The organism is Kitasatospora sp. NPDC049285, from assembly GCF_040678815.1.
Lineage (GTDB): Bacteria > Actinomycetota > Actinomycetes > Streptomycetales > Streptomycetaceae > Kitasatospora.
Window position 1 is genome coordinate 1 of record NZ_JBFAQR010000058.1, and the last position, 46,965, is coordinate 46,965.

Consider the following 46,965-nt stretch of genomic DNA (forward strand, 5'->3'; position numbering starts at 1 on the left):
CGCCACCGCGTAGTAGTCGTCCGCCACCGACCGCATCAGATCCTCATCCGCCTCCGGCCACGGCATCCCCGTCACGAACGAGAAGAACCCCGCGATCTCAGGCGAAGGATTGATCGACACGACAACAACCACCTATTCGACATCGCCACCGACCGCGGCAGACACCGGCCTTCCCCAACCGGCCTTCCCCAGAGGAACGACACCTCCATCGACCAGGGTTCACTCACAGACAGTGAACGACACCAGCGGATGGGTACGCGGACGCGCGCACCGCCCGTCGAACCGGCTGGATGCCCCGGGCCGTTCTCCCCGCCGTGGGCGGCCGGCGTTCGGGTGCGGCGCGCCACCGATTGGGAGGAGACCCATGGCCTGGTATCAGGGGCCGTGCCGGATCACGGTGACAGCGGTGGCGGCGGACTTTCCGCAGCGGGCCGTGGTGACGGTGCCCGGCGCCGGCGCACCGATCGTGATCGAGGGCACCGTGGGGGAGAGCCGCCTGATCGAGGCGCCCGGCTTCTCACTCGCCCTCGAACACCTCTACGAGGGCAACTGGCGGCCCAACATCCGTGCCGTGCAGGGCAAGTGGACGTACGTCGAGGGCGGCCGCAGCCAGATCGTCCGGAGCAAGGACGTCGACTGGCCGGGCGATCGCACCGAACGCAACCTGGTGCTGCGCGTCGACCGGCTGGAGAAGCCCGAGCAGACCCCGACGCCCACGCCCGCCCGCTCCGCCACCGTCTCCGCGGCGCTGCGCCGGACCACCGCGGGCGTCCCCACCTCCGGCACCCAGCGCACCGTCACCACCTCCGACGCCCCGACCCGCTACGGCGCCCCCACCACCTCGGGCGGTCCCGCGACGCCCGACTACGGCACCACCACCGGCGACTCCGCCACCCCGCGCAGCACCAGCTCCGGCTGGGACTCCGCCTTCGGCTGAGCCACCAGGGCCACTGACGGGCCGTCATCGCGTGCTCGCCGCCCGGGCCTGCCGGTGGCCGTCGAGCCCTGCCTGCCGGCCCGACCCGTTCCCACCGATGTCGACGGTCGTGCCAGGCATCCCGGTTCACCCGGAGAAGGAGTGAACTGCGGGCGCGGTACGGCCCGTTCCGCCCGGTGATCGCCGCCACGCGGGCACGGTGAGCACTCCGTGGCCCGCCGACGAGAGGAGAGCCGTATGAGAGTGGACCGCGGAGCGTACCGGCGCCCCGAATGGCCGAAGGAAGCTTCCCCGAGGGACTCCACGAGGCCGGACTGCGGCTGCGCGCCCGCGTCGCCGCCCGGATCGACGCCGACGGCACCCTGCGTGACCCCTGCCGCAGCCGTGTCCTGGAGACCGCCCTCGCGCTGCGCCTGCTCGACCGCACCGGCGAGCCCTCGCCCTGCCGCCCCGGCCTCACCGCCTACCTGAGGGCCGCCGCGACCGGCCCCGGCGGCCCCGGCGACATCGACCGGCTGCTCGCGACCGCCGCCCTGGACGGCGCCGGCACCCTCCCCGCCGACATCGTCGCCGACACCCTCGCCCGGTCCCCCGACTTCACCGGCTCCCGCAAGCGGGCCCTCCTGGCCGCCCTCTGGTCACTGTTCGGTCCCCCCGGCACCGCCGGCACCCCCGGCACCCCCGGCACCCCCGGCACCGCGGACGCCGGCCGGACAACGCCCGCGCCCCTCGCGTTCGACCCCGCCGCGTTCGCCGCCGACGGCCTGCACAGCTGGGCCGAGGTCCAGAACACCGCCGTCAAGGTGATCCTGGCGACCGCCACCGACCACCCCGAGGCCGTTGCCGAGACCGACCTCGCGCTCCTCGCGGCCACCCTCACCGGCCAGGACGGCATCTGGGAGGGCAACCTGCTCATCCACCTCTCCGTGCTGCACGCCCTCGCCCCGCTGCCCGGCTTCCGCGACCTGGTCGCGGACGGCATCGCCCGGCTGACGCCGCATCAGCGTGCTGACGGCGGGCTGCCGTTCGTGACCGACACCGACACCTGGTGCACCGCCACCGCAGTCCTCGCGCTGCACGCCACCGGCCTGCCGGACGCCGAACTGCGGCGCACCGCTGACCGGTTGGCCGTTCTGCAGCGCCCCGACGGCGGCTGGTCCTACACCGAGCGGGCCGAACTCGCCGACGTCGACGACGTGTCGGTCGCGCTGGAGGCCCTGCAGGCGGTCGATCCCGCCCGGTACGCCGTGGACATCCAGACCGGGCTCGGCTACCTCACCGCGATCCGGGGCGCCGACGGCGGTTGGCCCACCTACGTGGCCGGCGCGCCGTCCGAAGCGTGCATGACGGCGGCCGCGCTGAACGCGCTGTCCGCCCGGCCCGCCGACCACCACGAGCTGCTGGCCGAGGGCCTGCGGTACCTCGCCGACCGGCAGCGTCCGGACGGGTCGTTCCCGCCCGACTGGAGCGCCAGCCGCCACCACACGCTGTTCCGCGCCCTGCTGGCCACCGCCCGGGCCGGCCTGCCCGACACCGCCGCCCGCCGCCGGATCGCCGCCCGCGCGCTGGACGCCGTCCGCGGTGCCCAGAACCCCGACGGCGGCTGGGGCATGCAGCCCGGCGAGCCCAGTGACGCGGTCTCCACCGCCTACGCGCTGATCGCCCTGTGCGTCCAGGACGACCCCGGGCCCGCCGCCCGCGGCGCCCGCTTCCTGCTCGACCGGATCGGCGAGCACGGCGAACTCGACGCCGTCTCCGACTCCATCGGCCCTCGCCCGTTCCGCTTCACGGTGCCCGCGCTCGGCGAGATCTTCACCCTGCTCGCGATCGGCCACCTGTGGTCCCGCCTGGGGCTGTACGGCGACGGCGACGGCGACGGCGCGCCCGCCGCGGGTCGGGGCACGCACTTCGGCATCCGTGTCCCCGAAGCCCCGACCGAGGACCTCGCCCCGGTGCGCGCCGAGGTGCTCGGCTGGGCCGAACACCTCGGCCTGATCCGCGATCAGGCGCAGCGGGACCGCGTCGATGCCGCCGGTTTCGAGCAGGCCGCCGCCCGGATGGTGCCCGGCGCGCTGCCCGGCCGCACCGCGCTGTTCGGCCAGTGGATCCTCTGGGTGTTCCACCTCGACGACCACTTCGACGAGCAGTCCGAACTCGGCCCCGCCGACGTCCGGGCCGCTTGGGAGCCCTACCTCGCCATCGTCCGCGGCGAGGGCCTCGCCGACCCCGCCGAGCCGGCCCAGCTCGCCCTCGCGGACCTGTGGCGGCGGACCGCGTCCGGCGCCTCCGCGCACTGGCGCGAGCGCTTCGTCTTCCACCTCGCCAAGCAGCGCGACGCCGCGGTCCGCCAGCACGAACTGCGCAGCCGCGGTGAACTGCCCAGCCCCGCCGAGTACCGGCAGCTGCGCCGGGACGCCAACTGCCCGGCCGCGTTCTACCTGCTGGAGCAGCTGTACGGCTGCGAGATGCCGCCGGAGCTGGCCGCCGACTGGACCAACCTGACCGACGCCGTCAACGACGTCACCGCCTGGTGCAACGACATCGCCTCCGCCGACCGCGAGTCGGCCTGCGGCGACCCCACCAACTACGTCGCCGTGGTGCGGCACCACCACGAGCTGGAGCCGGACCAGGCCGTCGGCCTGGTCCGGGCCGCGATCACCGAGCGGATGGCCGACGTGGAACGCGCCGAACGCGCCCTGCTGGCCCGGTCCGAGCGCGTCCTCGGCGCGGCCGTGTCCTCGGTCGGCCTGCTCGCCCGGGTCCAGGCCGAACTCCCCGGCACCCACCTCGGCTGGCTGCTCGCCTCCGGCCGCTACCGCACCCACACCACCGGCGCGCCGCTCGCCGCTGCCGCGCCGCTCGCCGCTGCCGCGCCGCTCGCCGCTGCCGCGCCGCTCGCCGCTGCCGCGCCGCTCACCGCTGCCGCGCCGGTCTCCGGCTGAAGGGAACCGCCACGATGACCTCGACCACCCTCGCCCGGCCGACCGCGCCGCTCGCCCCCGGCGGCCTGCCCGGCCTCGGCCACGGCCTGCGGATGCGCCGCGGCGGGCTGCTCGCCTTCCTGGAGTCACTGTCCGCGCACGGCGAGGTGGTGCGGATCGGCCTCGGCCCGCACCCCGCCTTCGTGGTGACCACCCCTCAGCTCGTCCGGCAGGTGCTGGTCGGGGAGGCCCGCTCCTTCCACAAGGGCCGGCTCTTCGACAAGGCCCGCCCGTTCCTGGGCAACGGCGTGATGCTCTCCGACGGCGACTTCCACCTCCGCCAGCGCCGCCTGGTCCAGCCCGCCTTCCACCGGCAGCGGATCGAGGGCTACGTGCGGATCATGGCCGAGGGCGCGGCCGCCACCGCCGACTCCTGGCGGGCCGGCCGACCGGTCGACGTGCCCGCCGAGATGTACGACCTGGTGATCGCGGTCCTCGGCCGCACCCTGTTCTCCACCGAACTCGGTGGGTGGGCCGCCCTGGAGGCCCAGCGGTCGATGCCGGTCATCCAGGAGGTGATCGCCCGCCGCACGGTTTCCCCGCTGACCTTCCTGGAACGCCTGCCCACCCCCGGCAACCGCCGCTTCGACCAGGCCATCCACCGGCTGCGCGGCGTCCTCGACCGGGTGGTCGCCGAGGCCCGCGCCGATCGGACCGACCGCGGCGACCTGTTGTCCATGCTGATCGCCGCCCGGGACGCCGAGACCGGCGAGGCGATGCCCGACGAGCAGCTGCGCGACGATCTGGTCAACATCCTCGCCGCGGGCATGGAGTCCACCACCCACTCGCTGGCCTGGGCCCTGCACCTGCTCGGCGCCCACCCCGAGCACCAGCTCCGCGTCCGGGAGGAGATCGACCAGGTGCTGGCCGGGCGCGCGCCCGCCGTCGCCGACGTCCCGCGCCTGCACCACCTCGGCAACGTGGTCAAGGAAACCCTGCGCCTGTACCCGCCCGCCGGCCTCTTCATGCGCCGCGCCATCGCACCCGTGGAACTGTCCGGCATCCCGTTCCCGACCGGCACCGAGGTGATCGTCAGCCCCTACCTGATGCACCGTCACCCGGGGCTGTTCCCGAACCCCGACCGCTTCGACCCCGACCGCTGGGACCGTCCCGAGACGGCCGACCTCCCGCGCGGCGCGTACCTGCCCTTCGGCATGGGCAACCGGCTCTGCCTCGGCGACACCTTCGCGATGACCGAGATCCCCGTCGTCCTCGCGACCCTCCTCGCCCGCTGGCAGCTCACCCCCAGCCCCGGCTGCGACGTCCGTCCCGTCCCGGCCGTCACCATCTCCCCGTCCCCGTTCACGATGCTTCCCCACGCCCGCACCTGATGCCCGGTCCGGGCGCCTGACGCGCCGACAGCGGCGGCCCCGAACCCCCTGGGCAGGGAGTTCGGGGCCGCCGCTGTCGAGGTGTCAGCGCACGGGAGAGGCCAGCAGGTCCTCCAGGTAGCCCGGGCCGTCGGCGGGGAGTTCGTGGGCGCGCTGGTAGCGGATGGTGCGGCGTTCCCAGTGGTAGTAGCCGTCCATGATGGTGCGCAGGTGGACCGAGACGTACTCGTCGAGGGCCGCCACGCCGCCCAGCAGGCCGGCCAACTCGGGTATCTGGTCGGAGAGTTCGGCGTAGTCCTCGAGGGCGCCGGTGATCATGCCGCCGGCCGTGTCCAGGGCGCGGACGCGGTCGCAGGCGAGCTGGTGCTCGATCACCAGGACCAGGTTGGCGGTGTCGCCGCGGGCCTCCTCGCGTTCCAGGGTGTAGACGTCGTTCAGCCAGACCGGGACGTCCATGGCGATGCCGCGCAGGCGCTGCAGGAGCGGACTGAAGCGGACCGACGCGGGCAGTTCGACGCCGCGGATCCGGTCGATCATCTCGACCACCATCTCCATCGCGCCGGACTCGCGGCGCAGTTCGACGAAGTCGTCCAGCGTCGGCGGGCGGCGCTCGACCCGGAAGACCGCCTCGTGGGCCATCGACGCGTAGAAGCGTTCCCACAGGTGGGTCATCCGGCCGCACCAGGACGGCGACATGCCGTGGCGCAGCCGGGGCCACAGCTCGCCGAAGGCCCGGGCGAGCGGGAAGTCCGGGACCGGGGCGCCGGCCGGCAGGTGGAGCAGCGCGATCAGCTCCTCGCCGACGGCGGCGGCGCGGGCCGGATCGGCGCCGAGCGGGCCGTCGAACTGGTCGTCCAGCAGGAACCAGTAGCCCAGCAGGTCGGTGTAGAGCTGCAGGCCCTCCTCGTCGGCCGACGGGAAGAGGTAATAGGAGAGCGCGGCGATGTCCCAGGCGTCGTAGCGGGCGCGCGCATCGGCGCCGGTGAGCAGTCCGTGCGCGGTCGCCCACGCCAGCGAACGCGCGTTCAGCCGGTCGACCAGCTCGTCGGCGCGCGGCGGTGCCGGCGGGAACGGGTAGTCGATGTCCTGCGGCACGGTTCCTCCAGCAAGGTGAAGCGTCGGATCAGGGGTCCCGACCGGGAGGAACGGCCGACTCGCCGGGCCGGTTCGACGCGCCGCCCCCGCCCGGTGAACCGCCGCCCCGCGGGCCCCGTTTGTCCGGAGGAGTGCTCCACCGTCCCGCCGCACCGAGGAGGAACCCGGCCGTGACCGTCTCCGCGCTCCCCGCCGCCCTGCTGGACCCCGCCGTGATCCGCCGGGAGGTCGATGCCCGGCTGGACGCCTTCATGGCCGACAAGGTCAGGGCTGCCGACAGCCTCCGGCTGCCCGCCGAACTCGCCGGGATGCTCCGTGAGTTCCTGCTGAACGGCGGCAAGCGGGTGCGGCCGCAGCTGTGTGTGATCGGCTGGCTCGCCGGTGGCGGCGACCCCGCACCGCCCGCCCGGGTGGTCCAGGTCGCCGCCTCGCTGGAGATGTTCCACGCCTTCGCACTGATCCACGACGACGTGATGGACCGCTCCGCCACCCGCCGCGGCCGCCCCAGCATCCACCGCGCCCTCGCCGCCCTGCACGGCGCGGACGTCAACGGCGCGGACGTGCCCGGTGCCGACCGGATCGGTGAGAACGGCGCCGTCCTGGTCGGCGACCTCGCCCTGGTCTGGTCCGACGAACTCCTGGCCGGCGCCGCCCTGACGGCTGATCAGCAGGCCCGCACCCGGCCCGTGATCGACGCGATGCGCGCCGAGGTGATGTACGGCCAGTACCTCGACGTGGTGGCCGGCACCGCGCCCGCCGACGACACCGAACGGCCGCTCACCGTCATCCGCTACAAGACCGCCCGCTACACCGTCGAACGCCCCCTCCAGCTCGGTGCCGCCCTGGCCGGCGGCGGCCCCGCCGTGGCCGCCGCGCTCACCGACTACGCGCTGCCGATCGGCGAGGCCTTCCAGCTCCGCGACGACCTGCTCGGCGTCTTCGGCAGCCCCGACGAGACCGGCAAGTCCAGCCTGGACGACCTGCGCGAAGGCAAGCACACGCTGCTGCTCGCCCTCGCCCTGCAGCGCGCCGACGCCGACCAGCGCGACACCCTGCACACGCTGGTCGGCGACCCGGAGCTGGACGAGGAGGACGCCACGCGGGTGCGGGCCGTGCTGGAGGCGACCGGTGCGCGCACCGCGATCGAGCGGCGGATCGACGAACGCCGCGCCGAGGCGCTCGCCGCACTGGTCGCCGCGCCGATCCCCGCCGCCGCGGCGCAGGCGCTGGTCGACTTCGCCGACACCGCCACCGTCCGCGTCGTGTAGCCACGCTGACCGACCGTCACATCCCAGCGCGCCGGAGGATCCGTTGCCGAAGAGGAAGCCCACCCGCGGCAACCGCAAACCCGCCCGCAGCACGCCGCAACGGCGACCCGCCGCCGCACGACCCGCACCGCCCGCCGCTCCCGCACCGGTGCGGGCCGCCGTCGCGGTGGAGGAGCCGTGGCAGGAGGCCCGCAGCGCGGTCCGGCCGACCGGCGGGGACGCGGCGCGGACCAAGGTCGAGGACGCCGTGCTGGTGCTGGTCAACGAACGGCGCCGCCGCGCGGGCCTGGCGGTGCTCACCGTCGACGAGCGGCTGCGCACCTCCGCCCGCCGGCACAGCGCCGACATGGCCGCCCGCCGCTACTTCGCGCACGTCGCCCCGGACGGCGCCACCCCCAGCGACCGGATGCGCGCGGCCGGCTACCCGCAGCCCGCCGCCGAGAACCTGGCCATGGGCCAGCGCACCGCCCACGAGGTCGTCCACGCCTGGTGGAACAGCCCCGGCCACCGCCGCAACCTGCTCCACCCCGAGGCCCGCACCCTCGGGGTCGGCCTCCACCACGGACCGGACGGCACCCCCGAAGGCCCGTGGTGGACCCAGCACTTCGGCTACCCGCTCTGATGAACGCCCACCGCGGGCTCGAGGCCCTCGACGGAAAGGAACGCGATGTCCGACTCTGACTACGAGGTTGCCGTCATCGGTGGCGGACCGGCCGGTTCGGCCATGGCCTCGTAACTCGCCAAGGCCGGCATTCGCTGCATCGTGCTGGAGGCGGAGCGATTCCCGCGGGCCCACGTGGGGGAGTCGCTGGTGCCCGCGACGACCCCGGTGCTCTCGGAGATCGGCGTGCTGGAGAAGGTCGACAAGGAAGGGTTCCCGCGCAAGTACGGCGCGGTCTGGACGTCCGCGCTCGACGACGAGGTCCCGGAGGCCGGGTACCGCGCGCGCCGGCGCCGCTTCCGGCTCTCGGTGGCCGAGGTCCAGTTCGCGGAGCGGGAACAGCCGGGCGTCCAGCTCGACTACACCTTCCACGTGGACCGGGGGCGCTTCGACGAGCTGCTGCTCGACCACGCGGCGGAACTCGGCGCCACGGTGCTCCAGGGCGCACGCGTCCAGCGGGTGGACCTCGACGGCGAGGTCAAGGAGGTGGTCTACCGGGCCGACGGCGCGGAGTCGACGGTCCGGGCCCGGATGGTCGTGGACGCCAGCGGCCGCGGCACCCTCCTCGGCCGGCAACTCAGGCTGAAGACGGCCGATCCGGTGTTCGACCAGTACGCGATCCACGCCTGGTTCGAAGGACTCGACCGGGAGGCCGTGAACGGCACCGACGGGGCGGGCGAGCACATCGTCATCCACTTCCTGCCGATGACCGACACCTGGGTGTGGCAGATCCCGATCACCGACACCGTCACCAGCGTGGGCGTGGTCACCCAGAAGAGCCGGTTCAAGGCGGCCGCGAGCGACCTGGAGAGCTTCTTCTGGGAGTCGGTCGACTCGCGGCCCGCCCTCGGGGACGCCCTGCGAGCAGCGTCCCGGGTGCGCCCCTTCAAAGCCGAGGGGGACTACAGCTACTCCATGCGGGAGCTGACCGGGGACGGCTGGCTGCTGATCGGCGACGCCGCGCGGTTCGTCGACCCGATCTTCTCCAGCGGCGTCAGCATCGCGCTCAATGGAGCCCGGCTGGCCGCGCAGGACATCATCGCCGCGGCCCGGGCCGGCGACTTCGGCCGGGCCCGGTTCTCGGCGTACGAGACGACACTCCGCTCGGCGGTCCGCCACTGGTACGAGTTCATCTCCGTCTACTACCGGCTCAACGTGCTGTTCAGCGCCTTCCTGCACGACCCGGAGCACCGGGTCGAGGTGATCAAGGTGCTGCAGGGCGACGTCTACGACGGCGCGGAGCCCGCCGCGCTCGCCGCGATGCGCGAGGTCCTCGCGAAGGTCGAGCAGAACCCCAACCACCCGTGGCACAAACACCTGGGCTCCACCAGCGCCGGGTCGATGTTCGCGCGTACCTGAGACCCCGTCAGCGGTTGGAGATCCCGTGCCGTCGAACCTTCTTCCCGTCCCTCCCCTGCCGGCCCATCAACTCCTGCTGTTCCTCCTGCAACTCGGCGTCCTGCTGCTCCTGGCGCTGGTCCTGGGCCAACTGGCGGGCCGGATCGGACTGCCGGCGGTGGTCGGCGAGCTGGCGGCCGGCGTGCTGGTCGGGCCGACCCTGCTCGGCCGCGCCGCCCCGGAGCTGTCCCGGTGGTTCCTGCCGCCCGTGTCCGACCAGTTCCACCTGCTGGACGCGGTCGGCCAACTCGGCGTCATCCTGCTGGTGGCGGTGACCGGCACAGAGATGGACACGGCCCTGGTGCGCCGCCGCGGCGCGGCGGCGCTCGGCGTCGGCGTGGCCGGCCTGGTCGTGCCACTCGGCCTCGGCATCGCGGCGGGCTACCTGGTGCCGCGACCGCTGCTGACGGACGGTGCGGACCGGCTCGTGTTCGCGCTCTTCCTCGGCGTGGCCCTGTGCGTGAGCGCCATCCCGGTGATCGCGAAGATCCTCGCCGACATGGATCTGCTCCACCGCGACGTCGGCCAACTCACGCTCGCCGCCGGGATGATCGACGACGTGATCGGCTGGCTGCTGCTCGCGGTGGTGTCCGCGATGGCGACCGGCGGCGTGGACGGCTCGGCCGCGGCCTGGTCGGTGGTGCGGGTCGCCCTGGTCCTGGCACTCGCCGCCACCCTGGGCCGTCCGCTGGTGCGCGGTCTGACCCGGTGGGCCGCCCGCCGTGCGGGCAGCGCACCAGCGGCGACCGCCGTCGCCCTGGTCGTACTGTGCGCGGCCGGCACCCACGCCCTCGGCCTGGAGGCCATGTTCGGCGCGTTCCTGGCCGGCCTGCTGCTCGGCGGCGCGGGAACGGCCGGGGCGGGCGGCGTCGCACCGCTGCGCACGGTGGTCCTGGGCGTCCTCGCGCCGCTGTTCTTCGCCTCCGCCGGGCTGCGGATCGACCTGGCCGCGCTGGCCCGGCCGACGGTGCTCGCCACCGCGACCGGCGTCCTGCTGGTCGCCGTGGCCGGCAAGTTCGCCGGCGCGTTCCTCGGCGCCCGGGCCGGGCGGCTGGGGCGGTGGGAGGCCCTGGCGGTCGGGGCCGGCATGAACGCCCGCGGCGTCATCCAGATCATCGTGGCGACCGCCGGGCTGCGCCTGGGCATCCTGACGCCGAGCGTCTACACCATCGTGATCCTGACGGCGATCCTCACCTCCGTCATGGCCCCGCCGATCCTCGGGTACGCCACCCGCCGGATCACACCGACCGCCGACGAGGAGGCCCGCCGCCGGCGCGCGCTCGCCGCGCAGAGCGACCTCCCCTTCACTCCCGCGAACTGGCGCACGCCCGTCGCACCGCAGCAGAGGTGACCCGCCGATGGACTTCGCCCTCACCCCGGACCAGCGCCTGCTGGCCGAACGCACCCTGGAGTTCTGCACCAAGGCGCTCAACGCGAGCACCGCGCAGCGCGAACCCGAGCACCGGTTCGGCGCCGAGGAGTGGCGCCGCTGCGGCGAGTTCGGGCTGCTCGGGCTGAGCGTTCCGACCGGCCACGGCGGGCTCGGCCTGGACTCGCTCGACACCGCACTGGCGATCGAGGCGTTCGGGAAGGGCTGCACCGACACCGGCCTGGTCTTCTCGGCCTGCGCCCACCTGCTGGCCTGCGCGATGCCGATCGCCGAACACGGGGACGAGGCGCTCAAGCAGCGCTACCTGCCCCGGCTCGCCACCGGCGAGCTGATCGCGGCGAACGCCATCACCGAGGCGGAGGCTGGCTCGGACGTCTACGCCCTGCGGACCTCGGCGGTGCGCGACGGCGACCACTACGTGCTGTCAGGTACCAAGAGCTTCGTCACCAACGCGCCGGTGGCGGACGTCTTCCTGGTGTACGCGATGACCGACCCGGCCGCCGGCTACCTGGGCATCAGCGCCTTCCTGGTGGACCGCGACACCCCCGGACTGCGGATCGGAGCGCCGTTCGCGAAGACCGGCCTGACCACCTCCCCGGTCGCCGCCGTCTACCTGAACGACTGCCGCGTGCCGGACTCGAACCGGCTCGGTCCGGAGGGCGCCGGGCGGAGCATCTTCGCCCGCTCGATGGAGTGGGAGCGGTCCTGCCTGTTCGCCGCCTACGTGGGGGTGATGGACCGTCAGCTCGAGCACACCATCGCCCATGTGACCACCCGCCGGCAGTTCCGCAAGCCGCTCGCCAGGCAGCAGGCGGTGGCCCACCGCATCGCGGACATGAAGCTCAGACTCGAAACCTGCCGGCTGCTGCTGTACCGCGCCTGCTGGCGCCGGGACCAGGGCGAGGACGCCACCCTCGACGTGTCACTCGCCAAGCTGGCGATCAGCGAGGCCGCCGTCCAAGGCGCGCTGGACGCCGTGCAACTCCACGGCGGCAGCGGGGTGATGCAGGAGACCGGCATCGAACAGCAGCTGCGGGACGCCGTCGCGGCCCGGATCTTCTCCGGCACCTCGGAGATCCACCGCGACCTGATCGCCCGGAGCGTCGGCCTGTGAGACTCGAACAGCTGGTCATCGACGCCGCCGCCGCGCACCCCGACGCACCGGCCGTCAGCGGTCCCGACGGCACCCTCAGCTATCGCGAACTCGACGCGCTCGCCGACCGCATCGACGCCGAACTGCGCGCCCTCGGCGTGTGGCCCGGCGACCGGGTGGCGGTCTGGCTCGACAAGAGCGCACACACCGTCGCCGTGCTCCAGGCCGCACTGCGGACCGGCGCCGCCTACGTGCCGCTCGACCCCCTGGCCCCCGCCCCGCGCGCGGCCGCCCTGATACGCGACTGCGCCCCGGCGGCACTGGTCACCACCGAGGAGCGGCTCGCCCGGCTCGACGAGGCACTGCCCGCCGAGCACCGGCCGGCCGTGCTCACCACGCCGCCCGGCGGCCCCGGCCGGTCCGGCTACGGCCGCCACCCGGGCACCGGCAACGGCGGCGGCCCGGCGCCGCAGGCCGACGGCGGAGCCGAGGACCTCGCCTACATCCTCTACACCTCCGGCTCGACCGGCCCGCCCAAGGGCGTGCACCTCATCCCGCCGGGAACACCGGGCCGTGCGCTGGTCGACCTGGTCCACCGGCACCGCCTCACGGTCTGGTACTCGGTGCCCTCCGCGCTGGTCCTGATGATCGAGTACGGCGGGCTGCTGACCCGCGGCAGGCTGCCGCTGCGCGCCGTCGTCTTCGCCGGCGAGGTGTTCCCGATCGGCCCGCTGCGGGCGCTCCAGAACCACCAGCCGGACCTGGAACTGCTGAACTTCTACGGCCCCACCGAGACCAACGTGTGCGCCTACCACCGCGTCACGCCGCTCCCCGCCGACCGCACCACCCCGGTCCCGATCGGAACCGCCTGCTGCGGCAACCGGATCCGGGCGGTCCGTCCCGACGGCCGCGAGGCGGCCGTCGGCGAGGAGGGCGAACTGCTGGTCGACGGCCCGACCGTGATGGCCGGCTACCACGGCCGCCCGCCGCACCGGGGCCCGTACGCCACCGGCGACATCGTCCGCCGGTGCGCCGACGGCGCCTACGAGTACGTCGGACGGCGCGACCACCTGGTGAAGGTCCGCGGGCACCGGATCGGACTCGGCGAGATCGAGAGCGCCCTGCTCGCCCACCCGGCGATCACCGACGCCGCCGTGGTCGTGGCCGGCGAAGGACTCCGCGCACGGCTGCACGCCTTCGCGGTGGCCCGGCAGACGGCCGGGCCCGGCGTCTCCGCCACCGACGTCAAGCGCTTCCTCTCCGAACGGCTCCCGCGCCACCTGGTCGTCGACCGGCTCGACTGGCTCGACCGGCTGCCACGCACCCCGAACGACAAGGTCGACCGCCGACAACTGCTGACCCTCTGCACACCACCACAGGAGGACTGACCACCGTGAACGACATCGAACGCGCAATCCACCGTTTCATCGCCGAGAGCCTGCTGGAGGACGAGGAGTTCGAACTCACCGTCGACACCCCGCTGCTGGAGTACCGGATCATCGACTCGCTGAGCGTCGAGGAACTGCTGGTGCACGTCCACGACACCTACGGCGTCCTGATCGAGGACCTGCCGCCGACCGACTGGGACACCATCGGCAAGCTCGCCCGGATCATCGCCGCCAGGAGGGTCGCCGGTGTTTGACACCTCGTCGGCCCCGCTCTCCGAGCACTCGGGCTACCGCCGCTCGGCCGGCTCCTACCACCTGGTGCACCCCACCAGCGGAGCGGAGGTCAGCGACGCGGTGCTGGCGGCCAGGGCCGCCGGACTCGGGGTGCGCGTGCGCGGCAACGCCTGCGCCATGAACGGCACCAACATCCCGCTCCCCGGCGAGCTGCTGATACCGACCACGGCACTCGACGGCTACCACTTCGCGGCCGAGGGCACCATCACGGTGGGCGGAGGGGCAACCGTCCTGAACGTCAACTCCCTACTGAACTCCCTCGGTTACACGCTACGCATGCACAACGAGGGCGGCCCGGCGGCCACCGTGGGCGGGTACCTCAGCGCCGGCGGGGTCGGCCCGGGCGCCGAGCAGTACGGCGGCTTCTGGGAACAGGTCACCGAAGTGGTGCTGGTCACCGGCACCGGCGAGCCGATCACCGTCCGGCCCGGCGACGAGCTGTTCCGGTGGCTGTTCGGGTCCATGGGCCAGCTGGGCATCGCCGTCCGACTCACCCTCACGATCGCGCCCCGCGAAGGCGCCACACCCGTCTACCCGCTCGGCCGCACCGGCCGGATCGAACCCCGGGTGCCGGACACGCCCAAGCGCGTGTGGCTGGAGACGTACGTCCCGGCGGAATGTGCGGCGGAGGCCAGGATGGCGCTACGGAGGATCGGCATGCCCTATCGACACCTGTGGCAGCCGCGCCTGGCCACCTTCGAACGGCGGATCCGGTTCGTCTCCTTCACACCCCCGCTGCTCTCCGCCCACCGGGGAGACCTCGCCCTGGTCGGCGAGTGGGGCGACCTCCCCGAGCACCCCGACTGGCAGGCACTGCGCGGCCTGAGCCGGGAGATCTCCACGTGGACCGGCTCCGACCACCGCTTCCGGCGCTACGCCTCCGCCGACCTGGTGTTCGAGGACTTCGACTACCGGAGCCACTACGGCGAGGCGACCCTGCGCGACTTCGCCGCGCTCAAACGGCGCTTCGACCCCGACGGCATCCTGGTGCGCGGCCCGCTGTCCCGCGCGCTGGCGAGCGCCTGACCGCGGGAGACCGGATGGAGACTCCTGCACCGACCATGGTCCAGTACGGCGAGTCCCGGGTCCGGGCGCTGTGCGAGGCCGCCGGTCTCGCCGCCCGGGCACCCGAGATCGTCGACAACTACCGTCTGCTGAGCGGATCGTGGGGCTCGCGGCGGATCGACCGGCCACCCCGGTGGTCGTACGCGACCGCTGACAGCACCCCGCTGGAGCTCTCGGTGGTGCTGGAGGACCGCCTCACCGGTCTGGGCGTCGCGGTGGAGGCCCAGGCTTCCCCCGCGACCGCACCCGCCTACTGGCGCAGCGCGAGCGACCTGACCGAGCGGCTGGGCAGCCGGTTCGGCCTCTCACTGGAGCGGCTGCGCCGGGTGGAGGACCTGTTCCGGGTGGACGGGCCGCTGCCTCGGCACCAGTCGATGGCGACCTACCACGCGATGGGCTGGTCCGAGCGCGGCCGACCCGCCGTCAAGCTCTACTTCTGGGCGGGGAGTTCCGGTGCCGGCCTGCTCGGCCCGGTCGGCGCCGAGGCCCTCGACCGGCTGGGCCTCTCCGCACAGCGGCAGCGGATCAGCGCCGCCCTGCACCCCGAGGACACCGTCTCCTACCTCAGCCTCGACCTCACCGAGACCGGTGCCGCGCGCACCAAGCTGTACGTCCAGCACCGCGGCGAGCTGACCGCCGACCGGCTGGAGCGGCTCGGCCGCCTCGCCGCCGACCACGCTCCCGGGGAGGCGGCCGCGCTCGTCCGAGCGGCGGTCGGGGCGGCCGCCGCCTCGAGCTGGCCCCCGGGCACCTCCGCGCGAGACCGGATGCAGTGGCTGTCCAACCGCCGTCGGCACTGGCCGGCCGGCACCTACCTGTCCATGACGGACGGGGTTCCCGGCGCCATCGAATCGGCGGTCCACCAACTCGCCCTGCCGCCGCTGTGCCGCAGCGACGCCGAGGCCGCGGCCCTGGTCGAGCGGATCCTGACCGAGTTCGGCGTCGGCGCCGAGGCCGCAGCCGCGTACCGGCGCTGCCGTGACGCCCTCACCCGGCGGCCGCTGGCCGCCGAGCGGTACGCGCACACCTTCGTCAGCGCCAAACGGCGCGCCGACGGACGTCCGCGCGTGGTCGTCTACTTCAACCCGCGGATGTTCCTCGCCCGCCACGGCCTGTCCAACGGTGACCTGCGTCAGGCGCTGCGGTGGGCCGGTGCGGACGGTGCGGCCGGTGACGTCGGCACGGACGGCGGGGTGGCGCTCCCGTCGAGCAGCGCGTGGAGCGCCGCGGAGAACGCCCTCGGGTGAGTCAGGTAGCCCTCGTGGCCGCCCGGGAACTCGACCGGCTCGCACGCGAGCAGGCCGGCCAGCGCGACGGCGCCCTGGTACGCCGTCGACCGGGCCGAGCTCGCCCCGACGGCCGGGACGATCCGCACCGGTGACGTCCGCAGCGCCGCACGGCCGACCCGGGTGAGGCTGTAGCGGCAGGTCGCGCCCGCGTCGTGGGCGAGGAAGCGGTCCATGTTGGCGATCTCCCGCGGACCGGGCCGGGACCACACCACCCCCGGCTCACGGTCCATCAGACCCCCGCCGAGCGCCTTCGCGTACGTCCGCAGCGCCGAGATCCGCCCTTCGGCCCGATAGGTGGCCTCCATCCGCTCCTGGAGGCGCAGTGCGGCCTCCCGCTCCGCCGCGTCGAGCAGCGTCACCGCGGGCGGCTCGTGCGCGACCAGGGTGCGCACCCGCCCGGGGTGACGCAGTGCCAGGTCGAGCCCGATCACCGCGCCGGTGCTGCAACCGAACACCAGCGCCCGGTGCTCGGTGCGGGAGGCCAGCAGCCGCTGTGCGTCGTCGCTGTGCGTCTCCAGGCAGGGCGGCGGGGCGTCGTCGTCGAGCCCGCTGCGCGAGAGGCCGCGCCGGTCGTAGCTCAGCACCGTGTACCGCTCGGCGAGCACGTCGGCGATGCCGTCCGGGGTGTCCGCGTCGCCGCCGCCGCTCGGCAGCAGCAGGAGCAGCGGGCCCGACCCCCGGACCTTGTAGTGGAGGACGGCTCCGGGCACCCGGAGCCGTCCGGTCTGCGAAGCGCTCATCGCTGCCTCCCGGCGGGTTCCCCGGCCGGTCGACCGGCCGACGGCCGGGCCCCTGGGCGCAGTGCCAGTGGCACCGGCTCCCACCAGGTGACGCAGCGCCAGAACCACTCCAGCGGGCCGTAGCGGTGCCCGGCCAACCACGCGCGGCTCGCCGCCGCCTGGACGGCGAGGACGGCCACCGCCAGGCCGAGCGCCCGGTACCACCGGTCGGAGCCGTGCAGGCCCAGAAGCGGGGACGCCGCGAGCACCAGCACCGTCGCCGACACGTAGTTGGTCAGCGCCATCCGCCCCAGCGGGGCGAAGAACCCGGTCAGCGCGGGCCGCAGGGGGGTCCGCAGCCACAGCAGGAAGCCGGAGGTGTAGGCGAGCGCCGTCAGGAGGCCGGCCACGGTGGCCGAGCGGGAGGCGACGGCGTCCAGCCAGGTGCGGTGCTGCCAGACGGTGGCGGCGACGGCCGCGGGCGCGGCGAGTGCGAAGACCACGGTGAGCTGGCGGGTGCGGGCGGCGATGGTCTCGGCGATGCCGTAGCGGGCGGTGGCCGAGCCGAGCAGGAACAGGCCCGGGATCAGCGCCAGGCCGCCGCCGGCCAGCGTGCACCCGGCCAGCGTGAGCGCGGCGCCCGCGTAGAGCGGTGCCGGGCGGGGAAGCCGGGCGGTGGGCAGCAGCACCAGCAGGCCGGCGATCGCATAGGGCAGCAACGCCTCGCCCGGGTGCAGCAGTTGGTGGGCGGCGCCGAGCAGGCCGAGGGCGAGCAGCCGGCGGGCGACGACCGGGAAGGGGAAGCCGGTCCGGGCGGCTGCGCTGTCGAAGAACAGGGCGAAGCTCAACCCGAAGAGGAAGGAGAAGATCGGGAAGAACCGGTACTGGACCGTCAGGTCGAGCGCCTCGCGGACGGGGTGGAGCCGGCCGGGCTCGACGGCCCCGGGCATCCGCGTGAGCTGCGGGACGTTGACCAGCAGGATGCCGCACAGGGCGAATCCGCGCAGGGCGTCGAGGTCGTCGATGCGGGGCCGTCGCAGGGTCGGCTGCACGCGGAGGTCTCCTCGGGTGTCGGGAACGCGTCGCTTCGGAGTACGCGCCCCGCCCCCGCCCGGGTTCACCGCCCGCGGCGCCGCAGCACCGCCACGGCCGCCACGGCGACGGCCAGCAGCACGGCCGAGGCCGCCAAGGGCCAGATCGCGTCCCCCTCGGACGGCGACGCGGCGGCCGGAGCGGACGGCGCGGCGCCCGGCCCGCCCGACGGTGCGTCAGGAACCGGCTGTGGAGCACCGGCCGAGGTCCGCTCGGCGAGCTGCTGGGGGTACAGGCAGGCCGGCTCGACCGGTGCGCCGTCGGAGACGCGGATACCGTCCGCCTGGTCGGCCACCGGTGTGCCGCGGGTGCCGAAGGCCCAGTTGTGGGCGGTGGGCGGCTGCTGGATCGCGAAGTAGTCGACGTCGGCGTTCCACATCACCTGGTTGGCTCCGGCCCAGCCCTGGCCGGAGCCGGCATTGCTGCGGTCGGTGAGGGCGAGGTCGTCGGCGGGGCCGCGGGAGCCGCGCATCGTGAGGCAGTCGTAGAGGGTGCCGGTGGCCCAGCGCTGGTGCGGACCGGCGTCGAGGCGGAAGCGGCCGGTGTTCTCCGAGGTGCACCGGGTGAAGACGTTGGGGCCCGCGACCCGGGGGCCGGTGGTCCAGGCGTGCAGGTTGCTGCCGGTGACGCGGCAGCCGGTGACCAGGTTCTGCTGGCCGTCGACGGAGTACGCGGCAGGCTGCGCGAACGGGGCGCGCTGCGGGATCGCCTGGTCCATCCGGGTCGCGGCGGTGTCGGCGAAGGTGATGCGGGAGGCGCTGTCGCCGATGGAGCCGATCCCGGCGCCGAACCGGTCGGCGGTGACATCGCGCAGCCAGCCGTCCTGGACGGCCGAGAAGCGGGCGAGGGCGGCCTTGAAGTACCCGCCGGTGTCGTAGCCCGCCGCCTCGGTGAAGGCGAAGCCGTCCGCGCTCAGCGACTCCACCCCGACCTGGGAGATCCGGCCCGGAAACGCGTACGGCCAGACCACCGCGTGGGTGTACTCGCGCTCCAGGGCGTTGGTCAGCGGCGCATCCAGGGTGATCCGGTTGCCGTCGACGGCGGTGACGGTGCGTCGGAACTGCAGGCCCGCGCCGGCCGGCCAGGGGTGGGACGCGGTGCCGTCGTCGCGGGCCGGGATCGCGTCCATGCCGATCGCGTGGATCCAGCCGTCCTCCTGCGGCCGCTGCACGACCACCTGCTGACCGGGCGTCAGGCCGGCCGCCGAGTCCAGGGTGAGCACGCTCGCGCCGACCGGGACGTAGGCGTCGGCGACGGCGTGCGCCGGGCCGGAGCGGGTCGGCTCGCCGGTGCCGGCCAGCTCGACCAGGGCCCGCGGGTCGCCGGAGGCGAGCAGGAGGGTGCCGTCGGAGCCGCTGCCCGCGCCGCGCAGCACCACGCCCGAGGCGGTGATCCGCAGCGGGTTGCCGACCCGGTAGCGGCCGGCGGCCAGCCGGACGGCGCCGCGCAGACCGCCCGGGCCGGGCGGGAGCGCGGCCACCCGGTCCAGGGCCTGCTGGATGCGCGCCGTGTCGTCGCCGGACGCCGCGGGCTGCAGGGTGACCGCATCGGCGGCCGTCGGCAGCGGACGGGTTCCGCCCGCGTACCCGGCGGACGAGAAGTCGGGGACGCGATTGCCCCGGGCGTCCTGCCCGTACACCAACCGCCCGCCCGTGAACGCCAGCCAGCTGGCCGGGTCGCCCGCCGCGTCGCGGCTCGCAGCCGGCTTCGGGGAGGCGGCGGGGGCGGGCGGCACCGGCACCGCCAGCAGGCAGCACAGGACGGCGGCGGCAGCCGCGGCACGCCGGCCGGGACGGGGCGGACGCATGGCACTCCTCGCATCGGGTCGCCGGTCTTCGACACCTGGAGGACGGCTCCGCAACGAATCGGGTTCAGGGTGAACCGGGACCACCGCCCGGGCCGTAGTCCTGGCAGAGCCCGCGCGAAGCGCGCGGTCCCGACGGAGGGCGCCGCAGAGATGACCACCCCCTCGCATCCGACCGACCGGGGCGTCTTCCCGGAACCGCGCGGCGCCTGCCCGTTCGCCCCCGCACCGGCCTACGAACAGGCCCGCGAACAGGACCCGGTCCGCCGGGTCACCCTGCTGGACGGTTCGCGGCCCTGGATGGTGACCCGCCATCAGGACGTCCGCAGCGTCCTCGCCGACCCGAGGTTCTCCGCCGACGCCCGCGAACCCGGCTTCCCGTTCCCGTTCGCCGCCCGCAAGTTCGTGCTCACCGGCGAGCCCCCGTTCGTGCGCCTCGACGGCGCCGAACACACCCGGCAGCGCCGCATGGTCACCCGGCACTTCACCGCCCGCCGCACCGAGGAGCTGCGCCCCAAGGTGCAGGAGATCACCGACCGGGTGGTCGACGCGATGCTCGCCGCCGGCGACGGCGCCGACCTGATCACCGCCTTCGCGCTGCCCGTGCCCTCGCTGGTGATCTGCCACCTGCTCGGCGTCCCGTACGAGCAGCACGACTTCTTCCAGGACCGCAGCCGCACCCTGGTCGACCACTCCGCCACCCCCGAGCAGACCGCCGCCGGCTGGACCGACCTGGTCGGCTACCTGGAGGAACTCGCCGAGGCCAGACTCCGCGAACCCGACGACGGCATCGTCTCCACCCTGGTGAACGAGGAGGGCCAGACCCCCGCCCAGGCCGCCGCGATGGCCCGCGTCCTGCTGGTCGGCGGACACGAGACCAGCGCCAACATGGCCGCCCTCGCCGTCCTCGCCCTGCTCCGCCACCCCGACCAGCTCGCCGCGCTGCGCGCGGAACCCGCCCTGCTGCCGAACGCCGTCGAGGAACTGCTGCGCTACGTCACCGTGGTCGGCGACCCCGGAATCCCGCGCGTCGCCGTGGTGGACGCCGAGATCGGCGGGCAGCCGATCCGGGCGGGGGAGGGCGTGCTGTGCATGCTCCCCGTCGCCAACCGCGACCCCGCGGTCTTCACCACACCCGGAGCCCTCGACCTGCGCGCCGACGCCCGCCGGCACGTCGCCTTCGGCGTCGGTGCCCACCAGTGCCTCGGCATGCCGCTGGCCCGGCTGGAACTGCAGATCATGCTCGGCACCCTGCTGCGCCGCCTGCCCGGCCTGCGCCTCGCCGTGCCGTTCGAACAACTCCGCTACCGGGAGCGGGCGTTGATCCACGGCCTGGTGGAGCTGCCCGTGATGTGGTGAGCCGACCGCGCTGCCCCGCGGGCCGACCGCCCCGGCGCTCGGCCGGTCGCACTGCCCCCGGTCGGCGTCGTCAGCGCTCGGTGCGGGCCACGGTGTCGAAGTGCGCCGAGACGGTCTTGCCGCCGCCCACCCGGGGCGCCCAGCACAGGTGGTCGGACAGCTCCCGGACGATCTGCAGCCCGCGCCCGCCGCAGGCCAGCCGCCCGTCGTCCGGGGCGGACTCCGCAGCGCCGGTCGGCAGCGGTACGGCGCGCGAGTCCTGGTCGGTGACGTCCAGGAAGAGCCAGCACGGGCGGGTGCGCAGCGCCACCGTGACCTGCCGCTGCACGCCGGAGCTGACCAGTCGTTCGTCCGGCGCGGCGTGCCGGGCGGCGTTGCCGACGAGTTCGGAGACGCACAGCTCGACGTCGTCGGCGAGCTCGCCGAGGCCCCAGTCCGTCAGTGCGCGGCGCACCATCTCCCGCGCCGCCCGGGCGCAGGACGGGTCGTCGCTCAGGACGGCCAGCGAGCGCCAGCGGGTGGGCAACGGGTCGAGGACGAGGTCGAGGTCGAGGTCGACGCCGCGGTCGGTGCGGCGATCTGTGCGGTGATCGGTGCCGTTCATGGCGTGCTCCTACGGGGTGCGGCCCGGGTGGACGTGGCCGCGGAGTCGACGCGCGGCACACGGTCCTCACCGGAGTACAACGGACGGACCCCGTCCGGCGGTTGATGATCCTTCCGCCGGAGGCGAACGCCGACCCTAGGGCTTGTCTGACAATTCGCGTCGCATCAGCGCGCGGCGTTGGGCGCCCGGCTGGGCGTGCGCCCGAGTCGCCCTCGTACTGGACGTACTTGGGTGATTCGGGCGTGCGTCCAGGCGGGATGCCCGGCGTCGCGCGCGCGGCGGGAATTGTCAGACAAGCCCTAGCGGGTCAGGTAGACCAGCGCGCCGACGAGCGGCGGCAGGATCAGCAGCGCCGCGACCATGACGAGGCCGCGCAGGACCCAGATGCCGACTCGGTGCTTCGTGGGCGGTGTCATCGCAGGTGGTTCCCCTTCGTGGTGTGTAGTGCCCCGGAGGGAACGGCCGTGGCGGCCGGGCGGGTTCAGTTCCGTGAAGGCCAACTCACGCGTACGCCTTGACCGGGTCCGGCCAGGGCTCTAGCTTTCCTGGCTTAGTAAGGAACTCTTCCTAACTATGGGAGCAGCTGATGGTCACCCCCACGAAACCCTCCGGCAGGCGCACCGCCCTCACCGCCCTGCTCGCCACCGCGCTGGCCACCGCCCCGCTCGCACTCGCCGCCGCCCCCGCGCACGCCGCCACCACCGGTCTGGTCCGCATCGACCAGACCGGCTTCCTGGCCGGCGAGACGAAGCAGGCCTACCTGATGACCTCCGCCGCGGTCTCCTCCGCGAGCTACAGCGTGGTCGACTCGACCGGCGCCACCGTGAAGACCGGCACCGTCGGCACCACCAGCCTCGGCTCGTGGAACACCGCGTACCCCGCCGTCTACCCGATCACCATCGGCGGGCTCACCACACCCGGCACCTACCACGTGGTGGTCACCGGCGGCGTCAGCGCCTCCTCGCCGAACTTCAAGGTGACCGACGCGGCGGGCCTGTACGGCAAGTTCGTCGCCGACGGCCTGACCTTCGTCCAGGGCCAGCGCGACGGCGGCAGCGTCATCGCCGGGCCGCTCGGCCGCAAGCCCGCCCATCTCAACGACGCGACCGCCAACGTCTACGCGACGCCGTCGTTCCAGAGCGGCGGCTCCGACGTCATCACCAACAGCGACCTGTCCAAGGTCGGCGGACCGGTGAACGTCGCCGGCGGCTGGTCCGACGCCGGCGACTACCTCAAGTTCACCCACACCACCGCCTACGGCGACGCCGTGCTGTTCGCCGCCCAGCGTGCCCTCGGCGCCGCCGCGCCCGCCGGGCTCAACGCGGAGGCGCACTTCGGCGCGGACTGGCTGAACAAGATGTGGGACCAGTCCACCAAGACCCTGTACCTGCAGGTCGGCGTCGGCTCCGGCAACGCCTCCGGCAGCTTCGTCGGCGACCACGACCTGTGGCGGCTGCCCGAGAAGGACGACGGCGACACCGCCACCGCCGACCGCTACGCCGCCGCCCACCGCCCGGTGTTCCGGGCCGCCAACCCCGGCGCGCAGATCAGCCCCAACCTGGCCGGCCGGGTCTCCGCCGCGTTCGCGCTCGCCGCCCAGGTCGACGCGACCGCCAACCCGACCCAGGCGCAGGCCTACTATCAGGCCGCCACCTCGCTGTACGCGATGGCGAACACCTCGGCCCCGCCGAGCACCCTCACCACCGCGGTGCCCAACGACTACTACCCCGAGTCCACCTGGCGCGACGACATGGAGTTCGGCGGCGCCGAACTCGCCCTCGCCGCCCAGGCGCTGGGCCAGAACGCCACCCCGTACCTGACCGCCGCCGCCGGCTACGCGAAGGGCTACATCGCGACCGACACCGGCGACACCTTCAACCTGTACGACACCAGCGCGCTCGGCCACGCCGACCTGATCCAGGCGATCAAGAACGCGGGCAACCCCGGCGGCCTGGCCGTCACCACCGCGGACCTGGTGAACGACCTCAAGCGGCAGACCAAGGTCGGCGCCGACCACGCGGCGAGCGACATGTTCCACGCCGGCGCCAACTATGCCGACTTCGACGTCGACTCGCACAGCTTCGGCCTGCTCGCCGTCGAGGCCCTGTACAAGCAGGCCAGCGGCGACGGCAGTTACGACGGCTACGCCACCCAGCAGCGCAACTGGCTGATGGGCGCGAACCCCTGGGGCACCAGCTTCATGGTCGGCGAGGGCACCACCTTCCCGCACTGCATCCAGCACCAGATCGCCAACATCAACGGCTCCACCGACGGCACCGGCGCGATCCCGGTCGGCGCGGTGGTCAACGGGCCCAACGCCTCCAGCATCTTCAGCGGCGGACTCGGCAGCTACCAGACCGGCATGAAGGCCTGCCCGCCCGGCGGCGCCGACCCGTTCAACGCCTACACCGGCCACAGCAGCCGCTACGTCGACGACGTCCGCTCCTGGCAGACCTCCGAGCCCGCGCTCGACATGACCGGCTCGGCGATCATCGGCGCGGCGCTCCAGCAGGCCGCCAACGGCACCACCACCCCGCCGGCGGACGACTTCTCACTGTCCCTCAGCCCCGCGAGCGGCAGCGTGCAGCAGGGCGGCACCGCCACCGCCGCGCTCACCACCGCCGTCACCACCGGCAACCCGCAACAGCTCACCCTCACCACCAGCGGCGCCCCCAGCAGCGTCGCCGTCTCCCTCAACCCCGCGACCGTGACCGCCGGCTCCGGATCCACCCTCACCGCGACCGTCAACGCGACCACCGCGCCCGGCAGCTACCCGATCACCGTCACCGCCACCGGCCCCACCGGCGGCACCCACACCGCCGTCTACACCCTGACCGTCACCAGCAGCGGCGGCGGGACCTGCACCGCCACCCAACTCCTCACCAACCCCGGCTTCGAGAACACCACCCCCACCTGGACCCAGACCTCCACCCTCGGCTTCCAACCCATCACCACCGCCACCACCGCCGAACCCGCCCACACCGGCTCGAAGATCGCCTGGTTCAACGGCAACAGCACCGCCGACACCGACACCATCGCCCAGACCGCCACCCTCCCCGCCGGCTGCACCACCACCCTCACCTACTGGCTCCACGTCGACACCACCGAGAACACCACCACCGCCACCCCCGACACCCTCAAAGCCCAACTCCTCGACACCAACGGCACGGTCATCACCACCCTCGCCACCCACACCAACCTCGACAAGGCCACCGGCTACACCAAGCACACCGCCGACCTCACCCCCTACGCCGGACGCACCGTCACCCTCAAATTCACCGGCACCGAAACCGACACCAACGGCGGCACCACCAACTTCACCCTCGACGACACCACCCTCGATGTCGCTGCCTCGACCGCCCCGGCGGACGACTTCTCGCTCGCCCTGGCCCCGGCCAACGGGACGGTGACGGCGGGTCAGTCCGCCACCGCCACCGTCTCCACCGCCGTGGCCTCCGGCGCGGCGCAGACGGTCGCGCTGACCGCGAGCGGGCTGCCCGGCGGGGCGAGCGCCGCGTTCAGCCCGGCCTCGGTGACCGCGGGCGGCGGTTCCACGCTCACCGTCACCACCGCGGCGAGCACCCCGGCCGGTACGTACCCGATCACCGTCACCGGCACCGGGGCGTCCGCCACCCACACCGCCACCTACACGCTCACCGTCACCGGCAGTGGACCCTCCGGCGGCAGCTTCGAAGCCGAGGCCGCCGGCAACACCCGCACGGGCCGGGCCACCGTCGTCGCCTGCGTGCCCTGCTCCGGCGGCAACCGCGACGGCTACCTCGGCACCGTCACCGCCGGAACCGGCGCGCTGACCTTCAACGGCGTCACGGTCGCCACCGCGGGCAGCTACCAGGTCCAGGTCGCCTACACCAACGGCTCCGCCTCGGCCCGCAACGCGGACATCTCGGTCAACGGCGGGGCCGCCCAGACCGTTTCGTTCGCGCCCACCGGCGCCTTCACCACCGTCGGCACCGTCACGGTCACCCTGACCCTGACCGCCGGCACCAACACCGTCACCTTCGCCAACCCCTCCGGCGCCGCCCCCGACCTCGACCGCCTCGTGGTCCCCGGCACCCCCGGCTGACCCACCCCGGCAAGCACTGCCCCGCGGTGATCGGCTCGGCCATGGTCTACCGCGACGGCTCGCACGTCGCCGCGACGTACGACAAGATCACCTGGAAGTGGTCAGTCGAACGCGGCGGGCCCGGAGCTGTCGGCTCCGGGCCCGCCGCGTTGTCCGGCCGGTCGCGTTGTGCGGGACCGTGCGGGTTCAGCTGACGGGGGACCAGGTGCCGAACCACTGCTCGGCGTCGTACTCCTCGAAGCGCTCCACCTCGGTGAAGCCGAGCTTCGCGGCGAGGCGCAGCGACGGGCCGTTCGCGAGCTGGCTGGAGAGCACCACCGGCTCGTCGGGACGCGCGGCGGCGACCCAGGCGAGGGCCGCCGCGCAGGCCTCGGCGGCGTAGCCGTGCCCCCACGCGTGGGGCAGGAACAGGTAGCCGAGTTCGGTCTCGTTGCCCTCGGGGCGGACGTGGCCCGGGCGTTCCGGGTCGCGCCGGTCGAGGGTGACCAGCCCGATCATCGCCCCGTCGAGCTCGACCACGAACAGTCCCGGACGCGACCTGGGCACCTCCGGCACCGCTCGCTCCAGCTCGTCGCGCGGGCGGGCCCCGCCGACGTAGGTGCCGACCTCCGGCGAGGCGAACAGCTCGATGACCGCGGGCCGGTCCCGCGCCTCCGGCGCGCGGAGCACGAGGCGCTCGGTCCTGATCGGGGTGCGGATCTCCTGAGCTGACATCCGAACAGGCTAGCCGGTACCCGAACCGCCGCGAGCGGGCCGGGAGATCAGGCCGGGATGGTGTACGCGTCGCCGTAGACGTGCCAGCGCAGCGGCGGGAGCAGGTCGAGGTTGCCGGCCTGGAGGAAGACGCGCTGCGCGGTGTCGATGCGCGAGGTGTCGTGGCGGGCGGGGTCGCGGAGCATCGCAGCCTTGCGGGCGTCCAGGAACGCCGCGATGTAGGCGCTCTCGTCGCCGCCCTGGGACGGGGGCTTGGCCTTGCGGAGGGCGGCGGTGCGGATGCCGCCGAAGCTGTCGGGGTCGGTGCCGGGCCCGTGCATGACCATGGCGTCGTAGTAGGCGAACTGGCCGAGGGCGTGCAGGCCGTCGGCCTTGGCCTGGCCTACCGCGGGGTCGAAGTAGAACCGGTCGCGTTCGGCGTCCTGCGCGTGCTGGAGCTTCGGGTCCTGCGCGGCGCGCCGCCAGTCGGCGACGAAGTCCGGGTCGAGGCCCTGGTGGGAGGCGGTGCCCTCGACCTTCGCGAGGGCGGGGAGGTACTTGACGAGGGCGTTGTCGGGGGCCGCGTCGCGGTAGAGCCGCAGGACGTGCGCGAGGTCGCCCGTGCCGGAGCAGAAGCCGATGATGCCGGCGGTGTAGCCGCGGCCGTCGCCGATGTCCTCGATGTACCGGTACTGGGATCGCCAGTCGAGGGTGGAGTTCTCGGCGCTGGAGACGAGTTCCTGCGCGTACTCCTTCCAGCGCGGGTCGCTCAGGTCGGGGTGGAACACGGGTGCCGGGGTCGGTGTGTGCGCGGTGGGCGTCGTGGCAGCGGGCCGCGGAGCGGTGGTGCCGGCCGGGGCGGCGAGCGGCGAGGCGGTGGTGACGGTGGCGGTGACGGAGGGGTCGGTGACGGTGACGGTGGGGGAGGGGGTCGGTGAGGGGGTGTCAGAGGCCGCGGGAGGCACCCCGGGTGAGGTGAGCGACCGGGCGGGCGTGGCGGCGGAGGAGGGCCGCTGGGCGGGCGCCTGGCGGGTGCCGACCACGGCGAGGCCGGAGCCGACGGCGGCGGCCACGGCGACGGCGATCGCCACCTGCGTGGGACGCGGTCGGCGGCGGGTCGGTGGGCTCTGCATGGTGGGGCGCTCCTGTCGCTCGACTCGGGCTCGCCGCCGGCTGGGCAGCCGGGGACGCGGTCGATAGAACGCGGCGCGTGAAGGGCCGGTTCAGTGGGACCGGCCACAATGGGAAGGTTTCTTAACTAAAGCTCTTGACGGCCTGTCGTCAAGGCCGGGATGCTGCTTCTCCCGCCGACGACGAGGAGTTGCCCATGTCCAGCAAGCGCCCGCCGCTCGCCCGGTGGACGGCCACCACGACCGCCGCCCTGGCGCTGGCCGCGCTCGGGGCCCAGAGCGCGGCCGCCGTCCCGATCGGGGAGAGCCGCACCGGCAGCATGACCTGGTACGACGACGCCGGGTACGGGGCCTGCGGCACCCGGATCGACGCCGCCACCCAGGACCTGGTCGCGGTGCCCGCCGCCTGGTGGACCACCGCCAACCCGAACGACGACCCGCTCTGCAAGGGCGTCTCCGTGCAGGTGACGTACCGGGGCGCCACCATCACCGTCCCGGTGCGGGACAAGTGCCCGAGCTGCGCGGCGGACCACATCGACCTGAGCAGGACCGCCTTCGCCAGGCTGGCCGACCTCGACCTCGGGGTGGTCTCGGGCATCACCTGGCAGTTCGTCGGATCCGGCGGTGGCGGCGGCCCGGTGGTGCTGCCCGCCCCGGCCGGGCTGAGCGTCACCGCGGTGACCGCCGCGAGCGCCTCGCTGGCCTGGAGCCCGGTCTCCGGCGCCGTCTCCTACGCGGTCTACCGGGACGGCACCCGGATCGGCACCGCCACCGGCACCGGCTACACCGCGAGCGGCCTGTCCGCCGCCACCGCGTACCGCTTCAACGTGGCCGCGGTGGACGGTACGGGCACCCTCGGCACCCTCTCCGCCGCGGTCGCCGCCACCACCAGCGCCTCGGGCGGCGGGGGCGGCGGGGCGTGCAACACGCCCTGGAGCGCGGCCACTTCATACGGGCCGGGGACCAAGGTCTCCTACGCGGGCCACAACTACACCGCCACCTACTACTCGACCGGCGCGGCGCCCGACGACCCGGCGTCCTGGGCGGTCTGGCACGACGACGGGTCCTGCTGACGGAGAGCGGGAGCCGCGCAGCGGCCGCGCCCGGGGGCGAGGAGGTCACCCGGGCGCGGCCGGCTCATGAGGTCGGACGGTCAGCCGGTCAGGTGGCCGTCCACTGCTGGTTGGTGTGGCCGTTGCAGGTCCAGATCTCGACGCCGGTGCCGTTGACGGTCTTGTTGCCGATCACGTCCAGGCACAGGGTCGAGGCGATGCCCACGATGCTGCCGTCGGCCCCCAGGGTCCACTGCTGGTTGGTGTGGCCGTTGCAGGTGTAGACGTCGACCTTCGTGCCGGCCGCGGTGGCCGCGCCGACCACGTCCAGGCAGCGGCCGCCGCTCTTCAGCTCCTTGGTGGCCGCGTTGTAGCTCCACTGCTGGTCGGCGCTGCCGACGCAGTCCCAGATGACCTGCGAAGTACCTGACGGGCTGCTCGCGTTGGCGTCGCCGAGGCAGCGACCGGAGGCGGCGCTGACGTAGGTCGTCGAGGCGGGTGGCGGGGGAGCGGTGCCGGTGACGTCGAGGGTGGTGTCGTCGAGGGTGAAGTTGGTGGTGCCGCCGTTGGTGTCGGTTTCGGTGCCGGTGAATTTGAGGGTGACGGTGCGTCCGGCGTAGGGGGTGAGGTCGGCGGTGTGCTTGGTGTAGCCGGTGTTCTTGTCGAGGTTGGTGTGGGTGGCGAGGGTGGTGATGACCGTGCTGTTGGTGTCGAGGAGTTGGGCTTTGAGGGTGTCGGGGGTGGCGGTGGTGGTGTTCTCGGTGGTGTCGACGTGGAGCCAGTAGGTGAGGGTGGTGGTGCAGCCGGCGGGGAGGGTGGCGGTCTGGGCGATGGTGTCGGTGTCGGGGGTGCTGTTGCCGTTGAACCAGGCGATCTTCGAGCCGGTGTGGGCGGGTTCGGCGGTGGTGGCGGTGGTGATGGGTTGGAAGCCGAGGGTGGAGGTCTGGGTCCAGGTGGGGGTGGTGTTCTCGAAGCCGGGGTTGGTGAGGAGTTGGGTGGCGGTGCAGGTGCCGCCGCCGGTGGTGGTGACGGTGAGGGTGTAGACGGAGGTGTGGGTGCCGGTGGGGCCGGTGGCGGTGACGGTGATGGGGTAGCTGCCGGGTGCGGTGGTGGGGGCGGTGGTGGCGGTGAGGGTGGATCCGTTGCCGGTTGTGACGGTGGCGGGGTTGAGGGTGAGGGTGACGTCGGCGGGGGCGCCGCTGGTGGTGAGGGTGAGCTGCTGCGGGTTGCCGGAGGTGACGGCGGTGGTGAGCGCGGCGGTCGCGGTGCCGCCCTGCTGCACGCTGCCCGTGGTGGGGCTGGCGGACAGTGAGAAGTCGTCCGCCGGGACGCCGGTGCCCAGGCGGTCGGCGAGCTGCTGGTCGTACAGGCTGCGCGGCAGCACGTTGGCGCCCGCGCTCTGGAGCTCGCCGTCGCTGCCGGAGGTGACGGTGCCGGTGCAGCCGATCGCCCAGTTGTGCGCGGTGGGCGGGGACTTGACCAGGTAGCTCTGGGTGGTGCAGTTCCAGGCGGTCGAGTTGGCGTCCGCCCAGCCGTGGCCGGTGCCCTGGCTGCCGTAGTCGGTCATGTTCAGCGAGCCCTCCAGCGACACGTTGTCGTAGAGGGTGCCGCCGCCCCAGCGCTGGTGGCCGCCGGAGTCGTAGGTGACGCCGCCGGGCAGCACGGTGGCGGTGCAGTCGGAGAAGACGTTCGGGCCGGACTGACGGGCCTCGGTCTCGAAGGCGTGCACCTTGGTGGCGGTCAACGTGCAGTCCTTGACCAGGTTCTGCTGGCCCTGGAGGGTGTAGCCGTCCGAGCGGGCCGAGGTCGCGTCGTTGACCACCATGTCCAGGGCGCCCGTGTGCAGCACCGAGATCCGGCGGCTCTCCGGGCCGAGGCCGGTGACGCCGTCCTGGCCGAAGTGGTGGGTGAAGACGTTCTGAACCCAGCCGTCCTCCACCGCGTTGAACTCGGAGAAGGACGAGTTGTAGAAGCTGCTGGCGTAGTTGGGGTCGGCGGTCATCGCCTGGCCGTCGGAGCTGAGGTTCTCGATGCCGACGTGGTTGATCCGCGGGTAGGTGTACTCGTAGACCAGCGCCTGGGTGTACTGCTTCTCCAGCGCCGTGGTCAGCGGCACGTCCAGAGTGACCTTGTTGCCGGAGACCGCCGTGATCCGCCGCTCGGAGCGCAGGCTCCAGTTGGGGCTCCACAGGCCCGTCATGCCGAGCGCGTCGATCCACGCCTGGGTGGTCGGCCGCTCCACCACGACCTGGTCGCCGACCGCCAGGCCCGTGGTGCTGCCGAGCGTCAACTGCCGCGCCCCGACCGGGACGTACGCGTCGGTGACCTGCTGCTGGGCACCCTGCACGGTGTACGAGGCGCTGCCGCCGACGGTGACCAAGGTGCGGGCGGTGGCACCGGTGGCGACCAGCGAGGTGGCGGTGGAGTCCGCGGAGGCGCCGCGCAGGACCACGCCGCTCGCGGTGATGCTCAGGGTGCCAGCCAACCTGTACTGCCCGGCGCGGAGTTGGACGGCGCCGCGGAAGCCCTGGGCATCCAGCGGCAGGGCCGCGGCCTGGTTGATCGCGGCCTGCAGCGCCGCGGTGTCGTCGCCGCCGCTCGGCGCGGGCGCGGTCACCCCGGTCGCCACCTGCGGCAGCGCCACCCCACCACCCGCGTACCCGGCGTACGAGTAGTCGGGCACCCGGTTGCCCTGGCCGTCGCTGCCGTAGGACAGGTGCCCGCCGCTGAAGGTGACCCACGGCCCGGCTGCCTCGACTGCGGCCGGGGCCGCCGAGGCGGTGGAGCCGAGGAGGAGCGCCGCCACGGCGAGGAGGGGGAGCGCGCCGCGCCCGATACGTCGTCTCATGCCAGCCGTCGTCCTTAACTGCCGCGGGTGTGATCCGAGTTGACTCGAGTGGACTGGAGTTAGGAAAACTTCCTTACTATGAACTGTCAAGACTCCAGGCAAGCTTGACCAGAGGTATTGACCACTGGTCTGCTATTGGTAAGGATCGCCGACATGACCTCCAGAACCCTCCGTTACCTCGGCTGCCTCGCCGCCGCCGGGGCCCTCACACTGGCCGGCACCCTCTCCTTCGGGTCGCCCGGCCACGCCCAGGCGGCCGAGACCGCCTCCGCCACCCCGCTGAACGTCCAGGAGTGGCTGTACCCGAAGGCCACCGGCTCGGTGGCCTGCTCCGCCCCGGCCGAGTACGCCGACGGCCGGGTGCAGACCGGCGTCCTCAAGCCCGAGTACTACGGCATCGACACCACCGGCACCGCCGTCCTGCTGCCGGCCACCGACCCGCGCTACGCCTGCAACGGCTACAGCGCCGCCAACGCGGCCGACGTCAAGGCGCACTCCGCCCAGCAGTACATGACCGTCTCGCTGGCCGACCTGCCGTCCGAGCGGCTGCTGACCGGCAACGCCGCGCGGAAGGCCGCCGCGATCACCAAGGTGGCCGACTTCACCCGGCAGATCGGCTTCACCGGCGTCGACATCGACTTCGAGAACTACTGGGACTGGACCGCCCAGGACGCCGACAACTTCTTCTCCTTCCTCCAGGACCTCGGCACCGCGCTGCACGCCCGCGGCTTGAAGCTGCAGGTCGAGGGCCCGCCGGACACCACCACCGCGTTCGACTACGGCCGCGCGCTGGCGGTCGGCTCGGACCAGGTCGTGATGATGGTCTACGACCTGGAGTACCAGTCCCCGAAGGGCGCCACCTGCCTGCCGTTCGCCCCCTACGACTGGATGACCGACCTGATCAAGGGCGCACTGGCGCAGATCCCGGCCGCCCAGCGCTCGCGCTTCGTGGCCGGCCTGCCGTCCGAGGCGTACGCGGCGACCAACCAGTGCCAGGACATCACCGGCAACCTCACCGTCGCCGACATGAAGAAGGCCCCCGGCTACTCCGAGGACCCGGCGGTCATCGCCCAGCGCCGCGACCCGGACTCCGGCGAGATCCGCTGGAGCTCCGGCGGCACCTTCTACGACTACGTGGACCAGGTCGCCCTGGACCAGAAGCTCAAGCTGGTGCGCGGCCTCGGCGTGAACGACGTCTCGGTCTGGGTGCTCGGCGGCGGCAACGCCTGGTTCTCCCCGGCGGCGGTGAACGGCACCACCGGCGGCCTGGTCTCGCGGGCGAGCGGCCGCTGCGCCAACGCCCCGAGCTCGGCGAACTCCACCAGGGTGGAGGTCCGCGACTGCGACGCCACCGCCGGCCAGGTGTTCCGCCCGCAGACCGACGGCACCCTGAAGGTGCTCGGCAAGTGCGTCGACGCCTCCGGACGGAAGACCACCGCCGGGACGCCGGTCATCCTCTACACCTGCAGCGGCGCCACCAACCAGCAGTGGACCTTCCAACCGGACGGCTCGATCGTCGGCGTGCAGTCCGGCCTGTGCCTGGACGTGACCGGCGGCAACGTGGTGGCCCCCAACGGCACCAAGCTGGAGCTGTGGCCGTGCACCGGCCAGGACAACCAGCGCTGGACCCGGGTCTGACGGGGCGTCGGGCAGGAGCCGCTGCGCGGACCCCGTCCCCGCTCAGCCGAGGAAGGGGTCCGCGGAGCGCGCGTCGGGGCCGGGCCCGGCGGTCGCCAGGCGGCCGGCCAGGACCCGGCCCCGGCCGCGGTCCCGGGCCAGCGACAGTTGGGAGACGATCTTGTAGCGGTCGCCGCGGTAGACCGAGCGGGTGTACTCCACCACCGTGCCGCGTTCGTCCTCGGTCACCCGCTCGAACAGCAGCGCGGGGAAGTAGGCGGGCACGTCCAGCAGTTCGGCCTCCGCCTCGTCGGTGACGGTCGGCTCGATGGTCTGCACCGCCTCCGCGACGCCCACCGCGTACCGCTGCTCCAGCAGGGCGTAGAAGGAGTTCAGCTCCAGGTCGCGGGCGGTCAGCCCGGGTGCGACCGACTCGGGGACGTGCAGCACCTCCACGCACATCGGCTCGCCGTCGACCAGCCGCAGCCGGGTGATCCGCAGCACCGTCGAGGTCGGCGCCAGCCGCAGGCGGCGGCCGATCCGGGTGCCGGCGGCGATCCGGGTGAAGTCCACGGTGCGGCTCGCCCACGTGCCCTCCACCGGGGTGACGCCCGGTGCGTCGGCGTCCGGCAGCAGCGGCTGGGCGATCTTCGGCCGGGCCACGAAGACGCCCTGCCCCTGACGGCGGGTCAGCAGACCGTCCCGGACCAGCTCGTCGACCGCGGCGCGCAGCGTGGGCCGGGAGACGTCCAGTTCCGCGCAGAGTCGCCGCTCGGAAGGCAGCGCGTCGCCCTGATCGAGGGAGTCGACCAGCTCGAGCAGATGGTCGCGGACGCGGGCGCGCTTCGGGGAGGTCACGGGCCGGATCTTACCACTGGTAACCATCCGAGAGTGCGGTTCACATATGTGTTCGCCAGATGTATTTGCGAACAAGTCATTGACCTCGATGCCGACCAGTCAGCACGATGGGCGCCGTCACCCGCACCCACCACCCCTCCAACTCCCCCTCTTTGGAGGAACGTTGACATCCCGTTCGATTGCCGTGGCGGTCGCCTCGGCCCTGCTGCTCGGTGCCGCGGGCGCCGTCGCGGCCGGCTCCCCCACGTCGGCCGCGGACCGGAGCGTCGTGACGGCGAGCGCCTCGACCGCGCTCACCGGGCTCGACCTGTCGGCGGCCAACCGGCGCGCCCCGGTGGCCGGCCTGTACGACTGGTCCAAGGCCGGCTACCGCGGTGGCGCCGACCTGCCCGGACCCGCCCAGACCAACCCGGCCGCCGGGTGCCGGATCACCGCCGCCGACCTGGCGAGCACCTACCAGGTGCGGCCCGACGACAACGCGGACGACTCGGCCGGACTGCAGGCCGCCATCGACCACATCCGCACCAGCTGCTCGCCCGGCGCGTCCTACGACAGGCTCTCGCTGATCACCCTGCCGGCCGGCGTCCTGAACGTCTCCCGCCAACTCGGCGTCGACGCCGACTACCTGATCATCCGCGGCGCGGGCAGCGGCACCGGCGGCACCCGGATCGTCTTCCGGCCCGACGCCGACACCGTCTACGACACCCTCACCCCGGACGGCTCGGACTGGGACGAGGACGGCATGACCTCCGGCTCCGCCAAGGGCGGCTGGATCTGGCCCGGCCGCGGCCTGTTCCGGGTCCAGTCCCGAGCGGTCGACCCCAGCTACGCCGCCGAGTACGCGGCCGCCCCGGCCAACCGCAAGGACCTCTTCGAGGGCACGGTCAACGTGCACTGGAAGGCCGGCCTCAAGCTGCGCGAGAAGACCGGCGACCCCGGCTTCGCGGCCCGCACCGGCGACACGGTCGTCCCGCTGGCGAGCTCCGGCGCGCTCACCAACCTCAGGGTCGGCGGCCTGGTCAACATCCGCGCCGCCAACTCCCTGAAGTTCTACGCCCAGCAGGACATCCAGCCGACCGACGGCACGCTGCAGAACATCCACATGCGGCAGCAGATCTTCACCGTCACCGCGGTGGACTCCGCCAACCGCACCGTCACGCTCGACAAGCCGCTGGAGTACGACGTCCCGGTCGACTCCACCTCGGACGGCTCCGCGCCGATCGACGGCACCGTCTACGCCTCCAAGGCCTCCCCGTTGGTCGACCCGGTGGTCGGCGTCGGTTTCGAGGACTTCGCCCTCACCCAGGACATGCCCGGCCTCAACCCGGCCGACGCCGTGCACAACTACGGCAACATGGCGCCCACCCAGGAGATGCACGGCATCGTCTTCAAGTGGGCCGCCGACTCCTGGGTGCGCGGCATCCGCACCGAGATGACCGGCTCGCACCCGATCGTCACCGAGGAGGCCTACCACCTCCAGATCGTGAACAACCAGCTGGACGGCTCCTGGAACAAGGGCAAGGGCGGCAACGGCTACTTCCGCGGCTCCCGGGTCTGGGACTCCCTCTACGCCGGGAACACCTCCCGCAACCTGCGGCACTTCACCTTCCAGTGGTCGTCCTCGGGCAACGTCGCGATCGGCAACGACTTCGACTCCGACGTCAACCTGCACGGCGGCTGGGAGCGCCACAACCTGATCGAGAACAACACCTCCGCCGTCCCGTTCGAGCACCGCTCCGCCAACTGCCGCTCCAACTGCGGCGAGGAGGGCGGCGGCGCGCCGGACGACTCGACCTGGTTCCCGATCTGGTGGGCGGCCGGCAAGAAGGCCGTCAAGTGGTCCGGCTCCAGCGGCCCGCAGAACGTCTTCTTCGCCAACACCATGACCAAGCAGGTCACGGCCGGCGCCGCGTACACCCCCTTCTATCCGGACCACCAGCGGATCTACCAGTTCGGCTGGAACGGCACCGCCTGGCACCACCTCGACGTCGGCGGCACCGCGATCCCGGACTGGGCGAGCCGCGAACAGCTCGACTACACCGGCGGCCACGGCGTGGACGCCACCCGCACCGACGCCGGGCCCTCGCTGTTCCTGAAGACGCTGAACGGCGCCACCACCTCGCCGTCGCCGAGCGCATCGCCGTCGCCCAGTGCGTCCCCGAGCGTGTCGCCGAGCGCGTCGCCGTCGCCGAGCAGCTCACCGTCGTCCTCGCCGAGCCCGTCCTCCAGCCCGTCGTCCAGCCCGTCGCCCAGCCCCAGCACCGGCTGCCTCACCGCACGGACCGTCAAGACCTCGTCCTGGAGCAGCGGTTACGGCATGACGGTCTACGTCAGGAACGGCTGCGCGAGCCCCACCACGGCCTGGACCGTCGGGTTCGACCTGCCGGGCGGGACGACGGTCTCCAACAGCTGGTCGTCGACCCGGACGCAGAACGGGCAGCACTACAGCTTCGTCAACGCGTCCTACAACGGGACGATCGCGCCCGGCCAGGAGCAGAGCTTCGGGTTCAACGCCGCCGGCACCGGACTGCCCGTCAACCTCAGCGCCCGCTGAACGGAGGAGAGCCATGCGCAGATCAGTACTCGGGGCCCTCGTCGCGGCCTCGCTCGCCGTCACCGCCGGCCTGGTGGCGCTGCCCGCGCACGCGGCGGCCGCGCGGCTGACCGCCTCGTTCGCCCGGACCTCGGTGTGGAGCAGCGGCTACGGGGCGCAGTTCACCATCGCCAACGGCGGCGACGCCGCGGCGAACGGCTGGAAGCTGGAGTTCGACCTGCCGGCGGGGACGACGGTCTCCAGCAGCTGGTCGTCGACCCGGACGCAGAGCGGACAGCACTACACCTTCGTCAACGCGAGCTACAACGGGACGGTCGCCGCGGGCGGCTCGACCGGCTTCGGCTTCAACGCGGCCGGGCTCGGCGTGCCGCTCAACTGCACGCTCAACGGCGCCCCGTGCGCGGGGGGCCCGAGCCCGACGCCCAGTCAGAGCCAGACCAGGAGCCCCTCGCCGACACCGTCCCCGTCGCCCACGCCGAGCCCGTCGGCCAGCGCCTCGCCCAGCCCGACCGCCAGCCCCAGCCCGACCGCCAGTCCGAGTCCGAGCCCGAGTCCGTCAGGTTCGACCGGTCCGGTGGTGGACGTCTCGACCGCCGGGCAGCTCTCCGCCGCGCTGGCGGCGGCCGTGCCGGGGCAGACCATCCGGCTGGCGGCGGGCGAGTACCACGGCGCGTTCCTCACCCAGCGGGCCGGCACCGCGAAGGCACCGATCACGCTGACCGGGCCGCGGACCGCCGTGCTGGTCAACGACGGGCCGCTCGGCAACGCGCCCGACTGCCCGACGCCGACCGCGGGTTGGGACTCCGGCTACGGCCTGTGGCTGTCCGGCGCGCCCTACTGGAACCTGACCGGGTTCACCGTGAAGGAATCCAAGAAGGGCGTGGTGCTGGACGACTCGCCGCACGTGGTGATCGACGGGCTGTACGTGCACCACACCGACGAGGAGGGCGTGCACTTCCGGCGCTCCTCCGCGGACGGGGTGATCCGCAACTCGGTCATCGAGTACACCGGCCTGGTCCAGCCCGGCTACGGCGAGGGCCTGTACCTGGGCTCGGCGAACTCCAACTGGGCCTGCCACGGCAACACCGGGGGAGTGGACCGCTCCGACCGGGTGCTGGTGGAGAACAACCGGATCGGGCCGTACGTCGCCGCCGAGGCGATCGACGTCAAGGAGGGCACCTTCGGCGGGACGATCCGCGGCAACACCTTCGACGGACGCGGCGTCAGCGGGCAGAACTCCGCCGACTCCTGGATCGACGTCAAGGGCATCGACTACCTGATCGAGGACAACACCGGAACCTTCTCGGCGCCGGGCACCTTCGCCAACGGCTACGAGACCCACAACCCCGGGACCACCCCGTCCTTCCCGAACGGCTGCGGCAACGTCTGGCGGGGCAACCGCTCCGACCTGGGCGGCGTCGGCGCCTACGCCATCAAGATCACCTCCCCGTCGTCCTGCACGGCGGACCCGAACGTCGTGTACGCCTCCAACACGGTGGCGCACGCGGTGTCGGGACTGACCAACGTCCCGGTGACGCCCTGACCCCCGGACGGGCTGCTCCGGCAGCCCGTCCGGCAGGCCTAGTACGGAAAGCTAACTTTCCCTACAAATTGGTCACATACAGAGAATCCGTCCACATACGTAGACAGGCAGGTCTGATGCCCACCCGCACCGCTCGCACCTTCGCCGTCCTCCTGGCCTGCGCCACCGCCCTCACCGGACTCGCCGGCTGCTCCGGCTCGGGCGACCAGAGCGCCGACGACAAGGCCCAGTTGGAGATCTGGGTGCGCAAGCCCCCCGGCTCCAACACCGAGAAGACCCACCAGCAGCTGGCCGAGCGGTTCACCGCGCAGACCGGCATACCCACCCACGTCACCGCGCTCTTCGACGACTTCGAGACCAAGCTCCAGCAGGCCGCCGCGCAGAAGAAGCTGCCTGACCTGATCGTCAACGACACCGCCCAGCTCGGCACCATGCTCAAGCAGGGCCTGCTGCGCAGCGTCGACAGGAAGTCCCTGCAGGGCGGGGACCAGCTGATCCCCGCCACCTGGGACGCCGCCAAGGGCCCCGACGGCGCGTACTACGGCGTGCCGTTCTCCGCGCAGAGCTTCGCGCTCTTCATCCGCAAGGACTGGCGCGAGCGGCTCGGCCTGCCGCAGCCCACCAGCTGGGACCAACTCGACGCGCTGGCCACCGCGTTCACCACCGGCGACCCCGACGGCAACGGCAAGAACGACACCTACGGGTACGTCGTCCCCGGCACCACCAAGCGCGGCTACCTGGACTGGTACTACTCCAGCTTCCTGTGGTCCGGCGGCGCCGACTACTTCACCGGCACCCCCGGCAAGCTCAAGCCCGCCGTCGACAGCCCCGCCGCGCTCGCCACCGCCCAGTGGCTGAAGAAGCAGTTCTGCACCGACAAGAGCGTCGTCCCCGGCGCGGTCACCGCCGAGACCACCCAGGCCCACCCGATGTTCGAGACCGGCAAGGGCGGCATCTACCTCACCGGCCCGTACAACATGGCCCGCTTCGACAAGAGCCTCGGCAAGGACAAGTACGAGGTCGTCCCGCTGCCCGCCGGGCCCGGCGGCCAGGCCGCCGTGCTCGCCGAGGGCGAGAACACCTACCTGATGGCCGGCTCGCACAACCCCAAGGGCCAGCAGAAGTACGCCGAGTACCTGATCAGCGCCGAGGGCCAGACCCTCGGCATGGCCGGCGACACCGACGGCAACGTGGTCCGACTGCCCGTCAACAAGCAGGTCGACCTGGCCAAGGTGCGCACCGACCAGCGCTGGCAGGTCTTCGACCAGGCGTTCCGGCAGGCCGGGCGCTACACCCCGGTGGTGCCCGAGTGGACGCCGTTCCGGCAGGCCTCCGCCGACGCGCTGAACGGCCTGGTCGCCGACTGCGGCTCCGACCCGAAGGCCGTGCTGGGCAAGCTGGCCGGAACCTTCGCCGAGGAGCTCAAGAAGCAGGGGGCGGGGTCCTGATGGCCGCCCGCGGCACCGGGGCGGCGGCACTGCGCCGCAGCCTCAGCCCCTGGCTGTTTCTCGCCCCGGCGCTGGTGCTCTTCGGAGCGTTCAAGTTCCTGCCGATGTGGCGGGCCGTCACCATGAGCGTCCACCAGGTGCGCCCTTACCTCGGCGACCGCTGGGTCGGCGGCGACAACTACCACCAGGTGCTCACCGACGACGCCTTCCTCGGCGCCATCGGCCGCACCCTGCTGCTCGCCGTGGGCCAGACCGGCGGCTCGATCCTGCTAGGACTGGCCCTCGCCCTGCTGCTCGAAGGCACCGCCCGGCACCTGTGGATCGTCCGCACCGCGGTCTTCCTGCCCACCGTCACCGCGATGGCCGTGGTCGCCGAGGTCTGGCGGATCCTCTACTACCCGGCCGCCGACGGCGCGGTGAACACGCTGCTCGGCTACGTCGGCGTCGGACCCTCGCAGTTCCTCAACAGCCCCGACAGCGCCCTGTGGTCGGTGATGGGCGTCGGAATCTGGCGCGGCGCCCCCTACGACATGATGATCTTCGTCGCGGCGCTGGCCGGCATCGACCGCACCCTGTACGAGGCCGCCGCCGTCGACGGCGCCGGCGTGCTCCGCCGCCTCGGGCACGTCACCCTGCCCGCGCTGCGCCCCGCCTTCACCATCCTGCTCACCCTCGCCGCGCTGCGCGGGCTGCGGGTCTTCACCGAGATCTACCTGCTCACCAACGGCGGCCCCAGCGGCTCCACCGAGGTCCTGATGACCCTGGTCTACAAGCTCGGCCTGGAACGCGGCGAACTCGGCGTCGCCTCGGCCGGATCCATGGTCCTGCTCGCCGCCTCCGTCCTGCTCACCCTCGCGCTGCGGCTGCGGCGCGACCGCACCGGAAAGGCCGCCCCATGACCCGCCGACCCGCACGGCGCGGGCCCCGGCTGGACACCGCGCTCGGCCTGGAACACGCCCGCGGACCGCTCGCCGTCCTCGCCAGGACCGTCCTGTACGCCCTGCTGGTCCTGGTCTTCGCCGGACCGCTGCTCGCCGTGCTGGCCGGCTCGTTCAGCAAGGTCAACGACCCGACCGCGCTCAGCCTGCTGCCCGACCACCCCACCCTGGCCAACTTCCGGGCCGCCGCCGACCGGCACGTGCTCGCCTACCTCGGCAACTCCTTCCTGGTGGTCGGCGGAGGGCTGCTGCTGCAGATCGCCGTCTCGCTCTCCGCCGGCTACGCGCTCTCCCGCCGCCGATTCCCCGGACTGCGGCTGGTCTTCCTGCTCGTCCTCAGCACCATGATGCTGCCCGACGAGGTGCTGGCCATCCCGCTCTCCCTGGTGCTCTCCGACCTCCACCTCACCGGCAGCCTCTGGGGCATGATCGTGCCGGTCGGCGCCTGGGCGTTCTCCATCCTGATCACCGCCGAGTTCATGAAGGACATCCCGGTCGAACTCGAGGAGGCCGCCCGGATCGACGGCGCCGGGGAACTGCGGATCCTCTGGTCGGTGATCCTGCCACTGAGCAGACCCACCCTCGGCGTCATCGGCATCTTCGGCTTCACCATGATCTGGGACCAGTACCTGCTGCCGCTGCTGGTCGCCACCGACTCCCGGCAGTTCACCCTCCCGCTCGCCCTGCGCACCCTGCGCTCCGACGAACAGGTCGGCACCGGCGTCCTGCTCGCCTCCGCGCTACTCGCCCTGCTGCCCAGCGTGCTGGCCTTCCTCGCCATGCAACGCCAGTTCATGCGCGGACTCACCTCCGGCGCCGTCAAGGGCTGACCGCCCCCGGCACCGTCGAAGGCCCCACTCCGCCGTCCCGCAAGGAGACCCCACCACCATGCCCGGCCTGCTGTCCTTCCCGCTCACCCCGTTCACCGCCGATGACCGGCTCGACCTCGACGTCTTCGCCGAACACCTGGAGCGGCAGATCGCCGCCGGCCCCGCCGCCCTCTACGTCGCCTGCGGCACCGGCGAGTTCACCGCGCTCGCCCCCGACGAGTACCGCCAGGTGGTCGCCGCCGCCGTCAAGGCCGCCGACGGCCGACTGCCCGTCATCGCGGGCTGCGGCGGCGGCCCGCAGATCGCCCGCGAGTTCGCCCGCGCCGCCGCCGACTGCGGCGCCGACGGCCTGCTCCTGCTGCCGCCCTACCTCACCGCCTCCACCCCCCGCGGCCTGGTCGGCCACGTCCGCTACGTCGCCGCCGCCACCCCGCTCCCGCTGACGGTCTACCAGCGCGCCAACGCCGTCCTCGACGAGGCCGCCGTCCTCGACCTCCTCGACCTGCCCACGGTGGCCGGCGTCAAGGACGGCCGCGGCGACGTCGACGCCATGCTGCGCCTGGTCACCGCCGTCCGCAGCTCCGGCCACCCGCGCGCCGAGGAGTTCGGCTTCCTCAACGGCCTGCCCACCGCCGAACTCTCCGCCCAGGCCTACCGCGCCATCGGCGTCCCCAGCTACTCCTCCGCCGTGCACTGCTTCGCCCCCGACCTCGCCACCGCCTTCCACCGCGCCCTGCACGCCGACGACCACCACGCCGTCCGCCTGCTGCTCGCCGAGTTCTACCTGCCGTTCGCCGCCCTGCGCGACCAAGTCCCCGGCTACGCCGTCGCGTTGGTCAAGGCCGGGGCCCGGTTGAGCGGCCTCGCGATGGGACCGGTCCGCCCGCCGCTGGTCGACGCCACCCCCGACCACGAGCGGCAGCTCGAAGCCCTCGTCGCACGCGGCCGTACCGCGCTCGCCGTCCTCGCGGCCCGGGAGGCGTGATGCGGATCCGCGAAGCCGTCGTCACCCCGATCGCCTTCCCCGACCCGCCACTGCTCAACTCGGCCGGTGCCCACGAACCCTGGGCCCTGCGCGCGATCGTCGAACTGCACGGCGAGGACGGCCTGGTCGGCCTCGGCGAGAGCTACGGCGACGCCCCCCACCTCGCCCTGCTGCGCCGCGCCGCCGCCGCGCTGCCCGGCCTCGACGCGTTCGACACCAACGGCCTGCTGCGCCGCGTCGCCACCGCCCTCGGCGACGCCGACACCCCCGACCGGCACGGCCTCACCGGTCCGTCCAGCACGCAGAAGACCACCCTGCGCGTCCTCAGCCCGTTCGAGACCGCCTGCCTCGACCTGCAGGGCCGAGCCGTCGGCCGGCCCGTGGTCGACCTGCTCGGCGGCCGGGTCCGCGACGAAGTCCCGTACTCCGCCTACCTGTTCTACAAGTGGGCGGCCCACCCCGAGGCGCCCGGCGACCCCGACCCGTACGGCGAGGCGCTCGACCCCGACGGCATCGTCGCCCAGGCCCGCGCGCTCGTCGAGCGCTACGGCTTCCGCTCGATCAAGCTCAAGGGCGGCGTCCTGGCGCCCGAGCAGGAGATCGACGCCGTCCGCGCGCTGCGCGCCGCCTTCCCCGACCACCCGCTGCGGCTCGACCCCAACGCGGCCTGGACGGTGGAGACCTCACTCGCCGTCGCCGCCGAGACCGCCGGACTGCTGGAATACCTGGAGGACCCCACCCCCGGCATCCCCGGCATGGCCGAGGTCGCCCGCAAGGCCCCCATGCCGCTCGCCACCAACATGTGCGTGATCGCCCCCGACGACATCCCCGAGGGCTTCGGCCGCCGCGCCGTCGGCGTCGTCCTCGCCGACCACCACTACTGGGGCGGGCTGCGCCGCTCGGTCGAACTCGCCGGGATCTGCCGCACCTTCGGTGTCGCCGTCTCCATGCACTCCAACAGCCACCTCGGGATCAGCCTCGCCGCGATGACCCACCTCGGCGGCGCGTTGCCCGAACTCACCCACGCCGCCGACACCCACACCCCCTGGCAGCTCGGCACCGACGTGGTCACCGCGCCGCTGCCGATCACCGACGGCGCCGTCCGCGTCCCCGACACCCCCGGCCTCGGCGTCGAACTCGACCGCGACGCGCTCGCCCGGCTGCACGAGAACTACCGCCGCTGCGGCATCCGGGAACGCGACGACACCGCCTACCGCCGCCGCTACGAACCGGACTTCAGGAAGCGCCGACCGCGGTGGTGAGAAGGGAAGGAGAGGCAGGGGAAGGCGAAGGGAGGGGCGGGAGGTTGGTGGGTGGCGCGCCGGGGCGTCCGTGCTGACGGAGCGTCAGGCCAGGCCCACCCAGCCCGCCGTCAGGTTCTGCACGGCCGAGCCGTCCGCGTCGGCCAGCTTGGTGCCGACGAAGCCGCGGGCCCACTCCGAGGTCTGCAGGCGGAACGGCGGCCGCTCGGCGGTCAGCGCCTCGACGATCGGGGCGACCGCGTCCGCCGGGCTCTGCGCGTTGCCGAACGAGGCCAGGGTGCGCTCGATGTACGCCTTCATGGCCGGGGCGTACGGTCCGGCCGCCGCCAGCAGCGCGGGGATGTCCAGCTGCTGGCTGGCCACGAACTCGCTGGCCACCGCGCCCGGTTCGACCACCGTCACGCTGACCCCGGTGCTCGCCGCGACCGGGGCCAGCGACTCCAGGAAGCCCTCGGCGGCGAACTTCGCCGCGCAGTACGCCTCGTTGAACGGCTGACCGACCACGCCGCCGACACTGGTGACGGTGACCAGTCGGCCGCCCGAGGCCCGCAGGTGCGGCATCGCGGCGCGGGTGACCTCCACCACGCCGAAGAAGTTCACCTCCATCGCCCGGCGGAACTGGTCGGTCCCGCTCTGCTCCACGGTCCCGACCACGCCGGCGCCCGCGTTGTTGACCACCGCGTCCAGCCGCCCGTGCGCGGCCACCACCTGCTCGATGCAGTCCGCCACCGAGGCCGGGTCGGTGACGTCCAGCGCCCGCACCTCGATCCGCTCGGCCACGCCCGCGGCCTCGGCCGCCTCGCGCAGCCGGTCGGCCTTCGCGGTGTCGCGCATGGTGGCGACCACCAGGAAGCCGGCCTCGGCGGCGGCCAGCGAGGCGGCCAGGCCGATGCCCGAGGAGGTGCCGGTGATCAGGACGGTGCGGGTGTCGCTCATGGGGGTCTCCAGGCGTCGGGACTGCCGCGCGCCAGCTGCGTGCGTGCACACGCACTTTATGACCGTGTGCGCGCACACGCAAGTTGGTACGGTGGGCACATGACGCGCTCCGACCTCACACTCGGCGAACTCTCCGCCCGTGACCACGCCTTCTACGGCCTCGTGTGGGCCGGGGCCACCCTGACCGCGGCCGCCGACCGGGCGCTGCGCCGCACCCACGACCTGCCGCTGTCCTGGTTCGAGGTGATGCTCTGGCTGCACGGCCAGGACGGCCCGGTCGCCGCCACCGACCTCGGCGACAAGACCCTGCTCAGCCGCAGCCAGGTCTCCCGCGTCGCGGACGCCCTGCAGGCCCGCGGCCTGGTCGAACGCCACCCCTCGCCGACCGACGCCCGCTCCGTCCGGATAGCCCTCACCGACGCCGGCCGCCACGCCTTCGCCGAAGCCGACGCCACCCGCCGCGCCGCCCTCGCCGAAGCCTTCGACGACCGGCTCGACGACGCCGACATCCAGGCCCTGGAGACCGTCTGGGCCAAGCTCAAGCGCCGCGAGCCGTAGCGCCGCACCGTCCTGGTGCCGTTCAGGTGACGTCCCGTCAGGAGCCGGTCGGCCAGGTGATCTGCGGGGAGTGGTAGTAGTTGACGCCCATGGTCTTCCAGCGCGGGCCCTGCGCGCCGAGCCGCTGGTCGAAGGCGCTCACGCTGTGCGTGGACCACGGCGACCAGCCCAGTTCCGCCAGGGCGGGCAGGCGCGGGAAGGCCAGGTACTCGATGTCGGCGGAGGTCTTCACCGTCTCCGTCCACAGCGGCGCCTCGACCCCCGCCACCGAGGACTCGCCGACCCCGCTCAGGTAGGCCCCCGGGTTCCAGTCGTACGCGGTGTTGACCTCGATCAGCCCCGCCCACTTCTGCCCGATCGGCGTCTTGCGGGTGTACTTCATGTCCAGGTACGCCTTGTTCGCCGGCGACATCACCACCTTGGTGCCCCGCCCGGCCGCCGCCGCGGTCGGCGCGTCCGTGGTGGTCGTGCCCCAGAACTGCGCGACCGTCGAGGGCAGCAGCGAGGCCGCCGCGATGTTGTGCCAGCCGACCACCGTCTTCCCGTGCGCGGCGACCACCTGCTGCACGCGGTTGATGAACGACACGTAGTCCGAGGTCGAGGTCGAACTCGCCTCGTCACCGCCGATGTGGAGGTACGGCCCCGGGGTGAGCGCCGCCAGCTCGCCGACCACCTGGTCGACGAAGGTGTACGTCAGCTCCAGCGGCACGCACAGCGAGGAGAAGCCGACGTTGGTGCCGGTGTACAGGGCGGGCGCCGTCCCGTTGCAGTTCAGCTGGGCGTACGAGGCGAGGGCCGCGTTGGTGTGCCCCGGCATGTCGATCTCGGGCACGACGGTCAGGAACCGGGCGGCGGCGTAGGCGACGATCGCCGAGTAGTCCGCCTTGCTGTAGTACCCGCCCGGGCCGCCGCCCACCTGGGTGGAGCCACCGTACGCCGCCAGGTTGGGCCAGCTGTCGATCGCGATCCGCCAGCCCTGGTCGTCGGAGAGGTGCAGGTGCAAGTAGTTGACCTTGTACAGCGCCAACTGGTCGATGTAGCGCTCCACCTGAGCCACCGTGAAGAAGTGGCGGGACACGTCCAGCATCGCCCCGCGGTCGGTGAACCGCGGATAGTCCAGCATCGTCCCGCCGGGCACCGTCCACGGGCCGGACTGCACGGTGGTGCTCATCACCTTCGCGGGCAGCAGTTGCAGCAGGGTCTGCACCCCGTGGAACAGTCCGGCCGGCTGGTCGGCGCGGATCACCACGCCGGTCGGGCCCGCGGTGAGCTGGTAGCCCTCCGGTCCGACCTGGGCCGGCGCGCCGCTCAACTGCAGCGCGATGCTGCCGCCCGCGCCGGCCGACACCGGGAGCGCGAAGCCCGTCGAGGCGCGCAGCGTGGTGGCCAGGTAGCCGGCCACCCCCGCGTCGTCCGAACCGATCGTGGCCGCCGAGCCGAGCGTGAAGGTACTGCCGTCGGTGGTCGCACTGACCGGAGCCGGGACCACCGTGTTCGGGAAGGCCGCCGCAGCGGCCGGTCCGGCGCCGGCGCTGACACCGGTGGCAGCCAGGCCCACCACCGTCAGCAGCGCGAGCAGTAGTCGTCGCAGTCGCATGGGATCGTCTCTCCTCCGATGGTAAGGGAACCTTACTTACCGGGCGTGCGCGGGGAGAGTAGGACCGTAGGGTGGCGCCGTCAAGAGGGCGGGCGACCGGCAAGTTGATCGGTGCACCCCTTGACGAGTCAAGTAATGGTCCTTAACTTTATCGACACTACCCGTCCGCCCCCCCATGTCTGGAGTTGTTCGGTGTCTGCTGGGTTCACGCGAAGAATCGGTCTGTTCCAGGCCACGGCGATCAATATGAGTCAGATGTGTGGG

34 protein-coding genes and 1 pseudogene are annotated in these 46,965 nt (G+C 73.1%); 24 read left to right on the top strand and 11 right to left on the bottom strand.

The window, feature by feature from the left end:
- Nucleotides 1-364 precede the first annotated feature (364 nt).
- From AB0K51_RS27940 to AB0K51_RS27950, 3 genes are all read left to right on the top strand, one after another.
- Nucleotides 365-937 (top strand): hypothetical protein, encoded by a 573-nt coding sequence (locus AB0K51_RS27940; RefSeq protein ID WP_363459921.1) that lies wholly within the window; start codon nt 365-367, stop codon nt 935-937.
- Nucleotides 938-1,209: 272 nt separating this feature from the next.
- Complete coding sequence (locus tag AB0K51_RS27945) at nt 1,210-3,879, top strand: prenyltransferase/squalene oxidase repeat-containing protein (protein WP_363459922.1); 2,670 nt, start codon at nt 1,210-1,212, stop codon at nt 3,877-3,879.
- Between the two features lie 14 nt (nt 3,880-3,893).
- Complete coding sequence (locus AB0K51_RS27950) at nt 3,894-5,249, top strand: cytochrome P450 (protein WP_363459923.1); 1,356 nt, start codon at nt 3,894-3,896, stop codon at nt 5,247-5,249.
- Between the two features lie 84 nt (nt 5,250-5,333).
- Here the strand turns inward: AB0K51_RS27950 and AB0K51_RS27955 are convergent, their stop codons facing one another.
- Nucleotides 5,334-6,344, bottom strand: coding sequence for a hypothetical protein (locus tag AB0K51_RS27955; RefSeq protein ID WP_363459924.1), 1,011 nt, complete (start codon nt 6,342-6,344; stop codon nt 5,334-5,336).
- A gap of 170 nt (nt 6,345-6,514) precedes the next feature.
- On the opposite strand from AB0K51_RS27955, the gene AB0K51_RS27960 reads away from it, so the two are divergent.
- The 9 genes and pseudogenes from AB0K51_RS27960 to AB0K51_RS28000 all read left to right on the top strand — a co-directional run bounded on the left by AB0K51_RS27960 (nt 6,515) and on the right by AB0K51_RS28000 (nt 16,148).
- A complete protein-coding gene (locus tag AB0K51_RS27960) occupies nt 6,515-7,612 on the top strand; it encodes a polyprenyl synthetase family protein (RefSeq protein WP_363459925.1) in 1,098 nt (365 codons plus the stop codon).
- A gap of 43 nt (nt 7,613-7,655) precedes the next feature.
- Nucleotides 7,656-8,234 carry a CAP domain-containing protein gene (locus tag AB0K51_RS27965; RefSeq protein ID WP_363459926.1) on the top strand — a complete coding sequence of 193 codons (579 nt, stop codon included), beginning with the start codon at nt 7,656-7,658 and terminating at the stop codon, nt 8,232-8,234.
- Between the two features lie 126 nt (nt 8,235-8,360).
- Nucleotides 8,361-9,632, top strand: a pseudogene (locus AB0K51_RS27970) (NAD(P)/FAD-dependent oxidoreductase); the annotation flags it as partial.
- 25 nt (nt 9,633-9,657) lie between these two features.
- The gene (locus AB0K51_RS27975) at nt 9,658-11,022 is read left to right on the top strand and encodes a cation:proton antiporter (RefSeq protein ID WP_363459927.1); all 1,365 of its coding nucleotides are present in this window, start codon (nt 9,658-9,660) and stop codon (nt 11,020-11,022) included.
- 7 nt (nt 11,023-11,029) lie between these two features.
- The gene (locus tag AB0K51_RS27980; RefSeq protein WP_363459928.1) at nt 11,030-12,175 is read left to right on the top strand and encodes an acyl-CoA dehydrogenase family protein; all 1,146 of its coding nucleotides are present in this window, start codon (nt 11,030-11,032) and stop codon (nt 12,173-12,175) included.
- Entirely contained in the window at nt 12,172-13,542 is a 1,371-nt protein-coding gene (locus AB0K51_RS27985; RefSeq protein WP_363459929.1) for an AMP-binding protein, read from the top strand. The genes AB0K51_RS27980 and AB0K51_RS27985 overlap by 4 nt, the downstream gene beginning before the upstream one ends.
- Before the next feature lie 5 nt (nt 13,543-13,547).
- Nucleotides 13,548-13,796 carry an acyl carrier protein gene (locus tag AB0K51_RS27990; RefSeq protein WP_363459930.1) on the top strand — a complete coding sequence of 83 codons (249 nt, stop codon included), beginning with the start codon at nt 13,548-13,550 and terminating at the stop codon, nt 13,794-13,796.
- Complete coding sequence (locus AB0K51_RS27995) at nt 13,789-14,862, top strand: FAD-dependent oxidoreductase (RefSeq protein WP_363459931.1); 1,074 nt, start codon at nt 13,789-13,791, stop codon at nt 14,860-14,862. The genes AB0K51_RS27990 and AB0K51_RS27995 overlap by 8 nt, the downstream gene beginning before the upstream one ends.
- Nucleotides 14,863-14,876: 14 nt before the next feature.
- Nucleotides 14,877-16,148 (top strand): hypothetical protein, encoded by a 1,272-nt coding sequence (locus AB0K51_RS28000; RefSeq protein WP_363459932.1) that lies wholly within the window; start codon nt 14,877-14,879, stop codon nt 16,146-16,148.
- Here the strand turns inward: AB0K51_RS28000 and AB0K51_RS28005 are convergent.
- From AB0K51_RS28005 to AB0K51_RS28015, 3 genes are all read right to left on the bottom strand, one after another.
- Nucleotides 16,034-16,930: an alpha/beta fold hydrolase gene (locus tag AB0K51_RS28005; RefSeq protein ID WP_363459933.1), complete on the bottom strand. Its 897-nt coding sequence runs from the start codon at nt 16,928-16,930 to the stop codon at nt 16,034-16,036. The two genes, AB0K51_RS28000 and AB0K51_RS28005, sit on opposite strands and share 115 nt — an antisense overlap.
- On the bottom strand, nt 16,927-17,961 hold the full coding sequence (locus AB0K51_RS28010; protein ID WP_363459934.1) for a DUF418 domain-containing protein: 1,035 nt from the start codon (nt 17,959-17,961) through the stop codon (nt 16,927-16,929). Before AB0K51_RS28010 ends, AB0K51_RS28005 begins: the two co-directional genes overlap by 4 nt.
- 65 nt (nt 17,962-18,026) lie before the next feature.
- Nucleotides 18,027-19,808: a hypothetical protein gene (locus AB0K51_RS28015; protein ID WP_363459935.1), complete on the bottom strand. Its 1,782-nt coding sequence runs from the start codon at nt 19,806-19,808 to the stop codon at nt 18,027-18,029.
- A gap of 150 nt (nt 19,809-19,958) precedes the next feature.
- Between AB0K51_RS28015 and AB0K51_RS28020 the strand changes: the two genes are divergently transcribed.
- Nucleotides 19,959-21,164, top strand: a complete 1,206-nt coding sequence (locus tag AB0K51_RS28020; protein ID WP_363459936.1) for a cytochrome P450 — start codon at nt 19,959-19,961, stop codon at nt 21,162-21,164.
- A 70-nt stretch (nt 21,165-21,234) separates the two neighbouring features.
- Here AB0K51_RS28020 and AB0K51_RS28025 read toward each other — a convergent pair whose 3' ends face one another.
- Nucleotides 21,235-21,768 (bottom strand): ATP-binding protein, encoded by a 534-nt coding sequence (locus tag AB0K51_RS28025; protein WP_363459937.1) that lies wholly within the window; start codon nt 21,766-21,768, stop codon nt 21,235-21,237.
- Nucleotides 21,769-22,354: 586 nt separating this feature from the next.
- On the opposite strand from AB0K51_RS28025, the gene AB0K51_RS28030 reads away from it, so the two are divergent.
- Nucleotides 22,355-25,852, top strand: coding sequence for a glycoside hydrolase family 9 protein (locus tag AB0K51_RS28030; RefSeq protein WP_363459938.1), 3,498 nt, complete (start codon nt 22,355-22,357; stop codon nt 25,850-25,852).
- A gap of 186 nt (nt 25,853-26,038) precedes the next feature.
- Here the strand turns inward: AB0K51_RS28030 and AB0K51_RS28035 are convergent, their stop codons facing one another.
- Both AB0K51_RS28035 and AB0K51_RS28040 read right to left on the bottom strand, forming a co-directional pair.
- A complete protein-coding gene (locus tag AB0K51_RS28035; RefSeq protein WP_363459939.1) occupies nt 26,039-26,566 on the bottom strand; it encodes a GNAT family N-acetyltransferase in 528 nt (175 codons plus the stop codon).
- Between the two features lie 47 nt (nt 26,567-26,613).
- Nucleotides 26,614-27,678, bottom strand: coding sequence for a chitosanase (locus AB0K51_RS28040; RefSeq protein WP_363459940.1), 1,065 nt, complete (start codon nt 27,676-27,678; stop codon nt 26,614-26,616).
- 194 nt (nt 27,679-27,872) lie between these two features.
- On the opposite strand from AB0K51_RS28040, the gene AB0K51_RS28045 reads away from it, so the two are divergent.
- Nucleotides 27,873-28,748, top strand: a complete 876-nt coding sequence (locus AB0K51_RS28045; RefSeq protein ID WP_363459941.1) for a cysteine/serine endopeptidase inhibitor — start codon at nt 27,873-27,875, stop codon at nt 28,746-28,748.
- 88 nt (nt 28,749-28,836) lie between these two features.
- Here the strand turns inward: AB0K51_RS28045 and AB0K51_RS28050 are convergent, their stop codons facing one another.
- On the bottom strand, nt 28,837-31,575 hold the full coding sequence (locus AB0K51_RS28050) for a ricin-type beta-trefoil lectin domain protein (protein ID WP_363459942.1): 2,739 nt from the start codon (nt 31,573-31,575) through the stop codon (nt 28,837-28,839).
- Nucleotides 31,576-31,728: 153 nt separating this feature from the next.
- Here AB0K51_RS28050 and AB0K51_RS28055 point away from each other — a divergent pair, with 153 nt between their 5' ends.
- Nucleotides 31,729-33,213, top strand: coding sequence for a ricin-type beta-trefoil lectin domain protein (locus tag AB0K51_RS28055; protein ID WP_363459943.1), 1,485 nt, complete (start codon nt 31,729-31,731; stop codon nt 33,211-33,213).
- A 42-nt stretch (nt 33,214-33,255) separates the two neighbouring features.
- Here AB0K51_RS28055 and AB0K51_RS28060 read toward each other — a convergent pair whose 3' ends face one another.
- A complete protein-coding gene (locus AB0K51_RS28060; protein ID WP_363459944.1) occupies nt 33,256-34,050 on the bottom strand; it encodes a GntR family transcriptional regulator in 795 nt (264 codons plus the stop codon).
- A gap of 184 nt (nt 34,051-34,234) precedes the next feature.
- Between AB0K51_RS28060 and AB0K51_RS28065 the strand changes: the two genes are divergently transcribed.
- The 7 genes from AB0K51_RS28065 to AB0K51_RS28095 all read left to right on the top strand — a co-directional run bounded on the left by AB0K51_RS28065 (nt 34,235) and on the right by AB0K51_RS28095 (nt 43,610).
- Nucleotides 34,235-36,604, top strand: a complete 2,370-nt coding sequence (locus tag AB0K51_RS28065; RefSeq protein WP_363459945.1) for a cellulose binding domain-containing protein — start codon at nt 34,235-34,237, stop codon at nt 36,602-36,604.
- A 13-nt stretch (nt 36,605-36,617) separates the two neighbouring features.
- The gene (locus tag AB0K51_RS28070) at nt 36,618-38,147 is read left to right on the top strand and encodes a cellulose binding domain-containing protein (protein WP_363459946.1); all 1,530 of its coding nucleotides are present in this window, start codon (nt 36,618-36,620) and stop codon (nt 38,145-38,147) included.
- A 116-nt stretch (nt 38,148-38,263) separates the two neighbouring features.
- Nucleotides 38,264-39,595: a sugar ABC transporter substrate-binding protein gene (locus AB0K51_RS28075; RefSeq protein WP_363459947.1), complete on the top strand. Its 1,332-nt coding sequence runs from the start codon at nt 38,264-38,266 to the stop codon at nt 39,593-39,595.
- Nucleotides 39,595-40,494: a sugar ABC transporter permease gene (locus AB0K51_RS28080; protein ID WP_363459948.1), complete on the top strand. Its 900-nt coding sequence runs from the start codon at nt 39,595-39,597 to the stop codon at nt 40,492-40,494. Before AB0K51_RS28075 ends, AB0K51_RS28080 begins: the two co-directional genes overlap by 1 nt.
- The gene (locus AB0K51_RS28085; protein ID WP_363459949.1) at nt 40,491-41,363 is read left to right on the top strand and encodes a carbohydrate ABC transporter permease; all 873 of its coding nucleotides are present in this window, start codon (nt 40,491-40,493) and stop codon (nt 41,361-41,363) included. Before AB0K51_RS28080 ends, AB0K51_RS28085 begins: the two co-directional genes overlap by 4 nt.
- 58 nt (nt 41,364-41,421) lie before the next feature.
- A complete protein-coding gene (locus AB0K51_RS28090) occupies nt 41,422-42,348 on the top strand; it encodes a 5-dehydro-4-deoxyglucarate dehydratase (RefSeq protein WP_363459950.1) in 927 nt (308 codons plus the stop codon).
- The gene (locus tag AB0K51_RS28095; protein ID WP_363459951.1) at nt 42,348-43,610 is read left to right on the top strand and encodes a glucarate dehydratase family protein; all 1,263 of its coding nucleotides are present in this window, start codon (nt 42,348-42,350) and stop codon (nt 43,608-43,610) included. The genes AB0K51_RS28090 and AB0K51_RS28095 overlap by 1 nt, the downstream gene beginning before the upstream one ends.
- Nucleotides 43,611-43,694: 84 nt before the next feature.
- Here the strand turns inward: AB0K51_RS28095 and AB0K51_RS28100 are convergent, their stop codons facing one another.
- The gene (locus tag AB0K51_RS28100) at nt 43,695-44,546 is read right to left on the bottom strand and encodes an SDR family NAD(P)-dependent oxidoreductase (protein ID WP_363459952.1); all 852 of its coding nucleotides are present in this window, start codon (nt 44,544-44,546) and stop codon (nt 43,695-43,697) included.
- A gap of 99 nt (nt 44,547-44,645) precedes the next feature.
- Here AB0K51_RS28100 and AB0K51_RS28105 point away from each other — a divergent pair, with 99 nt between their 5' ends.
- Nucleotides 44,646-45,104, top strand: a complete 459-nt coding sequence (locus AB0K51_RS28105) for a MarR family transcriptional regulator (protein WP_363459953.1) — start codon at nt 44,646-44,648, stop codon at nt 45,102-45,104.
- A 37-nt stretch (nt 45,105-45,141) separates the two neighbouring features.
- On the opposite strand, the gene AB0K51_RS28110 is transcribed toward AB0K51_RS28105, so the two are convergent.
- A complete protein-coding gene (locus tag AB0K51_RS28110) occupies nt 45,142-46,701 on the bottom strand; it encodes a beta-N-acetylhexosaminidase (RefSeq protein ID WP_363459954.1) in 1,560 nt (519 codons plus the stop codon).
- Between the last annotated feature and the right edge of the window lie 264 nt (nt 46,702-46,965).

Coding starts and splice junctions, on each gene's coding strand:
- AB0K51_RS27940 (WP_363459921.1), top strand. CDS start 365: ATGGCCTGGTATCAGGGGCCGTGCCGGATCACGGTGACAGCGGTGGCG.
- AB0K51_RS27945 (WP_363459922.1), top strand. CDS start 1,210: ATGGCCGAAGGAAGCTTCCCCGAGGGACTCCACGAGGCCGGACTGCGG.
- AB0K51_RS27950 (WP_363459923.1), top strand. CDS start 3,894: ATGACCTCGACCACCCTCGCCCGGCCGACCGCGCCGCTCGCCCCCGGC.
- AB0K51_RS27980 (WP_363459928.1), top strand. CDS start 11,030: ATGGACTTCGCCCTCACCCCGGACCAGCGCCTGCTGGCCGAACGCACC.
- AB0K51_RS28000 (WP_363459932.1), top strand. CDS start 14,877: ATGGAGACTCCTGCACCGACCATGGTCCAGTACGGCGAGTCCCGGGTC.
- AB0K51_RS28005 (WP_363459933.1), bottom strand. CDS start 16,930: ATGAGCGCTTCGCAGACCGGACGGCTCCGGGTGCCCGGAGCCGTCCTC.
- AB0K51_RS28015 (WP_363459935.1), bottom strand. CDS start 19,808: ATGCGTCCGCCCCGTCCCGGCCGGCGTGCCGCGGCTGCCGCCGCCGTC.
- AB0K51_RS28020 (WP_363459936.1), top strand. CDS start 19,959: ATGACCACCCCCTCGCATCCGACCGACCGGGGCGTCTTCCCGGAACCG.
- AB0K51_RS28025 (WP_363459937.1), bottom strand. CDS start 21,768: ATGAACGGCACCGATCACCGCACAGATCGCCGCACCGACCGCGGCGTC.
- AB0K51_RS28030 (WP_363459938.1), top strand. CDS start 22,355: ATGGTCACCCCCACGAAACCCTCCGGCAGGCGCACCGCCCTCACCGCC.
- AB0K51_RS28035 (WP_363459939.1), bottom strand. CDS start 26,566: ATGTCAGCTCAGGAGATCCGCACCCCGATCAGGACCGAGCGCCTCGTG.
- AB0K51_RS28040 (WP_363459940.1), bottom strand. CDS start 27,678: ATGCAGAGCCCACCGACCCGCCGCCGACCGCGTCCCACGCAGGTGGCG.
- AB0K51_RS28045 (WP_363459941.1), top strand. CDS start 27,873: ATGTCCAGCAAGCGCCCGCCGCTCGCCCGGTGGACGGCCACCACGACC.
- AB0K51_RS28050 (WP_363459942.1), bottom strand. CDS start 31,575: ATGAGACGACGTATCGGGCGCGGCGCGCTCCCCCTCCTCGCCGTGGCG.
- AB0K51_RS28055 (WP_363459943.1), top strand. CDS start 31,729: ATGACCTCCAGAACCCTCCGTTACCTCGGCTGCCTCGCCGCCGCCGGG.
- AB0K51_RS28070 (WP_363459946.1), top strand. CDS start 36,618: ATGCGCAGATCAGTACTCGGGGCCCTCGTCGCGGCCTCGCTCGCCGTC.
- AB0K51_RS28075 (WP_363459947.1), top strand. CDS start 38,264: ATGCCCACCCGCACCGCTCGCACCTTCGCCGTCCTCCTGGCCTGCGCC.
- AB0K51_RS28080 (WP_363459948.1), top strand. CDS start 39,595: ATGGCCGCCCGCGGCACCGGGGCGGCGGCACTGCGCCGCAGCCTCAGC.
- AB0K51_RS28085 (WP_363459949.1), top strand. CDS start 40,491: ATGACCCGCCGACCCGCACGGCGCGGGCCCCGGCTGGACACCGCGCTC.
- AB0K51_RS28090 (WP_363459950.1), top strand. CDS start 41,422: ATGCCCGGCCTGCTGTCCTTCCCGCTCACCCCGTTCACCGCCGATGAC.
- AB0K51_RS28095 (WP_363459951.1), top strand. CDS start 42,348: ATGCGGATCCGCGAAGCCGTCGTCACCCCGATCGCCTTCCCCGACCCG.
- AB0K51_RS28100 (WP_363459952.1), bottom strand. CDS start 44,546: ATGAGCGACACCCGCACCGTCCTGATCACCGGCACCTCCTCGGGCATC.
- AB0K51_RS28105 (WP_363459953.1), top strand. CDS start 44,646: ATGACGCGCTCCGACCTCACACTCGGCGAACTCTCCGCCCGTGACCAC.
- AB0K51_RS28110 (WP_363459954.1), bottom strand. CDS start 46,701: ATGCGACTGCGACGACTACTGCTCGCGCTGCTGACGGTGGTGGGCCTG.